General features: G+C 44.0%; 46 protein-coding genes (2 of these 46 cut by a window edge). 34 read left to right on the top strand and 12 right to left on the bottom strand.

All coding sequences use genetic code 11. The features are described from left to right. The 5 genes from IAQ59_RS04290 to IAQ59_RS04270 all read left to right on the top strand — a co-directional run. Positions 1–710, top strand: the 3' portion of a protein-coding gene (locus tag IAQ59_RS04290) for a hypothetical protein (RefSeq protein ID WP_209329560.1). It extends 547 nt beyond the left edge of the window; the window shows 710 of its 1,257 coding nt (coding positions 548–1,257); the start codon falls outside the window, past its left edge; the stop codon is at positions 708–710. A 110-nt stretch (positions 711–820) separates the two neighbouring features. Next, positions 821–2,065: a glycosyltransferase family protein gene (locus IAQ59_RS04285; protein ID WP_245189425.1), complete on the top strand. Its 1,245-nt coding sequence runs from the start codon at positions 821–823 to the stop codon at positions 2,063–2,065. A 101-nt stretch (positions 2,066–2,166) separates the two neighbouring features. Further along, positions 2,167–3,168 (top strand): glycosyltransferase family protein, encoded by a 1,002-nt coding sequence (locus tag IAQ59_RS04280; RefSeq protein WP_209329558.1) that lies wholly within the window; start codon positions 2,167–2,169, stop codon positions 3,166–3,168. A 521-nt stretch (positions 3,169–3,689) separates the two neighbouring features. Further along, positions 3,690–4,793 carry a glycosyltransferase family 4 protein gene (locus IAQ59_RS04275; RefSeq protein ID WP_209329557.1) on the top strand — a complete coding sequence of 368 codons (1,104 nt, stop codon included), beginning with the start codon at positions 3,690–3,692 and terminating at the stop codon, positions 4,791–4,793. A gap of 366 nt (positions 4,794–5,159) precedes the next feature. Further along, entirely contained in the window at positions 5,160–6,110 is a 951-nt protein-coding gene (locus tag IAQ59_RS04270; protein WP_209329556.1) for a glycosyltransferase family 47 protein, read from the top strand. Positions 6,111–6,403: 293 nt separating this feature from the next. On the opposite strand, the gene IAQ59_RS04265 is transcribed toward IAQ59_RS04270, so the two are convergent. Beyond that, positions 6,404–11,014 (bottom strand): malectin domain-containing carbohydrate-binding protein, encoded by a 4,611-nt coding sequence (locus IAQ59_RS04265; protein ID WP_209329555.1) that lies wholly within the window; start codon positions 11,012–11,014, stop codon positions 6,404–6,406. 400 nt (positions 11,015–11,414) lie between these two features. Next, on the bottom strand, positions 11,415–12,224 hold the full coding sequence (locus IAQ59_RS04260) for an MOSC domain-containing protein (protein ID WP_209329554.1): 810 nt from the start codon (positions 12,222–12,224) through the stop codon (positions 11,415–11,417). 248 nt (positions 12,225–12,472) lie between these two features. On the opposite strand from IAQ59_RS04260, the gene dnaK reads away from it, so the two are divergent. From dnaK to IAQ59_RS04245, 3 genes are all read left to right on the top strand, one after another. After that, positions 12,473–14,392, top strand: coding sequence for a molecular chaperone DnaK (gene dnaK / locus IAQ59_RS04255; protein ID WP_209329553.1), 1,920 nt, complete (start codon positions 12,473–12,475; stop codon positions 14,390–14,392). A 137-nt stretch (positions 14,393–14,529) separates the two neighbouring features. Beyond that, positions 14,530–14,904 carry a co-chaperone GroES gene (locus IAQ59_RS04250; protein WP_209329552.1) on the top strand — a complete coding sequence of 125 codons (375 nt, stop codon included), beginning with the start codon at positions 14,530–14,532 and terminating at the stop codon, positions 14,902–14,904. 417 nt (positions 14,905–15,321) lie between these two features. Further along, complete coding sequence (locus IAQ59_RS04245; RefSeq protein WP_209329551.1) at positions 15,322–16,059, top strand: DUF6733 family protein; 738 nt, start codon at positions 15,322–15,324, stop codon at positions 16,057–16,059. Between the two features lie 85 nt (positions 16,060–16,144). Here the strand turns inward: IAQ59_RS04245 and hemB are convergent, their stop codons facing one another. The 5 genes from hemB to rocD all read right to left on the bottom strand — a co-directional run bounded on the left by hemB (position 16,145) and on the right by rocD (position 21,973). Next, a complete protein-coding gene (gene hemB / locus IAQ59_RS04240) occupies positions 16,145–17,116 on the bottom strand; it encodes a porphobilinogen synthase (protein WP_209329550.1) in 972 nt (323 codons plus the stop codon). 239 nt (positions 17,117–17,355) lie between these two features. Next, positions 17,356–18,663, bottom strand: coding sequence for a UDP-glucose dehydrogenase family protein (locus IAQ59_RS04235; protein WP_209329549.1), 1,308 nt, complete (start codon positions 18,661–18,663; stop codon positions 17,356–17,358). Between the two features lie 74 nt (positions 18,664–18,737). Beyond that, on the bottom strand, positions 18,738–19,799 hold the full coding sequence (locus tag IAQ59_RS04230) for a glycosyltransferase (protein WP_209329548.1): 1,062 nt from the start codon (positions 19,797–19,799) through the stop codon (positions 18,738–18,740). A 196-nt stretch (positions 19,800–19,995) separates the two neighbouring features. Continuing rightward, a complete protein-coding gene (locus IAQ59_RS04225) occupies positions 19,996–20,679 on the bottom strand; it encodes an HAD family hydrolase (RefSeq protein ID WP_209329547.1) in 684 nt (227 codons plus the stop codon). Next, positions 20,669–21,973, bottom strand: coding sequence for an ornithine--oxo-acid transaminase (gene rocD / locus IAQ59_RS04220; protein WP_209329546.1), 1,305 nt, complete (start codon positions 21,971–21,973; stop codon positions 20,669–20,671). The genes IAQ59_RS04225 and rocD overlap by 11 nt, the downstream gene beginning before the upstream one ends. A 220-nt stretch (positions 21,974–22,193) precedes the next feature. On the opposite strand from rocD, the gene rpmB reads away from it, so the two are divergent. The 5 genes from rpmB (at position 22,194) to IAQ59_RS04195 (ending at position 29,512) form a co-directional block, all read left to right on the top strand. Further along, positions 22,194–22,436 carry a 50S ribosomal protein L28 gene (gene rpmB / locus IAQ59_RS04215; protein WP_209329545.1) on the top strand — a complete coding sequence of 81 codons (243 nt, stop codon included), beginning with the start codon at positions 22,194–22,196 and terminating at the stop codon, positions 22,434–22,436. 32 nt (positions 22,437–22,468) lie between these two features. Then, a complete protein-coding gene (rpmG, locus tag IAQ59_RS04210; RefSeq protein ID WP_209329544.1) occupies positions 22,469–22,651 on the top strand; it encodes a 50S ribosomal protein L33 in 183 nt (60 codons plus the stop codon). A 60-nt stretch (positions 22,652–22,711) separates the two neighbouring features. Then, positions 22,712–22,864: a DUF4295 domain-containing protein gene (locus IAQ59_RS04205; protein ID WP_209329543.1), complete on the top strand. Its 153-nt coding sequence runs from the start codon at positions 22,712–22,714 to the stop codon at positions 22,862–22,864. Between the two features lie 94 nt (positions 22,865–22,958). After that, positions 22,959–23,915, top strand: coding sequence for a signal recognition particle-docking protein FtsY (gene ftsY, locus IAQ59_RS04200; protein WP_209329542.1), 957 nt, complete (start codon positions 22,959–22,961; stop codon positions 23,913–23,915). Positions 23,916–24,622: 707 nt separating this feature from the next. Next, complete coding sequence (locus IAQ59_RS04195; protein ID WP_209329541.1) at positions 24,623–29,512, top strand: malectin domain-containing carbohydrate-binding protein; 4,890 nt, start codon at positions 24,623–24,625, stop codon at positions 29,510–29,512. Between the two features lie 622 nt (positions 29,513–30,134). On the opposite strand, the gene IAQ59_RS04190 is transcribed toward IAQ59_RS04195, so the two are convergent. Then, the gene (locus IAQ59_RS04190) at positions 30,135–32,294 is read right to left on the bottom strand and encodes a ligand-binding sensor domain-containing protein (protein ID WP_209329540.1); all 2,160 of its coding nucleotides are present in this window, start codon (positions 32,292–32,294) and stop codon (positions 30,135–30,137) included. A gap of 307 nt (positions 32,295–32,601) precedes the next feature. Here IAQ59_RS04190 and rimO point away from each other — a divergent pair, with 307 nt between their 5' ends. Then, positions 32,602–33,918 (top strand): 30S ribosomal protein S12 methylthiotransferase RimO, encoded by a 1,317-nt coding sequence (gene rimO / locus IAQ59_RS04185; RefSeq protein WP_209329539.1) that lies wholly within the window; start codon positions 32,602–32,604, stop codon positions 33,916–33,918. A gap of 99 nt (positions 33,919–34,017) precedes the next feature. Then, positions 34,018–35,181, top strand: coding sequence for a hypothetical protein (locus IAQ59_RS04180; protein WP_209329538.1), 1,164 nt, complete (start codon positions 34,018–34,020; stop codon positions 35,179–35,181). Here IAQ59_RS04180 and IAQ59_RS04175 read toward each other — a convergent pair whose 3' ends face one another. The 3 genes from IAQ59_RS04175 to galE are packed head-to-tail and all read right to left on the bottom strand — an operon-like array spanning position 35,182 to position 38,652. Further along, positions 35,182–37,470, bottom strand: coding sequence for a GH92 family glycosyl hydrolase (locus IAQ59_RS04175; RefSeq protein ID WP_209329537.1), 2,289 nt, complete (start codon positions 37,468–37,470; stop codon positions 35,182–35,184). Positions 37,471–37,494: 24 nt separating this feature from the next. After that, complete coding sequence (locus tag IAQ59_RS22515) at positions 37,495–37,623, bottom strand: hypothetical protein (protein WP_280866799.1); 129 nt, start codon at positions 37,621–37,623, stop codon at positions 37,495–37,497. A gap of 12 nt (positions 37,624–37,635) precedes the next feature. Further along, positions 37,636–38,652: a UDP-glucose 4-epimerase GalE gene (galE, locus tag IAQ59_RS04170; protein WP_209329536.1), complete on the bottom strand. Its 1,017-nt coding sequence runs from the start codon at positions 38,650–38,652 to the stop codon at positions 37,636–37,638. 127 nt (positions 38,653–38,779) lie between these two features. Between galE and rpsU the strand changes: the two genes are divergently transcribed. The 3 genes from rpsU to hpf are packed head-to-tail and all read left to right on the top strand — an operon-like array spanning position 38,780 to position 40,254. After that, positions 38,780–38,974 (top strand): 30S ribosomal protein S21, encoded by a 195-nt coding sequence (gene rpsU, locus IAQ59_RS04165; RefSeq protein WP_209329535.1) that lies wholly within the window; start codon positions 38,780–38,782, stop codon positions 38,972–38,974. A 58-nt stretch (positions 38,975–39,032) separates the two neighbouring features. Next, positions 39,033–39,917: a tyrosine-type recombinase/integrase gene (locus IAQ59_RS04160; protein ID WP_209329534.1), complete on the top strand. Its 885-nt coding sequence runs from the start codon at positions 39,033–39,035 to the stop codon at positions 39,915–39,917. A 31-nt stretch (positions 39,918–39,948) separates the two neighbouring features. Then, the gene (gene hpf / locus IAQ59_RS04155; RefSeq protein WP_209329533.1) at positions 39,949–40,254 is read left to right on the top strand and encodes a ribosome hibernation-promoting factor, HPF/YfiA family; all 306 of its coding nucleotides are present in this window, start codon (positions 39,949–39,951) and stop codon (positions 40,252–40,254) included. Between the two features lie 144 nt (positions 40,255–40,398). Here hpf and IAQ59_RS04150 read toward each other — a convergent pair whose 3' ends face one another. Beyond that, positions 40,399–42,093 (bottom strand): phospholipid carrier-dependent glycosyltransferase, encoded by a 1,695-nt coding sequence (locus IAQ59_RS04150; RefSeq protein ID WP_209329532.1) that lies wholly within the window; start codon positions 42,091–42,093, stop codon positions 40,399–40,401. A gap of 259 nt (positions 42,094–42,352) precedes the next feature. Here IAQ59_RS04150 and aroQ point away from each other — a divergent pair, with 259 nt between their 5' ends. The 16 genes from aroQ to mrdA all read left to right on the top strand — a co-directional run. Further along, positions 42,353–42,778, top strand: a complete 426-nt coding sequence (gene aroQ, locus IAQ59_RS04145) for a type II 3-dehydroquinate dehydratase (protein ID WP_209329531.1) — start codon at positions 42,353–42,355, stop codon at positions 42,776–42,778. Between the two features lie 9 nt (positions 42,779–42,787). Beyond that, entirely contained in the window at positions 42,788–43,852 is a 1,065-nt protein-coding gene (locus tag IAQ59_RS04140; RefSeq protein ID WP_209329530.1) for an aminotransferase class V-fold PLP-dependent enzyme, read from the top strand. A 66-nt stretch (positions 43,853–43,918) separates the two neighbouring features. Further along, complete coding sequence (locus IAQ59_RS04135; protein ID WP_209329529.1) at positions 43,919–44,494, top strand: MarC family protein; 576 nt, start codon at positions 43,919–43,921, stop codon at positions 44,492–44,494. A gap of 59 nt (positions 44,495–44,553) precedes the next feature. Continuing rightward, a complete protein-coding gene (rnhA, locus tag IAQ59_RS04130; protein WP_209329528.1) occupies positions 44,554–45,021 on the top strand; it encodes a ribonuclease HI in 468 nt (155 codons plus the stop codon). A gap of 2 nt (positions 45,022–45,023) precedes the next feature. Next, positions 45,024–45,743 (top strand): tRNA1(Val) (adenine(37)-N6)-methyltransferase, encoded by a 720-nt coding sequence (locus tag IAQ59_RS04125; protein ID WP_280866790.1) that lies wholly within the window; start codon positions 45,024–45,026, stop codon positions 45,741–45,743. A 384-nt stretch (positions 45,744–46,127) separates the two neighbouring features. Next, entirely contained in the window at positions 46,128–47,321 is a 1,194-nt protein-coding gene (locus IAQ59_RS04120) for a prenyltransferase/squalene oxidase repeat-containing protein (RefSeq protein WP_209329526.1), read from the top strand. Beyond that, positions 47,321–48,349, top strand: coding sequence for a DUF354 domain-containing protein (locus tag IAQ59_RS04115; protein WP_209329525.1), 1,029 nt, complete (start codon positions 47,321–47,323; stop codon positions 48,347–48,349). The genes IAQ59_RS04120 and IAQ59_RS04115 overlap by 1 nt, the downstream gene beginning before the upstream one ends. Then, a complete protein-coding gene (locus IAQ59_RS04110) occupies positions 48,346–49,359 on the top strand; it encodes a Gfo/Idh/MocA family protein (protein ID WP_209329524.1) in 1,014 nt (337 codons plus the stop codon). The genes IAQ59_RS04115 and IAQ59_RS04110 overlap by 4 nt, the downstream gene beginning before the upstream one ends. 4 nt (positions 49,360–49,363) lie before the next feature. Further along, a complete protein-coding gene (locus IAQ59_RS04105) occupies positions 49,364–50,227 on the top strand; it encodes a hypothetical protein (RefSeq protein WP_209329523.1) in 864 nt (287 codons plus the stop codon). A gap of 116 nt (positions 50,228–50,343) precedes the next feature. Beyond that, entirely contained in the window at positions 50,344–51,216 is an 873-nt protein-coding gene (locus tag IAQ59_RS04100) for a geranylgeranylglycerol-phosphate geranylgeranyltransferase (RefSeq protein ID WP_209329783.1), read from the top strand. 94 nt (positions 51,217–51,310) lie between these two features. Beyond that, positions 51,311–51,868, top strand: a complete 558-nt coding sequence (purN, locus tag IAQ59_RS04095) for a phosphoribosylglycinamide formyltransferase (protein ID WP_209329522.1) — start codon at positions 51,311–51,313, stop codon at positions 51,866–51,868. A gap of 71 nt (positions 51,869–51,939) precedes the next feature. Further along, positions 51,940–53,466: a bifunctional phosphoribosylaminoimidazolecarboxamide formyltransferase/IMP cyclohydrolase gene (purH, locus tag IAQ59_RS04090; protein ID WP_209329521.1), complete on the top strand. Its 1,527-nt coding sequence runs from the start codon at positions 51,940–51,942 to the stop codon at positions 53,464–53,466. A 199-nt stretch (positions 53,467–53,665) separates the two neighbouring features. Beyond that, positions 53,666–54,694: a rod shape-determining protein gene (locus IAQ59_RS04085; RefSeq protein WP_209329520.1), complete on the top strand. Its 1,029-nt coding sequence runs from the start codon at positions 53,666–53,668 to the stop codon at positions 54,692–54,694. A gap of 7 nt (positions 54,695–54,701) precedes the next feature. Continuing rightward, a complete protein-coding gene (gene mreC, locus IAQ59_RS04080) occupies positions 54,702–55,541 on the top strand; it encodes a rod shape-determining protein MreC (RefSeq protein WP_209329519.1) in 840 nt (279 codons plus the stop codon). Next, positions 55,531–56,052, top strand: a complete 522-nt coding sequence (locus tag IAQ59_RS04075) for a rod shape-determining protein MreD (RefSeq protein ID WP_209329518.1) — start codon at positions 55,531–55,533, stop codon at positions 56,050–56,052. The genes mreC and IAQ59_RS04075 overlap by 11 nt, the downstream gene beginning before the upstream one ends. Further along, positions 56,052–57,671, top strand: partial view of a penicillin-binding protein 2 gene (gene mrdA / locus IAQ59_RS04070; RefSeq protein ID WP_209329517.1) — the 5' portion only. 183 nt of this gene lie beyond the right edge of the window; 1,620 of the gene's 1,803 nt are visible here — the first part of the coding sequence; its start codon is at positions 56,052–56,054; its stop codon lies beyond the right edge, outside the window. The genes IAQ59_RS04075 and mrdA overlap by 1 nt, the downstream gene beginning before the upstream one ends.

Genomic DNA, 57,671 nt, shown 5'->3' with positions numbered 1-57,671 from the left:
TAATTACTTTTATCTACCATTCAAAAGTAAAGGTGGCGGTGTCCCTTGTGAGTCTATCTTGGATGTTAGGCATTGCGATTTTTCGAGCTAGACGAGCCATTATGGTCATTGCACTCTTGCATCTGCTGATTTTTCTGGCAGTTTATTACCTTTATGCCAATCGAAAATTTTTGATTGCCTTGTTTTTTGTGCTTTTTACGGTAGTGGTGATTAGTTATTCGGATGTGATTTATAGAAATAACAAGAATTTTTTCGCTACCCTAGAAGACCGAAATACGGAGGATACCCGTACAGGGGTAGAAGTCGCCTTCCGTAGAGACTTTGAAGCGATAGACTGGGCTTTTGGAAGGGGTATTGATGGGAAATATTGGTGTCCAAATATTGATATCAAAGATACTACTGGATATAGGACGATGATTGAAACCGATTACTTGAATATAATTCTAAAGGGAGGGATTCTTCACCTTGGGATGCTATTGCTATTTATGGTTCCAGCCATGATCAATAATTTATTTCGGTCCAATAATCTTTTATCGAAGGCTAGTGGTATTTGGATTTTTTTATGGATTCTAAGCCTCTATCCGATGAATGTTTTTAATTTTGATATTAACTATATGTTGGTATGGAGTTGTGTGTGTATAGGGTTTTCTCCAACGATAAGGAGACTATCCGATAGTAAGTTAAAGAAATTATTAACAGATCCTTTGTAGTTGAATTTGAAATGGATTTAGAGCAGTCACATCATTTTCCGAAAGTACTGATTTTGATTCAGCCATTTAATCGCAAAGCGGGTGGAGGGATCACGCTTACCAACTTATTTATGAATTGGCCTAAGGATCGCATCGCTGTCGCAGCGCTGGGTAATTTGGTAGATTCGACTACGTCATTTGAAGTGTGTGATAATTATTACGTCTTGGGGGCGGACGAGCTAAAGTGGGGTTTTCCTTTGAACTTGGTAAAGCGAAAAATTGTATCAGGCCCACTCCGTGTCCAACAAGCAACGGATTCAAATCGGTTGCCGAAGCGAAATAATTTCAGGGCAAAAATATCTTCGGAATGGGTAATGCCTCCCTTGTTGCGTTTAGGGGTTTATGAGTTGCTGCACGAGATTGAATTATCTCCAGCCTTATTGAATTGGATGCGTGAGTTTGATCCAGATGTGATTTATGCACAGGCTCATACCCGCCATAGGGCTATTTTTTGCACGAAAGTACAAAGGGGCTTAAAGAAACCCATGGCTTTTCATATGATGGATGATTGGTTGGAGATGGTAAAGCACGAGAGTGTTTTTGGCTCCTATTGGGAAAGGAGGTCTAATGAGGATTTTGTGGATATGCTCAAGCACACATCGCTCCATCTGAGCATAAGCGACGGCATGGCAAAGGAATATAAAAGAAGGTACGGATTTGATTTTCGAACCTTCCATAATCCGATTCAATTGGATTTCTGGAGAAAGGGTCAAAAGGCGAGTTATAATTTGGCAAGGGATCCGGAAATTTTGTACGCGGGTAGGATTGGGCTTGGGATCAATGAGTCCCTGGAGTTAATGGCAAATGTGATTGATCAATTGAATAGCGAAAGGGGATTGAGTATTCGTTTTGTATTACAAGTGCCAGAGCGTACGAATTGGATGGCGAATTACACGTGTATCACCTTTAGGGCTCCTGTACCCTATGAGGAACTTCCAGATAGGTTCGGGGCGGCGGATATTTTGTATTTACCCTACGATTTCTCCCCAAAGTCGCTTAGTTTTATTCGCTACTCGATGCCCACGAAGGCATCTGAATACATGATTTCCGGCACTCCTATTCTTATCCTGGCCCCTTTGGATACCGCTTTATCCGATTATGCAAGAGAGTTTAACTGGGCGCAGGTCGTAGGGGAGAATAACGAAAAGGCACTGAAGTCTGCACTGCTGGAGCTTTTGGAGGACGTTCAACTGCGGAAGACACTTGCGGCGAATGCGATAAGTGTTGCTGAGAAAAGGCACGACGCGGAAATAGTCAGAGAGGAGCTTAGAAATTTGCTAGAAAACCTCGCTTCTGTATCACCGCCGAAGGAATAACACGTTTACATAGCGTATTTTATGGGAGTAAAAATTCTAATCACTTATAAAAATCGAACCAAACAGCTTTCTCTAATTGTCCTAACTTAACTATCAACCAATTGAAACGATTTTTTATTTATCCATTAAACCAAGGGAAAAAGGGATCTCCTAATCCCTATGTAGATAAGTTGGCTTCCGGAATAGGTCAGCATGGGGCTGTTGTCAATCGGCATGCGAAGCATAGGGGGGTCTTGAGTCTTTTTATTTTTTTGTTCCGCTCAGATGTTTTCATTCTCAATTGGGTGGAATCGTTTCCCACCAGAAAATTTGGCGTATTGCAATCTCTTGCATTTATGTTATTTCTGAAAGTAGCAGGGATTCTTAAACGGCAAATAATCTGGGTGTTGCATAATAAGGGATCCCATCATGGTGGCAGTAAATATTGGGTAAATGCGCTATTTAATCGGCTAATGACAGATGCTGATCAAATCGTTACCCATTCTAATGAGGGAAGAGTTTTTGTGAAAACCCATTATCCAAAGGCATTAGGTAAGGTACAGGTTATTCCGCATCCGATAGAGCCTCCATTTGCTGTTCCGTCAAATGAGCCTGAAAAAAAACACGATATTCTAATATGGGGATCGCTGTTTCCATATAAAGGAGTAGATTTGTTTTTGGAATACCTGGATAACCATGGGGTTGATGACCTACAGGTGCTGGTAGTAGGAAAATGTCCGAATCCGGATTACAAGGCTCGACTAGTGGGGTTTATGAATTCGAAAAGACAGTATAGGGATGAGCTCTTGGGCTTAGAGGAATTGGCCAAGCTAGCGCAAGAATCCAAATATGTGTTATTTACCTACAAAGCCGAAACAATTCTTAGCTCGGGCGCATTGATGGATACATTGCGGATGAATTGTAGAATATTAGGACCCCGCTATGGAGCATTCAAGGACTTGTCCTGTTTGGACGTTTTGCAGGTATACGATGATTTTTCCGAGGTCGTTTTAGCGTGTAGGTCATTTAAGGTACCTACTAAAGTTGAATTGGATCAAGTAAGTAAGTTTTGTGAACAAAATAGCTGGGAGGGGTTTGCGAAAAAGCTAGTGGGGTTGGTTTGATTTCGTACCGATGAGAAGCAAGGGAGAATTGGTAATTCAAGAGTTGATTGAGTCGCACGTTGAGGTGTTAGGGACTTATTGTTCAGCGCAGGAATACAAAGCGAATACTCCTTTTGATGGAAATCCCCGCAGGATTTTGTAATCATCCGGTTGTTAGCTCTCCCATTTGATCCCTGAAGCACTTTGGAGGCAGGATAGGAAATGTTTATCGAACAACTTCCGAGGGATGGCTGAGGTAGATAAGGAGTACTGTATGAACCTTTCAAACGTATTTCTTTCCGTAAATAGCAAGTTTAATTAGATGGCCACTATCGATGAACAATGAATATAAATTTGCTGTAATCCTGCTTAGTCGCACATTTGGGAGCTTATCATAAGAAAGAATCGAGGGTTTGTGTAAATGTCTTAGCTTGATGAATTATGTTGTTGTAAATATGTTTGATATTTTATTACTTTATGATTTTTAAGGAGTAATTTTAGAGAGAATCATGATACGAGTGCTTTTAGCAAATAGCTATTCTATGGAATATACCTACGATCTCTGGAAAATGGGGAAAGGAGGTAGCCATCATGTATGGGGTAAGGTTGAGCTAGACCAAGGCAATGAAATAGCGATGTCTATACTTCCTCATCAAAAGTATAAGTTTTTGGATGTCATCGGGGATAAGTTCGGAATCAGGCACTTGGACCATCAGATTAGGATCTTCTTTTCAGGTAGTAAGTACGATATAATCTACGCACCTTATTCAACGGCCAACACCAAGTTTTTGCTATACTTAAAATGGTTAGGACTGTTTCGTAAGCCATTGGTGGTGGCGATACATCAGCCTTTTCTAGGGACAAATTCCACAAGTAAGCTGAGGCGCAGCTTGTCAAAATCGCTATTGACGGCGTATGATGGTGTGATTTTTTTAAGTGAAGCCCTTAAAGACCATACGCTAAGGCAGTTAGATTTGCCTAAGGAATTGGAGAACGCTACGATATTTACCGCTCAGTGGGGTCCGGAAAAGCAGTTTTATAAGCGGTTGCCTGAATTGGCAGAGGATGATGAAGAGCCGTATTTAATAAGTGCGGGGTTAACTTCTAGAGATTATACTACTTTGGTGGAGGCTTTTCGTAGTCTGCCGTATAAGTTGGTCATTTATGCGCCAGTTTCAGCAATTACTGATGTGGGTGATCTCCCTCCTAATGTGGTTCTACATTCCGGTTTTGTTCCGTACCATGAGCTGCTCTCCGTATATCAAAAGTCCAAGGCGGTGCTGATTCCCCTCAAGTATCCCCTGAAGAAGCAGGGATGTCAGGGCATGACAAGTCTGCAGGATGTGATCGCGCTGTCAAAGCCTGTCATTATTACGGAAACACCTACACTTAACTTGGATGTTGAAAAGGAGGGGATTGGGTTAACTGTACCTATGGGGGATGTAGAGGGTTGGGTTTCTGCAGTAAGGAAACTTATGGAAAACGAGCCTTTGAGGCAGGAAATGATTGAAAAGACAAAGGATATTTTTGAAAACCGTTTTAATATGGACGTTTATGCGGAAAGATTGACTAAAATTCTGTCCTTTGTGTATGCGAAGAAAAAGGGCAAGATTCGGAAAAAGGATCATTTAGATTTTAATAGGTAAAGGAGAATCATAGGATTTAATCGTTTAATTATCTAAGAATGATCAAATAGACCTTCGCTCTGGATTTGAGGACAGATAAGAGGCACTGAAGAATAGATGAGGGGAACTAAATATGTAATGCCTTATGGCCCTTCTTGATAGAGATGGAGAGAAACCTTAACGGACAAGAATTATGACAGAAAACCACCGTGTTGTGCGACTTACGATTCTTTGAGACTAAAGCTTAGATAGTATAGTTGGTCGTGGTAATACTCCGTTTGATTTGAGTGTTCCTGAATAGGATTGGGTCGTGTTTACCTGTCTTTTCCCGATTTTACCTCATACTTTATAGGTTAGGATTTGTCTAACAGCTTGTATACACAAAATATGGCTTTGAGAGATATATTTGAGATAGAAAATGTTTTTTTTGACCCGAATTCATCCTACGAGTTTGAGGAGTTAAATGAGTCGTTGTATATCCACAACCTGGTTTTGGAACTTGAGAAGGAAATGGGGCAACGTTTTGGAGATTTTGATTTCCATATCTTTTCCGAGCACAAGACCGGAAAACTCCCAGTAAGTAAAGATAATAAAAGTGGTAGGAAGAAGGTGCTGTTATACTTTTCGGATGAATCCGCGAAGGATGTGTCATCGTATGCAAGTAATTACTTTGCAATATTCAAATCGTACATTGGCGAAAAAAGGACAGCTGAGAATATTTTCCCATTGGGCATTGGCTACGTAAGGGATGTGCCTGTTTTCCCCATGAAGGAGGTAAAGCAGCGGGGATACGATGTTTTTTTTCAGGGTAATCTTAATAAGAACAGAATTGATTTTTACAGGTCTTTTTCACCTCATGGATCGCTGCTTCCGTCTCAGAGATTTCTCAAATCGGATTGGTATAGGAAGTTGCTTTTAAAATTGTCGGATAACTTTAATGGCTCGTTAGGTAATTCCATTTTGGCATTCAATAGCGGCTTTAAGTCGGGCTTAGATACAGCTGCTTATGGAAAGGTGCTCTCGGAGAGTAAGATTATTTTATGTCCCAGAGGCTTTACGCAAACCGAATGCTTCAGGCATTACGAGGGTATGCGGGCAGGTTGTGTGATTGTGTCGGAAAGGCTTCCCAATATACCGTTTTACCGAAATTCCCCAATTATTCAAGTGCGGGATTGGCGAAAGGGCATTGACATCGTTAAAAAATTACTGAAGGATCCAGAAGAGTTGCATGCCATTCAGCAAGCAACCATTCAATGGTGGAAGGAGGTTTGCTCTGAACAGGGAATGGCACATTATATTTACAACTGTTTGAAGGAAGTAGATTCCAAAAAGCAGTAATTCCTGAAAAGATACAAGATCCTTTAAGCAGGTTTCCATGGAAGGGCCACTGACAGTCTAGGCCAGCTTTTTGATATGGCCATGGTACTTTATTTTTCAACCTTTTCAGCCGAAACAATTGTTTTTTGTATTGGCCTGCAGTCACTGCATTTTTGTAGGGTTTTTCATATTAAAGGAACAGTTTTACCATCCTCTTTTTCTCCCTATTCTCATCATTTAGCAAAACTTGGGGTTAAAAAAAATAGGCTGTACCTAGTGAGGGTACAGCCTATACATTGCCACAACGACCTTGTTTAATGTTTTACGATCAATCGAAGCTTTTTACTTTGTTCGTTTGCAGTATGAATGTTTAGAATATACACACCGTCTTTTACGTCATCAAGAGGAAGCACAAATGTCTTTGCACTTTCAGATCCATTTGCTGGGTTAATGTACTTCACAAGTTGTCCATTGGTAGCGTAAACACCAATTCCTTTGATGCTGATGTTTTCAGATACTTGCAATACAGCACTATGGCTGGCAGGATTTGGATACAGCGTGAATGCAGCATCAAGAAGCTTCATGTTGCTCTCTAGTACGCCATCGAAGGAGAACTCATCTTCGCCATAGGTTCGAAGATTGTAAATACCACTTTGGTTTTTGGGTATTATGGCCAATCCGGATAGCGTGGCATTATTCTGAGAAGCGAGTAATGATAGGTTTAGAAATCCATCCTCTACCAGTATATCCGAAAATCGTAGGGTGGTTTCCCGGTTGCCATTCTCAATAAACAAGTCAAAATTTGACTTCACCAACCTGTTTTCCAAGTAAATATCAAATACTCTCCTTCCGGGCGCTGCTGTTGGACCTCTATGGCCAAACCAGAGTTCATTATGAAAGGTGAATACATCGTAGGACCCTGTGGGTACTGGGATCGTGTAGGTGAGATTACTTTGGAATCTTTCTGATCTGAATAATTCGATACCTGATGCATCGTTATTTAAGGTAGTTCTGGATCTTAGGTCAAAATATTCAAGATTGTCGTCTCCCTGGAAATCAATTCCTTGGTAAGCGGTACCAGAGAAACTACCGACATTAATGAAAATTGGGTTTACACTTATGGGCTGTATAGGTGTTATGTCCGTTGTAGCTCCCTCAGGTATTATTGCCAAACCAGAAATGGTAGCATTCTCTCTGACTCCCAATAGAGAAAGTGTGAGCACACCATCCTCAACTTGGATATTTTTAAATGTAAATGCTGTAGGGCGATTGGCGTTCTCAACAAACAAGTCAATATTTTCTTTTACAGATTGTCCCTCTAATGCAATATTGAAGATACGCCTTCCGGGAGCTGCAGATGGACCTGCCAAACCAAACCAAAGTTCATTGTGGTAGGTGACGACCGTGTACGCACCGTTAGGGACAGGTATGTCGTAGCTGAAGCTCCTTGAAAACCTTTCGGTTTTGAAAAGGTCGGGTACATTCGCATCTAAAACCTGACTGGTTCTGGATGGCGATGGAAAGGAACTGGACTCGTCGCCCCTGAACACGCTATTCAGGTATGTGACATCATCCAAGGATCCTGCATTTAGGTAGATGGGATTTATAGTGGGACGTGGCGATGGACCTACTGGTGAAGTGGTATTCAACGTCGGAGTCAGCGGACTGATATTGTTTCCTATATGGTCGATGGCAATTCCCGAAATGGTAGGGTTGTCCGATACGGCATTGAAAGACAGATCCAGTACGCCGTCTGTCACGTCGATGTTATTAAATGTAAGGACTATTGGATTGTTTCCATTTTCGAGGAATAGGTCGAAGTTTGATTTTACCGTTCTACCTTCCATCAAGATACTGTACACGCGTTGACCTTGACTGGCAGGAGGGCCGTTTTTCCCAAACCATAGTTCATTGTGTAATGTCCGTACCACGTAGGTTCCATTTGGCAATGGAATCGAAAACCGCATAGTGGTACCGAAGCGTTCGGAGGTAAAGAGTTGATCTATTTGGTTGTCTGTGATGGTAAATATCCTGGAGTTCTGGTGGTAGCTCTGCCCGGAGTTTTCTCCTGTAAACGGTACCCCGGAGATTGCCGTGCTCTGGGAAGAGCCAATATTTAGGTAAAGAGAGAAACCACTTGCTGATTCCGTAGCTTTTTGAAGCGCATTTATACGGATAGGATCCGAATCAGCGAATTGGCCGTTGACATCGGTTAATTTTGCGCTAAGGTTATGTGTGCCCGCAGGGATATTAGACCAATTGAAACCAAATGGCGCTGTTTCTGACATTCCGATTCGCGTTCCATTGTTAAAGTATTCAACCCTCGAAATATTCGTGTCACTAATATTTGAGCTTATCGAGAGTTGAATAGTATTCCCTTCTATCCAGGAAGAAGTATTTTGTGGTAGGTTGAGGGTAACGGTAGGTTTCTCTACCTTATCTATGGTGCCTGCGTCACTTTTGATTAACAAGACTGAGGAATAGGGTGCCAGTTGGACACTTCCGCTATATTGTGTGTTTCTAACGTCAACAAACTGCCCTACCAAGGGTATTCCGCTGGTCCCAGTAGTTTGATTGTATTCAAATAAAACGTAATCTGAGGGTTTTTTTTTATCTACGTCAACTTCGTGAACCTCGATGTTATCGATAAAGAAATGAAAATTGGAAGGATCTGGAGACGTCATCATCAACCTGGAATTTTCCACCGTTTCAATTGGTTGGATGAAAACCTCATAATCTCTCCTTTCGTTGACGATTTCTACACTTTGTGTCGCAGAAATGGGCTGCCAAGGGGAGCCGGAATGTCTGAAATAAAGGGATAAATGATGCGAGGTATTTCCTCTAGCGGTAAATTTGACCCGGTAGGTTTTACCAAGGGTTAATGGGCCGGAAATTGTAGAAAGCATGGTGTTTCGCCTAGTGTCTACCCTCATCGAGCCACCATTTAGTTGACCGGAGTTATCCCAACTTGCCGTACAATTACTACACAAGTACCCAGTAACATTGGAGTTAAAACTGCCGTTGGCAATCTTGTTTTGCCCGATTGTACTTTTGGTAGTAACAAGATCGATTTTCTTTGTGAGTAGGTAGGAATTTCGATCCTTGCCATAGGCATTTCTCCACGAATTAAGGTTGAATAATTGGTTTACTTCATTACTCGTACCAGCATTGTATTTCACCTGTATTCTATAGTCGTCATAAAAAGGCGACGCAAAGTAGTTGTTGTTGAAGTCCGCAAGCTGTGGTACATCGTTGTATATGCTGTATACGTGGATAAACTGTTGAAATGGACTATCTATGAGAAGCTTATTTCCTTCAAAGAGATTGTTGGTCAACGGGTTGCCCATGTTGTCGTTTCGCAGAAAAATCAAATAATTGCTGTTGTAAATGGTGTTGTTCCTTACCTGTATGTTTTCGGTATTGTGTAAGTAAATACCCTTGGATGTTATGTTTCCAATAGTATTTCCGGAAACTTCTACACCGTTTACATTATCGTCTAAGTAGATCCCTTCCGCTTGTGGTCTGCTTAGTGTGAATCCCCGGTCGGTTCCTTCTATCACGCCAACACCGTTTAAGATAATGTTGTTGATTACGCGCCTTCCAGAGTTTTTAGTGAATCTATTGCTGTATGCATAAATACCACCCCCATCATTTTTTGTCAAACAGAATTGATCGATGTAGTTTTCCTTCACAACGGTATTGTTTCCACCAAACCGAATTCCTATGTATCCTGAATTTAAAATGCGGTTATTTTCGACTAATACGTTATTTCCAACTGCGAATACTCCTAGCCCTCTGTTATCCCCACTAAGCCCCATACCTGGCATGAGGTAAATGTTTTCGATCGTATTGTTTCGCAGTGTAAAGTTTTGGGAAAAGCGTAGATTTACCCCAATGTCATTGACATTTGACACCCTTGAATTGAGCATTCTAGAATTACCCATTTCGTTTAATTCTAAACCACTCGCCCCTGCATACTCAAAAACACAATTTTGAATACTGAGATTATTACCCGCTGAAAAGGAAATCAAATCCTTATTGGCACCCCTAAAGTGGAGATTTTCAAAAACCACATCTCTAACAGAAGTCGAATTATTGACGAGGTAGTCGTGTGTGGCTACTTCTACTTTGGTATTATTGGGTTGGTTATTTCCCAAAAACAAATGCAATCGTCTGTTGGAAGGGTTGAAGTACCACTCACCAAATTTGTCCAAGGTTTGGGGGTGATTTTGAACAAAAAAACCATACCCTGCACGAGGGGAGTAGCTAGTTTCTGGATTATTGGCGAATGAAAGGCTGTTGCCATTATGGGAAGTGATCCGATGTCGGTCTGTTATCCAAAAAATCTTACGCATGACAACCTCACCTCCTGTCCAGTTAGGAGACGAGCTGAGGGACTGACTGACAATCGTGTTGCTACCAGAAACGGACTCGTAGGTAATATAACCTTTGTTGGTGGCATCGCTATTTGGGAATCTTCCCATCTCCTGAACTTGGTTGTTCACGAGTACAACACTGATGGCAGTTGATCTTAGATTTGGAATTGCCGCATCAAAAACACCATTTCCACGAGAGGACCAGTTGGACAAGGTGACAAAGGAGGTGATTATGGGTGAATCCCCGGATCCATATGCACCGAATCGAATAGGACTTCCGGGGCTTCCCGCACGCGAGATCGTGATGGTTCCATGAAAAGTGTCACCACGTCGAAAATAAACATTGTCGCCCGGTTGTAAATTTCGGATTACGGCATTTAACTTATCAATTGACTTCCATGGAGTGTTTGGGTTTTGTGCCTGTGCATCAGTCCTTGAGTCATCACCCACCGAAGAAGAAAAGTAGTAGTTGGCAGCTTCAACAGGCTGGGAGCTAAAACCGCTCCACAGTGCAATGATGGTTACCAAAAAGGCTAAACTTGCTTTCATTTAATGTTAAGTTTTAGATGGTTGGTTTTTCAATGGTAATTTTAAAACAAGGGTTTAACTTTGGGTCAGTTTTTTTCTATGCCGAATCAATAAGTTGAATCAGGATAGAGGTGGAAGGTAGAAAGTACAACTTATGGGTGATTAGCTATTCTTTCTTGTTATTATTTAAGTACGTAGTGGGTGGTAAACCAAAACATACTATGGGTATTTTGCCGGACGTGTCGTTTGAACCGAATTTTCCGCACGTAATATTAATAAAAAAGTATTTGATAAACCAATACTTAAAATATTAATATAAATGTTTGTGTGTCAAATCCTTGTAAACTCCTTTGAAGAGATGTTTTGATGGCCTATGCCAGCTATCAAATTCGGTTATTTTGTCTTTATCCGATGCGATAGATCAGGACACCCATTTCCTTTCGAGCAGTTCAACGGGCCCGCCGCATTCGATATGCCCTGCCTGCTCCACCATAAGGTTTTGTCCAAAAAAGGTATCGTTTCCTTTTCTGCGAAACTTGGCCAGCGTAGCTAAAGGCTCAGGGCTCTTTTTGCCGGTTTTTTGATCTATGGTAGTGACCACACACCTTGCACAAGGCTTGACTACTTTTAATATGGCGGTTCCGAGGCGTATTCGGTCCCAGCCATCTTCTTCAAAGGGTGATGCTCCTTCAATCACCAAGTTTGGTCGAAATCTGTCCATGGGTATCGGTTCATTTAACCGACGGTTTAATTCATCCAGGGAAGATTGACTCGTTAGTAAAATAGGCAAGCTATCCGCAAAGCTTACGAATGAAGGTTCTGGAATGCCAGATAGTTGACGGGACTGTTCCGATTCCATATAGACGAGTTCGCAGGGTGTATTGAGTCGGGAGGTAAACCAGCCATTGATGGAGTCATTAAAGGTCGTCGCGGGCAATTTATCACCCCATACAGTGACTTGCTTGGTCTTCCCGACATCTGTGGCCAACCGGATTTCAATTTCCTCGCCTTGGATACCTTTTTCTTTGACCAATAAATGTCCGGGTCCTTGGATCTGTACTTCCAGCATGCACATCTTTGGGATGGTTCGTTGGGTCAAAAAGTTTCCGGCTTTATCAACCAACATCCATCGTCTATCGTTTGCTAGCCCAATGGGCAAAACTTCAGATCTTGCATGTCGTATCCCACCCAGTGATTTTATAGGATAGGAGTAGATGTCTTTTAGTTTCATTTGTGAGTAGGGATCTAGTGGTATATGTGTTCATATCAGTAGTTTGGCTTTTGCCATGTGGTAGAATTTGGCAAAATTGGCTTATAGGGAAAATCATGCCAAAAAATTAATTTTTTCTGCCATTTCGTAATAAATACTGTCATTTGTACTGCCAATTTGGCGCGAAAGTCCAATGAGTGTCGCTTGGCACAAGGGTTGTTAGGATTGTGTTTGTAATTATTGAAAACATAAAATCTAACATATATATCATGGGAAAAATTATTGGTATTGATTTGGGTACGACCAATTCATGCGTTGCCGTAATGGAAGGGAGTGAACCCGTAGTAATTCAAAACAGCGAAGGAAGGAGAACCACGCCTTCGATAGTCGCTTTTTTGGACAATGGAAATGGGGAGCGAAAGGTAGGTGATCCGGCCAAGCGGCAGGCAATTACCAACCCGCAAAACACGGTTTCTTCTGTGAAGCGATTCATGGGTAAGAAATTTTCGGAAATAACGGAGGAAAAGAAGCATATTTCCTACGCAATAGACAAGGGTTCCAACGATACGGTTGTTGTAAAAATCGGTGACAGGAATTATACCCCTCAGGAGATTTCTGCGATGATTCTGCAAAAAATGAAGTCCACTGCAGAGGATTTTCTTGGTCAGGGAATTACGGAGGCTGTTATTACCGTGCCCGCGTATTTCAATGATGCAGAGCGACAAGCCACGAAAGAAGCAGGCCAAATAGCCGGCTTGGAAGTAAAGAGGATCATAAATGAGCCTACCGCCGCAGCTTTAGCCTACGGTCTTGATAAGAAAAATCAAGACATGAAGATTGCGGTGTACGACCTGGGCGGCGGTACCTTCGATATTTCTATTTTGGAGTTGGGGGATGGCGTCTTTGAAGTGAAGTCTACTAATGGGGACGTGCATCTTGGAGGAGATGATTTCGATCAGGTGATTATCAATTGGCTTGCGGAAGAGTTCAAAGCTGAAGAAGACATGGATCTGCGTAAAGACCCCATGGCGCTGCAGCGCTTGAAGGAAGCTGCAGAAAAAGCTAAAATTGAACTGTCCAGTTCATCCAGCACAGAAATTAACCTTCCTTATATTACCGCAACTCAGTCTGGTCCAAAGCACTTGGTAAGAAACCTTACCCGGTCTAAATTTGAACAGCTTTCAGAGAGTTTGATCAAAAGATCACTGGAACCGGTAAAAAAGGCAATGAGTGATGCCGGTCTTTCCCCATCAGACATCGACGAGGTCATATTGGTGGGAGGATCCACTCGGATTCCCAAAATTCAAGAAGAAGTAGAAAAATTCTTTGGCAAAAAACCTTCCAAAGGGGTAAATCCAGATGAAGTGGTGGCTATCGGCGCAGCCATCCAAGGAGGAGTGCTTACCGGCGAAGTAAAAGATGTGCTTTTGCTAGATGTGACGCCACTTTCCCTTGGAATAGAGACGATGGGAGGTGTCTCCACGAAGCTTATCGAAGCCAATACAACTATTCCAACGAAAAAGTCTGAAGTTTTCTCCACTGCGGCGGATAATCAGCCTGCGGTTGACATACATGTACTGCAGGGAGAACGGCCTTTGGCAAAGGACAATCGTAGCATTGGAAGGTTTCAGCTGGCGGATATTCCTCCCGCCCCCCGGGGAGTGCCGCAGATCGAAGTGACATTTGATATCGATGCGAACGGTATTTTAAGTGTTTCGGCAAAAGACAAAGGAACTGGCAAGGAGCAAAAAATCAAAATAGAGGCTTCTTCGGGGCTTTCTCAGGATGAGATAGAGCGTATGAAGAAGGAGGCGGAAGCCAACGCAGCATCTGACAAAGCTGAAAAGGAAAGAATAGATAAGGTGAATCAGGCAGATTCACAAATATTCCAAACCGAAAAGCAGTTGAAGGAGTACGGGGAAAAACTATCCGAGGGAAATAAGTCTTCCATAAATGCTGCTTTGGAGAAGCTGAAGGTTGCGCATCAATCGCAGGATTTGGCAGGTATAGATGCAGGAATTGAGGCGCTCAATGCGGCATGGGCGGCTGCTTCGCAGGAAATCTACAATGCTACGCAAGGTGGACCGGGTGCAAGTGCCGAAGGTGCGCAAGCGAATGCAGGTAGTTCTGCTGGAGATGGCGTGGCTGATGTAGACTACGAAGAGGTTAATGAAGAAGATAAAAAATAGGTTTTCCGGTGACGGTTATTAAATATAGCGGCGTTCCATTGATAGGAATGCCGCTATTTGTATAGTGACCCGTGGAAAATCGGGTATCCGTAATTAGTCATTCAAGCGAGACTGTATCAAAAAAAGAAATGTATACCATGGAGTTAACCTCAGACAACAAGTTGAAGAAGCTCATTATTGTGGGGGATAGGTTATTGATAAAGTTAAAGAAGTCAGACCAAAAGACCTCCAGTGGGCTTTATTTGCCGCCGGGGGTGCAGGAAAAGGAAAAGATTCAGCAAGGATATATTATCAAGGCAGGGCCGGGCTATCCGATTCCGCTCCCTGTGGAGGAAAACGAGCCCTGGAAGGATCAAGGAGAAGGAGTAAAATATATTCCACTTCAGGCGAAGGAAGGGGATTTGGCCGTTTTCTTACTTAATGGTGCCTACGAGGTGGTTTACGAAGGTGAAAAGTATTTTATCGTGCCGCAAAACGCCATTCTTATGCTTGAGCGAGAAGAGGACCTTTAGTCAATTGGAATTCACACCCACTAGTGGGGTAAAAACCACCCAAGAACGTCGTTACTTGGGTGGTTTTTTTGTTTTTGGCTATTTGAAGATACTAAATATGGCCTAAGTTTAAATGGTACTAAATTCGGATTTTAATACGTTATACAATATAAAATAATTAAGTATTGTCTATTTGTGTTTTATTAATTACGATTAATTAAGATTTAGTTGTTTTTTAATCAATCAATAATAAGACCAAAAAATTGTAAATCATTCATTGATGATAACTTTGTGGTAAAAAAAATAACCAAAAATAAAGAAAAATTTGCGTTAGTCGTAATTAACGGTTAATATTGGGTCTGTAAAGAATACCTAGTTGAATAAGAATTTTATTCTGTTTCGTTTCAATTTAAAAAACAACCTAAATCAATCAAAAAGATGAAAAAAATTGACATTCCAGCTTTCTCAAAGGTAGTAGTGGTCCTTACCTTGTTGTTGTCTTTGGCAGCATCTCCAGCATTCTCGCAGTCAGATGACAAGTTTAGTTTTGATGTAACGCTAAATTCGGATCAGTTCTTCGGATTCTATCCCTACTTCGCCGGGTCTTACGAAGTATCTGAATCTTCTGCGTTTACATTTTATGGTATATTATGGTCAGGAGGTACTGGCGGTGGCTGGGGCAACTGGACTGAGTTTGGCGTAGGTATGGACTTTACAGTAGCCGACGGTCTTAATGTGAACCCCTCCATTGGTATACTCAATGGTAGTTTGCTTTCTTCTACCGCTGCCGGACCTGCCGTGTTTGGTGAAGGTATTGTCCCCAACATCGTAGTGGGGTTGGACAAGCAATCGGTAGAAGGTGAGTTTTATTTGGGGTACTACGCTCCATTGAGGGATTTGGCACCTACTGGTGGATCTACCAGAGCCTATCTTCACTATTGGGCTAATTTCGGTGTAAAGGCCTCCAGTTTCTTCTCGCTGGGTGTTCATTATGAGCAATTGAATAACTCTGCTGGTTCTAACGTTCCGGAGTCTGTTACACTTTATCAGTGGCTCGGACCCTACATTCAATTCTCTGATCCTAGTGGAAGAGCATTTGCCCGATTTGCAGGTGGCGGAGATTTGGTAGAAGGAAATGATTCATTCTTTAAACTTAATACTGGATTTAGCTTCTAAGTGGTTTGTGAGATTGCCGATAAAAAAAAGCGCCAGACTTGAAATAGCCTGGCGCTTTTTTTTATTGTTAGACTTTAAACGAAATCTATTGCTTTTGCAGGATCGCAAATTCTTTCGCAAAGTAGCTTAAAATGATGTTTGCGCCCGCTCGCTTGATACTGAGTAGGCTCTCCAGCATAGCCCGCTCTCCATCTAGCCAACCATTTAATGCGGAGGCTTTGATCATGGCATATTCGCCACTGACATTGTATGCCGCTATTGGGATGTTAAAGTGATCTTTCAGTAACTTGATTATGTCCAAATAAGCCAGTGCTGGTTTTACCATTAAAAAATCTGCGCCTTCATTGAAATCAAGTTCTGCTTCTATCAAGGCCTCTATGGCGTTGGCTGGGTTCATTTGGTATGTTTTTTTGTCTCCTGATTTAGGAGCGGAGTCAAGTGCATCCCGAAATGGATTATAGAATGCGCTGGCGTACTTGGCTGTGTAAGCCATAATGGAAACGTCTTGGAAGCCGTTTTCATCCAGGAGTTGCCTAATATATCCAACTCGTCCGTCCATCATGTCCGATGGCCCTAAAATATCCGCGCCGGCTTCCGCCTGGGCCAAGGCCATTTTGCCGAGTATTTTTAGGGTTTCATCATTTACAATCTTTCCGTCAATAACCAACCCATCATGGCCATCAGAACTATAGGGATCCATCGCTACATCCGTCATGATGCAGGCCTCTGGAAAGTTTCTTTTGACCGAAGAAATGGCTTTTAAGTAGAAAGTATCCGGGTTATAGCTTTCAGTCGCAGTCTCGTCCTTTTTAGACTCTGGGTATGCTGGGAAAATATCAAAGGCCATTATTCCCAAATTCATACACGTGTCGATTTCTTTCAGCAGTAAGTCAGTGGAGTATCGATAGATTCCCGGCATGGAAGATACTTCCATTTTTTGGTTCTTCCCGTCCAACAAAAAGAGCGGCAAAATTAAGTCTTTTACCGATAAACGAGTCTCTTCGACCATGTTTCGGATAACTTCTGATTTACGGTTTCTACGAGGTCTTCTGAGCATGTTGATTCAGTTTTATCTGATTGTTTTTGATGTCCAAAGTTATCAATTTTCTATCGATAGCGGTGAAGGCTGAACTAATCAAATTGATTTGCATTTCACGGAAATGCTTTCTTAAGGGACATTGGTACTTGGGGGGAACTAGGAAAGGGTATTAGGGGGCTCGGCAATTGGGCGGAGCTCCAAAAAAAAATATCCCCAAAGTGAATTAAGGGGATATTTTTTTACCAGTTTTTTATTTCTTACCAACAAAGCCCGACGTAATTCGGAAGGTTCTCCAACGCTGGGATTCTAACCAAGTCTACAATAGCTGTTTTTTGAGTTAGAAGGTCTTTATATTTTCCACCATTGAAGTTTCTATGGTTGATCAAGACTACGTCAGCCTGGGAAACGGCCTGTTCAATTTCGCCTACTATTAATTCGGAAAGGTGGGGAAGGTGCTCATCAATAAAGGACTTGTTGGCACCTATCAATTTTGACAGATGAACATTTTCATCAAAAATTGAGATTTTATATCCTTTACCGATAAGTTTCTCGGCTAGGTCTACAGAGGGACTATATCTTAAATCGTCGGTTCCTTCCTTGAATGAAAGACCGATGAAACAGATGTTTCGTTTTCCGGTTCGCTCAATTAATTCGTAGGCAATTCTTTTTTGGTTTTCGTTTGACTCATGTACACCACTTAAGACAGGGGTAGAAACATATTGGTCGTGTCCGAGCGTTACCAAACCTTTCAGGTCTTTTGGCAAGCAAGAACCTCCATAAGCAAAGCCTGGCTTAAAATAGGCGGGGGATATGTTCAGGTGGGTGTCTTTGCAAAACAGTTCCATCACTTTATGAGAGTCAATGTTTAGTGCTTTCGAAATATTGCCAATTTCGTTTGCGAAGGAGATTTTCAACGCGTGAAACCCGTTGTTTACGTATTTGATTATTTCAGCTACTTCAATGTCCGTGATCTCAATGGGGGCATCCAGATGTCTGTATAATGAGGCCACACTTTCTAAAGCCTCAGCGTGGTCGCCACCCAGCACAGTCACTGAGGGATTGTTGTAATCCTTTACAGCAGTTCCTTCTCTGAGAAATTCAGGATTTGAAACGACGGTAAAGTGTTTTCCTCGTTCTTTTTTTGAAAACTGGGCGATTATCTCTCCAAATCGTTTGTTCGTTCCCGGCAAAACGGTGCTTCTAATGACAATCGTGTGAAAAGCGTCCTTGTCGCGGAGTGCTTCCCCGATCTGTTCAGCGGTTTTAAAAATGTAGGAAAGGTTTAAGTGGCCTTGTGGTGAGGACGGAGTGCCTACACAGACAATACTAACTTCCGAGTCAATTATTGCCTCCTTGGCATTTGTCGTAGCCGATATTCTTCCTTGTTCAAATTGCTCTTTGATTATTTTGTCAATATCCTTTTCAACTATCGTTGGCTGGCCTGAATTAATGAGGTCAACCTTAAAATCATTGATGTCTACTCCGATAACTCTGTGTCCGTTGTTTGCCAGACACCCCAGGCTTACACAGCCTACATACCCCAATCCAAAAATCGAAATGTTCATTTTTTGTAAATTTTTACGTTTGCGATAAATTTCAATAAGATGTTGACCTAAATCAAGGCTGGTGTTTAGCCGCCTTATTTTCTGTGTTTTATGGCAAAATTGATGGCATCAATAAAACCTTTGAACATATTTGAAATATCAGCCTTGCTATTAAAGGTTTCCTGACAGTTTTCAGTGAGTTTATGGTAGGCGTCTTGGTCGTTTTCCATAGAATCAATAAAAGCCCAGAAATCACTCATATCCTTGGCCAAGTACCCGTTATAGCCACTGTTAAGGTAGTAAACCTCCACTGAGTGGGGGCCATCCAACGCAACAACCGGTTTTGCCCAAAATAGTGCCTGATTAAGCGCCAACCCAAGGTCTCCAGGTGTTGTGAAATAGCTCGCTGATTTGAAAAGCGCATTCATTTCATAATCGTCATAAGGTACTTGGCCAATATAATAATAGTTATCGAGCGTGGCAATTTTATTTTTTTGCTCATCAGTTATACCTCTTCCCGCCACTACCACTGCAATGTTTTTGTTCATGGAGGGGAAATCCAAAAGCGCATCTAGGTTTTTATCAGGCTTTATGGTTGCTGCGAAAAGAACAATCGTGTTTTCTCGAATGCCATACTTCTTTTTGACGTAGTCAATCCCCGGGACTTTTTCTTTTTCAAAATCGTCAAAGGATAGCGTGTTATATCCAAAGAATACCTTATGGTGGTTTTTCTTTTTGACAAATTTAATTTCGTTGGGTGTGTAAAGGACCATGGCATCCGCAAGGTCGTGTAGTCTGTGATATAAAAAGTTTTTTAATTTATGGTTTGGGGTTTTGATGTCAATACTTTTAGTCCATGCTACGAGTGGAATATTTTTTGCTTTGCAATAAAGGGAAACTGGGAAATTCACCAGGTCTTTCAGTGTTAGAAAAGTTATGATTGCATCAGGCTTTTCGTTTTCTATGCACCTGATATATCTCATAATGCCTGGCTTTTCTACGATCGTCCGGAAATGCAGTTCACCATCTATGTTGTCTTTTCCCTCCGTCAACAGCACGAATTCGTACCCTAACTCTCGAAATCTTTTAGAAAAGTAATTATAAACCTTTAATCTGTAATGAAAAGTATAGCTCGAAACTAAAACGATCTTCTTCATTTTGATGTAATTTTATGATAAAGAATAATACAAAATTGCTGAGGTTATACTAGGAAGATGTATAAAATGCTCCACTTTTTTATGAATCGGACTTTTGTCACAACGCAGGCGTAAAAGGTAAGATTTTGTTCACAAACTTAATAAACTTTAAAGAAAATTTTGCTAGAAACCTAATCTAGTTAAGTAAAAGGCGTTATCAATTTCGAAAATTAGAAAGGTGTTTTTTTTCAATTACGGAGGCTATGAAAGCCGTATTGATTTCCATGTAATCATTTATGTAATGATTGCACGGAGGAAGTTCTTCTTTTGTGTGCGAGGATAGTACACCCACTACGGTCATTCCAGCGTTTATGGCCGCCGTAATTCCGGAAAATGAATCCTCAAACACCACACATTGCAAGGGGTCGACTTGTAGATTTGCGGCAGACTTGAGATAGACTTCGGGGTCGGGCTTATGTTTGGACACATGCTCGCTGGCCAGTATCGATTCCATTTTCGGAGCTATGTCAAGTTTTGACATGATGAGAGCCAAGTTCGCATAAGGCGCTGATGTAGCCACTCCGGTTCGGAATCCTGTTTTCTTTAAATCTTCAAAAAATGCAGTAAATCCGGCGATCGGAGCTACTTTGTCTGCGTAAATCTCTCGGAATAAACCTTCTTTTTCTTCTTCCAATGCGGCAAATTCCTCTCCTGTCACTTCTCTGCCCAAGAAATGCCTGAATATATAGCTATTGCTTTTGCCGTACATATGTTGGGAAAATTCCGCTTCTGTAGGGTATAGACCGCGCTTTGCGAAAAATACCCGAAAGGCTTGGGAATGATACGGATTGGTGTGGCAAATGACTCCATCCATGTCAAAAATTACCGCTTTATTGCCCATCAATTTCATTTTTTTGTTGCACTTGAAAGTTTAAAATGGTCGATTCTATAATGTCACAGCACTCCAGGAGCTGTTCTTCGGTCATGACCAATGGCGGTGCAAACCGGATAATATTGCCGTGGGTAGGCTTTGCCAAAAGTCCGTTGTCCCGCAGTGCCAGACAAATATTCCAAGCGACGGAGCTCGATGAAGGTGAATGGATCACAATCGCATTCAAAAGGCCTTTTCCGCGCACTTCCTGTACCAAAGGTGACTTCTCTACGATGCGCTGCATCCGAGTTCTGAAAATGTGTCCCAACAAACGGGCATTCTGAGCAAGGCGCTCATCCTTGATTACTTCCAAGGCAGCCATCGCGACTTTTGCTCCCAATGGGTTTCCTCCAAATGTAGATCCGTGCTGACCTGGCTGGATCACGCTCATAATCGGGTCGTCTGCCAGAACGGCGGAAACCGGAAGGAAGCCACCGGATAAAGCTTTACCCAAGATTAATATGTCTGGTCTTATGTACGTAGATTGTCGCTCGCAGTGACCTTCGCAGGTGCAGTTTCCACATACTGCGAGCAGGGAGCCTGTACGGGCGATGCCTGTCTGTATCTCATCCGCTATCAGCAGTACTTGGTGCTTTTTGCATAATGACGCTACTTTGGAAAGGTAATCTTCCGCAGGAGTGAATACCCCCGCCTCTCCTTGAATAGGTTCCACTAGGAAGGCAGCGGTTTCTGGATTGTTTGTAAGTGCTGTTTCGAGTGCATCGATGTCATTGTATGGGACACGGATGAAGCCCGGAGTATACGGGCCAAAGTTTCTTCTGGCATTTTCATCATTAGAGAAGGAGACTACCGTGGTAGTCCGCCCGTGAAAATTATTTTCGGCTACTATGATTTTGGCCTGGTTTTCTGGTATACCTTTTCGTTCATATCCCCATTTTCTGGAAATTTTCAGCGCAGTCTCTACCGCTTCTACCCCTGTATTCATGGGAAGCACCTTGTCAAAGGCAAAATACTCCGTAAGGTATTTCTCATAGAGTCCTAATACATTATTATAGAAAGCCCGAGAGGTAAGCGTGAGGGTTTCAGCCTGTTCTTGAAGTGCTTTTACTATGCGTGGATGGCAGTGTCCTTGGTTTACAGCCGAGTAGGCAGATAGGAAATCATAGTACCTTTTTCCTTCGACATCCCAAAGAAATACCCCTTCTCCTTTGGCGAGTACCACGGGTAGCGGTTGATAATTATGGGCTCCGTGGTCGTTTTCTAGGGAAATGGCTTGCTCGCTGGCTGTGATTACATCAGACATAGTCGGTTTTATTTCTAATTTTAGGCTTAATAATAAGCCTCTCAATGGAGAGAGGCAAATATAAGAAATGACCTTGGGAATAAAGAACGGATACCAAAAAGATGAATCACAAGTGTTTATCAAATAAAAATAAAGGTCTGCTTTTGGAATTCCGTGAAAACTTCCGATATTTGCAAACTCAAAAGTTAAAAGGCTAAAAATTAGACACTTCATATAGATCATGGCAAAAGTTTGTGACATCACCGGAAAGAGGCCTCGGGTAGGTAACAACGTATCCCACGCAAATAACAAGACGAAGCGGATGTTTTACCCAAACCTGCATAAAAAGAGTTTTTACATCCCTGAGGAGGATGCTTGGATTACTTTGAAGGTGTGTTCCAAGGCGCTCAGGACAATTAATAAAAAGGGTATCACCGCAGTATTGAAGGATGCGCAGAAAGACGGATCCATTATTATAAAGTAAGAATTACCTCCATATTAAATACATACGAAACGATGGCTAAGAAAGGTAACCGAGTTCAGGTAATTTTGGAATGTACAGAGCACAAGGCCAGTGGGATGGCAGGTACTTCCAGGTACATTACTACCAAAAACAGGAAGAATACCACGGAGCGGTTGGAGTTGAAGAAATTCAATCCGATCCTCAAAAAGATGACCGTGCACAAAGAAATTAAGTAACCTCCGGTTGGATTCGCCTTCTTACAGCTTGGTGAATTTATACTGTAAACGAACAAGATCATGGCAAAGAAAGTAGTTGCAACATTGAAAAAAGAAGGTGGTATCACCTATTCTAAAGTGATCAGAGCTGTGAAGTCTGAAAAGACCGGTTCATATACCTTTAAAGAGGAAATGGTTCCGTCCACCCTCGTTCAGGAAACCCTGAAAAAATAGCGTCCAATTGTAAAAGTGGCAGCATCAGAGAATCCCTTTCGGTTGTTATCGAAAGGGATTTTTGCCTATATTCGGAACTGATAAAAAATAGTCTATGGGAGTCTTCGGTTTTTTTTCCAAAGAGAAAAAGGAAAGTTTGGATAAAGGACTGGAAAAGTCCAGTCAAAATCTGTTTTCAAAGCTGGGAAAGGCCATCGTTGGTAAGTCCAGGGTGGATGAGGAAATACTCGACGAACTGGAAGAGATTCTTATCACTTCGGATGTGGGAATAGATACTACCCTAAAAGTGATACGCCGGATTGAGGAACGGGTAGCACGGGATAAATATGTAAATACGGCGGAGTTGGATGCGATCCTTCGGCAGGAGGTTGCGGCACTTCTTGAGGAAAACAGCTCCGCTGATCTGTATGATTTTGATCTTCCGGGTTCTGTCAAGCCTTATGTGATCATGGTGGTAGGTGTAAACGGTGTAGGAAAAACAACGACGATAGGGAAATTGGCCCACCAATTTAAGCAATCAGGTAAGTCTGTTGTCCTTGGGGCGGCCGACACGTTTAGGGCGGCCGCTGTTGATCAATTGATACTTTGGGGAGATCGGGTAGATGTTCCGGTCATTTCCCATGGGATGAATACTGACCCTGCTTCCGTTGCGTACGATGCCGTCAAAAAGGCGGTGGATATGAATGCCGATGTCGTAATCGTAGATACTGCAGGAAGATTACATACGAAGGTGAATCTGATGAACGAGCTCACCAAAATCAAGCGAGTCATGCAGAAATTCATCCCGGAGGCACCACATGAGATTTTGTTGGTGTTGGATGGTTCTACCGGTCAAAATGCGTTTATTCAGGCAAAGGAATTTACCAAAGCTACCGAAGTCACCGCGTTGGCCATTACCAAATTGGATGGTACCGCAAAAGGAGGGGTTGTAATTGGTATTTCAGATCAGTTTAAAATACCGGTTAAGTACATAGGGGTCGGTGAAAAGATGACCGACTTGCAGGTGTTTAACCGGAAGGAATTTGTGGACTCGCTTTTTCGAAAAAAGTAACTGCTTTCGCATGGGTCTTTGGATGGGGTGTGAATGGAAGACGTTTTCTTTACATCAATCCGCTGGAGGATTGGGTCGTTTTTTTCTTTCCGTGAAGTACTCCTGCCTTAAATGATATAGTACCACGTTTTCGGTTGCCGAAAAAAGGGGATGCCAGCTTAATGGCATCCCCTTTTTTTGTACCCTTTTTGTTGGTAGGCTCTTGCTTTCCACTTACCGGGAGGCCTGCGTTTCGCGGTGGATTTGTATTGGGTTTCCGATACCATACCGCATTTTGTATGGTCGCTGTTTGGCTTCAGACCCGTCCAAATTTGGGGCTCACTTTCGGCATTTTCAGATTTTTTATGAAGGCAAAATCAAAGTAAAAAATTCTTAAAATTTTTTTTGAGGCCTTTTTACGGACTTTCTGCAATATAATTACTTTGAAATACATATTATAATATACCACACTTTAATATGAATATATCGGCTTGACTTGACGGTCTATATTTTTCCGTAAATGTTTGCAAAAACAAATTTAATTTTATTTCTTATATATATAGAGCAAATAAATAGAATATCATTTTGCTTTATGTGAAAAACAAAATATTTAATTCCAATATTCAAATCACGCTTTTTAGAATACATAGTTCGAAAAATGTAGGATAAAATGAATATCGGATCACGGATAAGGAATAAAGATAAATAACAACATAACGGTTACTGTCATGAAAACCTTGGTTCAAAAAATTCTCGCAACGGCTCTAGTGTTCCTCTCACTCCTAGAGGTACAGGGGGTTACCTATTACTTTTCCGCTACCAGCGGAAGTGATACCCGTACTGCCGCTCAAGCCACCAATCCAAGTACTCCTTGGAGGTCGATTGAGAAATTGAATAGCATCATGAACACACTGACTCCTGGAGATTCGGTATTGTTCAAAAGGGGCGAAACTTTCTATGGTACAATCCTTATTACAGTTTCGGGAACTACAAGCAACAAAATCTATTTTGGCGCTTTTGGTACAGGTGCAGCGCCTATCCTATCAGGTGCCACAAAGATTACCACCTGGAAAAGTATCGGAAATGGTGTTTATGAAGCCAGCCATGCCAATTTCACCTCTGAGGCAGTGAATGTGCTTGTCATGAATGGCGTAAATCAAGAAATGGGTAGGTATCCAAACAGTAATGGCGATAATAAAGGCTACCTGAATTTTGAAGACTTTGTCGGAAACAATGTCCTTATTGACAACGATTGGAAAGGAGGAACAAATTGGGTGGGTGCCGAAGTGGTAGTTCGGAAGAATCCATGGATTATTGATCGGATGAAGGTAACTTCGGTTAGTGGAACCAGAATTACCTTTGATGCGGCTACAGGTTCTACTTATGGGCTGCGTAAAGATTGGGGCTACTTTTTACAGAATCATAGAGGTACCTTGGATCAACTGGGTGAGTGGTTTTATGATGTAAATACCAAGAAACTGTACGTTTTCTTTGGCAGTCAATCGCCGACAAACTTTGACGTTCAGGTCGGAACACGAAACTCCATCATTACAAACAGTGGACGTGTCAGTGATATCGTTTTCGAGTCACTGGAACTGTTTGCTGCTAATAAAGATGCGATATCACTTGCTTCGGCAAATAACTTCAAGTTCTCCAATCTGAACATTACCTTTGCGGGTGTTACCGGTATTGACATGCTTAGCTGTAGCCGACCCATTATCGAGGGGGTGACTGTATTAAATGCAAATAACAATGGAATTCGCCTAAGGGCTGCTGATGATGCAGAAATCAGGGGTAACAAGGTTATTGGTACCTACCTGTTTCCCGGCATGGGGCTGAATGGTGACAACAACGGAAACGCAATTTTCTCTCCAAACTCAAATAACATCATTGAATACAACGAGGTGCTGAATTCCGGTTACATAGGAATACGATTTGGAGGAAATAATTCAATTGTCAGATATAACATCGTGGATACTTATGGGCTGGTGAAAAATGATGGTGGAGGTATCTACACCTATACCGGGAAAAGCAATGCGGAGTTTTATAACCGTAAGGTCGTTAACAACATTGTTGTAAACGGTATCGGGGTTCGAGAGGGAACCAATATCCAATCACCTTTATTCCGCCCTCAAGTGGAAGGTGTCTACTTCGATGACAATGCATCTGGTGTGGAATTGGCTCATAACATCATTTACAACATTGCCAGCAAGGGTATTTTCCTTCACAATGCCAGAAGAATTCATGTGCATAGCAACTTGGTCTATAACACCGGAGTCCACCTGTTTTTTGGAAACGACAACTTGGGTGCTTCCATCGTGGATAACGTAATAGAAAACAACGTGTTTGTAGGTAAGGACAAAGAGGAGTTAAACATGAACTTCAACAGTATCGCAAATGATATCAAGGCGATGGGTAATTTTTCAAACAATATTTATGCAAACCCATTTTCAGATAACTTCCGAATCAGTACCCGAGTCAATATGGGCGGTAGTGGTGACCTTAGTACACTATATGACTTGGATTCCTGGAAAAAGGCCTACAGTACAGATTATGGTTCTACAAATCATCCTTTTGAAATTGAGCAATGGACCATTACCAAGCTGATCGGTGCGAACAGATTTGCAAACGAACGGTTTGACAGCAACGTACTTCATGTGACCACCAATGGATGTACCTCCGCTTGGGAATCTAACTCTAAACTGGATGGAGGTGCCCTCCGCATTAATGGCTCAGGAAGTTTTGCAGGGGTATTTGGAGTCGGTTCGGTGTCTAAAGATAAATCCTATGTATTGTCTTTTAGTGGGATGGCCAATGCGAGTGTGCCTGCAAAGGTGTTTCTTCGACATGGGGGTTCTCCCTGGAGTGAAATATCTGCTGCTTCTACCGTCAAGTTTGACCTTACCAGAAATGAATATAAAGTGAAGCTTTCTCCCGTATTGGATGTAGCGAGTGCCGTAGTTTTAATCCGATTCGAAGGCGTTCCTGCCATGAATGCTTGGATAGACAACATCGTCTTCACCGAGGCTGAGTTGGATATTGCCAGACCTGAAGATTATATCTTCTTTGAATATAATGCCAGCACTAGCCCAAAAACCTACCCACTTGTTGGTACTTACTACGATATGGCGAAAAAGCCTTTTAGCAAACAGGTGACAGTTGCTCCTTTCTCCGGGGTTCTCTTGATGAAATCATCGAAGGAAATGGCATTACCTGAAATCAAACTTTCCGTACCTTCAGAGGACGGGGTAGTAAATGGATCCAGTCTAAACTTGGGAGTTGCGGTAAGTGGCGATCAAAGTTGGGTACAGAAAGTCAATTATTTCAATGCGGATACGTTGGTGGGAACTTCCGAAACGGCTCCTTATGGATTTGAGTGGGAAAGATTGAGAACTGGTTCCTACACCGTACATGCAGAGGCATTGAACGAATCCGGCGAAAAAATCACTTCACCCGCGATGGCAATACAATTTACCAGGCCCGAAATATTCCCACTGGTAGATATCGAACTGGTGTCCGGGCCGGAGGAGTTGATGCTAGGAGATGCCGTCCAATTGAAAACCGTTGCTTTTGCACCTGACGGAACGATCGAGAAAGTAGATATTTTCAAAAATGGATCCCTATTTACCACGCTGACCAACGAACCCTATGAAGTCAATTGGGTAAGTGATCTCTCCGGTGATTTTGAGGTATGTGCGGTTGCGTATAACTGCTTCGGATTATCCGCTGTATCAGATACGTTGAACATCACTGTAAAGAAACTGGCAACGGGTATAGATGTGGAAGCACTGAACGCAGCCAATAACATGTACACCTTGTTTTTGAATACAGGAAGTGCTCAGCATGCGTCCATTGATGCGATTGGATTTGTAGGTGAAAGCTCCGAAAACAGCTATTTCTCCTCTTCTAGAACCAATAGTAACGCAAACGCTTCGGATATGGTGCTGTTCCAATCTGAAAGACATGCCACCACCTTGTCCTACCAGGTGCCAGTCCCTAACGGAGAATACCGAGTGGTTACTTTTCACAACGAACTCTGGTTTGGCAAGTCAGGTCCTGCACAAAGGGCCGGACAACGAGTATTTGATATCTTTATTCAGAATGAGCTTAGAGCAGCCAAATTTGACCTGTTCCAATATAGCCGAAACCAACCCGCCATGCAGGTCTTCGATAAGGTCAGCGTTACCGACGAAAGGTTGAATATATCCCTGCAAGCACATGCTAACCAAGCATCCATTAGCGGAATCGCAATTATTCAGCTTTCAAAGCCAACTCCAGATTTTGTGATTCCAGTTGGCAAACCTATCGATGTAGAGCCGTTTTTCGAACTGCACTTGAATGCAGGAGACTCGAGAATGGTGGACATTGATGCAGTTAGTTTTATCCCTGACCAATCAATGGGAGGCATATTTACCTCTTCCAGTACTTTTAGAAATGCAGATGCCAGCGCAATAAACGTGCTCCAGTCCGAAAGAAACGGTACTAGATTTAGCTATCACATTCCAGTCGATAACGGTACCTACACTGTTGTGACCTATCACAATGAACTTTGGTTTGGTAAGAATGGACCTGCGGCAGCAGCCGGAAGACGTGTATTCGACATTGCTGTCGAAGGAGAACTTAAAATGAAAGATTTCGATATTTTCCAAGTAAGCAACAACGAGCCTACCAGCCTCGTGTTCGAACAAATTGAAGTCACTGACGGTATGCTTAGTCTGGATCTCGCCTCAACAAAAGACCGTGCTTCTATCAGCGGGTTGAGTATCTACGGAGTGAGAAAGCCAGAGCCTATTAGATTGCTTGTGAATGTCGGTTCAACTTCGAGTGCTGACTTTAGAGGATTTGAGTTCGTTTCTGAAAACAGTGTGGCTGACGTACTAAACTACACACAGTCCTCTACATTCAGTAATCCAAATGCGTGCTACGAACCAATGTTCACGACCGAACGCCATGCTCCTGTATTTGAATATGCCATCCCCGTGCCCAATGGATCTTATACCATAAACACTTTCCATAACGAGCTTTGGTTTGGAAAAGGAGGCCCCGCTGCAGGACCCGGCAAACGAATATATAACATCAGCATAGAGGGAAAAGTCCTCCGAACCGGCTTTGACCTATTTACCATAGGTAATAACAGATCCTATATCTTGGCCTTTAGAAATGTGGTAGTTACCGATGGTGTCCTGAATATTCGATTGGAAGCCACTGCCAACAACGCCTCCCTGAGTGGATTGGCAGTGATGACAGAGGTGAAAAGACCCACCACTCAAACAGCCAACAGTTTCATCAGAGGCTATAGAGAAATGGGATTTGAACTTGGAAGTTTAGAGGAAGTTGTTGAAGAGGGAACTCAACCCGTCGCTTCAGCCTCCAAAATCTACCCCAACCCAGCCAGAGATTACGTGAATATCTCTTTGGGAGAATACGAAGTGACACCGGATTACTTTTATATCCACGACGTCAGCGGTAAGTTGGTGAGCGGTGTGCAGCCCAGCGAAGTGAGAAATCAGAACGGATACCAATTGGCAGTAAACCAACTTCCAGAAGGTATCTACATGGTCAGTGTAATGGCCCAGAATACCGTTTCTGAAAGATTTAAATTAATGGTAACCAAGTAATCCATTTTTGATCTATCCGTTCATAGCAAGGGGGCTGCCGATGGCAGCCCCCTTGCTATGAACGGACGACACAGTCTTCGTTCCCTAATGCGCATCGTTTTTATTTTAACTTTTTTTAATAGCCAGAGGGCCCGGATGTAGTAACTTCTGCACATGGTTTTCGTTTAGCGCTCATTGAGGGGGAAGTCGTTGCTATGGACCATCAAAGGGGGATTCTGTTTTTCAACCAGCATGGAGCGATTCAAGAACGGATTGCGTTGCCAGGGGAGCATTTTTTTTCTGGCCGGGACGAGTTTACCCTTTCTTCCATTAGGTACCAAACTGGCTTATTCCCGCCCGGAACGTGGTGAAATCGATTGGGAAAATCCAGCCAATATTTTTTTTGGGAATTTATTCAAGTCCATTGATGGAAGTGTTGGATAGGCTGTCCGGCACTGTTCAGCGTACCATGGCATTTCCTCCCAATACCGTTTACGAAGATGGGAACCATTATCATCTGAGATTTCCGATAATCGTGAAAAATGAAAATGAATCCTGTCCTTAATGGCTGAAAGAAGGCACCATGACTATCTCGAAAATGGCAACGAACTGGGTGTAAATCCGCCACTTCAACTTTACTTCATCACTCCCAATATCCGAAATACCTACCCATCCAGTAGGCTACCAGAAAATACGTGCCGCTGTCTTCGGTCAGCCCACCGTCTCCGCTATCCATTAGTTTGGGGTTGGTATTCCACCTGGAGATATTTCCTTCCTGGCTAGGAATGGCACGGTCTGCCTGGTCCCGCAGTGTTCGGTGCGCCAGATAGTCCTTTCGCAGGTCCCAACGGTGGCTGTTCTCCATGCGCCAGCTGATTAGGTCGATCGGAAATGATTGGATTTCCTCCAGGGCAGGTTGTATATCCGCATCCATCTTTAGTAATGCACTCGCAAACACATTCCATACCGGCATCCGGTCAGAACGAACGGCTTGCCAAGTCCTTACCAAACTGGCCTTGTAAACCGGGTAGTCGAGATGGTCTTCCGGTAGGTACCGCAGCAGGTTGTAATAAGGAAAGAAGTTGAGGATATCGTCCGAATGACTGATGTCAAAGGGGGCCGTAACCTTTGCAAATCGCGCATTTTCCAGGTAGCCATGGGAGTCCACCAACGTTTGGTAGACTTGTTCATACCGGGGGGTTTGGGTAAGCCGATGAGCTGTTTTTAAGAAGGAAAGGATTTGCAGGGAGTTCAGTCCCCGCTCAAACATCCAGTTGGGCGAATGGTTTAGCGAATCAGGATGCCAAATGCCCCAACGGGTGGGCAGGCCATCAAAGTCAATGAGGTGGTAATCATTATCCAAAATATGCGTGACGATGCGATCTATCAGGTTGGCTGCACGATTTTTTCCGAGGTCATCTGCTACCAGATCATGGTATAAGGACACTGAATAGACATGTCCTGTAATTTCATCACTGCTGGTGTCGTCCAGCCACTGCCATTTTCCGTCCGGTGAGGGGTGCCAGATTTTTTGATGAGGCGATCGAGAGGGGGTGACGGTATCTTCCGCACGGGCGTAGGATCTGGCGGGATATCCGGAAATACCGCTCACCGTTTCCAGCCTTTCCAATACCTCGAAGGTGCGGGTTGCTTTTTCCTTGGCTTCTGGGCTTTTGGTCACAGCATACCGATAGCATTGCGCTATCAGGTAGCAGGCGGTCCAAAGCCCGTCGTTGTCCTCGTTGTCCATGTAACTGGTGGAGAGGTCTCCAGGCGTTCGTAGCTTTGACCGGTTGACCAGCCCCAGTCGGTTGTGCCGGGCTTCGATTACCCTTTCGATGGAGTCAGCTTTGCGCTCCAATGTCATCGGCAAGTTACTGATTTCGGATAGGCCATCTGAAGTACCAATCCACGTTTTGCCATTTTCCAAAGAAAGTATGGCAGTCACCTGGTCCGTGGGCAACCATCGTTTTCCTGCATAGTAGCGCCATGTTTCCCCTTTTTGAACGGCCCCTCGCAGCGTGCCCAGCCACAAGCCATCTCCTCCTTGGTGGATGACCGTAGCTGGGCCAAAGGGAAGCCCATCGTTACCCCTGGCCACCCAGTGGTTGCCGTCGTCGGAGATTCTGCCCACGGCCCATTCCGAGCTAAAATACATGTCAGTTCCGTCTTGATCAGATAAAAGTGCATAGTACCTACGCTCGTGCCCTACCGCCATCATGTGGGTGTCCAAGTCTATCCACTTTTTTCGGTCTTGCAACCAGAGGCCATCCATCGTGGCGACCCACAATCTGTCCTTGTTGTCTACCGCGATCGCGTTGACTTGAAGTGTTCTGGGAAACGTTTCTTGCCGCCAACCTCCATCCCAGGAATATATGCCTAAGTTGGTACCAAGATGTAGTTGGTTTTCAGCGCCTGCTGCGAGGCAGCGAATTTCTTCGCCCTCTCTGCGTTTAGGTAGGGCAATCTTTTTACCCGTACCGGAGGTTAACTCGGTTTCAGTGGCAATCCAGATTTCTCCCTTCCTGTCAACCGTGCCAGTAAGAACCTTGCTGGTAACGACCAACGTGTGCCAATGGCCTCCGACTAACTGAAAGATACCCTGAGACGTGACCACTATAGGAAGTCCATGGAGATTGAATAGCCCGATGATTTCTTTGCCGGCCTCAGCAGGCAGAGGAATATCGCGTTTGATTTCCTGTAGAAAATAAGTGGAGGAGGGCTGTTGGGCGATTGCCGAGGCAATGATCAGCCAATGGGCCCATAAACCGAGTGCAGGGAGGGTACGTAGAAGGGGCGACATGGATTGGAAGTTGTTTTGGATAGTACGGGGAAGCCTTGGCTAAGGACTATTCCTGAAAAAAATAAGCGCCGATTCCCATCGGCGCGTATTGAAAAGTAGTTGCAAGGAATAAAAAAATCTTAGCTGTATTACTGCTTCAAAATTAGTGCTTCTAGGGGCTTTGTCCGACTTTTCAGGGTTAAGGTTCCTTTATGAAACGCGTGTTTTTCCGGGTGCTACTTTAATATTAGAGTAACATAGGGCTAACAGTGGGGGAATCACCGCACTTCGTTTTATTTTTTGTAACTTTGCAGCAAATTAAAAGCCATTGAAAGCGAGAACCTTAAAAAAAGATAAAGTCAATATCATCACCATGGGCTGCTCCAAAAACCTGGTGGACTCCGAAGTCTTACTGAGCCAGCTCCGAGGTAACGGTATTGATGCCCGTCACGAGTCTGCGGATCGGGATAACAATATTGTGATTATCAATACATGTGGGTTTATAGATAACGCCAAGCAGGAATCCATCAATACCATTCTGGAGTATGCCGCTGCGAAAGAAAAAGGTTTGGTAGATAAGGTGTATGTTACCGGGTGTCTTTCTCAGCGTTATAAAGACGATCTGGAAGCAGAGATTCCACAGGTAGATGCTTTTTTTGGAACCAGAGATCTTCCTGCGATATTAAAGCGTTTCAAGGCTGATTATAAACATGAGTTGGTCGGTGAACGATTATTGAGCCATGCTTCTCATTATGCCTATATGAAAATTTCCGAGGGGTGCGACCGTCCATGTTCTTTTTGCGCTATCCCGTTGATGCGAGGTGGCCATGTCAGCAGGCCTATAGAGGAACTCGTGAAGGAGGCGAAGCACAAGGCCGCCCAGGGTACCCGGGAATTGTTGTTAATTGCACAAGACTCGACCTATTATGGGCTGGATCTGTACAAGAAGCGTCAGTTGCCGGACTTATTGCGGGCGCTGTCAGATGTGGATGGGATTGATTGGATACGCCTCCATTATGCGTACCCTACGGGTTTTCCCATGGAAGTGATTGATGTTATGGCAGAACGTAGCAATATTTGCAAGTATTTGGATATTCCATTGCAGCATGGATCCACGGAGGTGTTGAAGGTGATGCGGCGGGGTACCACCAGGGAGAAGCAAGAGGCTTTGATTGGAGAAATCCGTGCAAAAATTCCAGAGATTGCCATCCGTACGACCTTGATTACGGGACATCCGGGAGAGCAGGAAAAGGAATTTTCGGAGATGATGGATTTTGTCGAAAGGATGCGCTTTGAACGCATGGGAGTCTTTACCTATTCCCACGAAGAGGACACCTACGCATTTGGAATGGAGGACCATGTGCCTCAGGAGGTGAAGCAGGAGCGCGCAAACCGTCTGATGGAGATGCAGGAGCAAATATCCTTTGAGTTGAATCAGCAAAAAATAGGAAAGACCTTTAAGGTTTTAATAGATAAAAAAGAAGGGGGCCACTTCGTGGGACGCACCGAGTTTGATTCCGTGGATGTGGATAATGAAGTGCTTATTGATGCAGAAAAGCATTATTGCAGGGTAGGGGACTTTGTTTCTGTGACGATTACCGACGCCACCGAGTTCGATTTATACGGAGATGTACTGAGTCAATAGCAGCGATAGGTGCAGAGGGGTCTGGTAAAGTTTTTATCCAGGCTTTTCGTTTTTATCCGTTCCACTTATAATTTTAGGCTTCCTAAACCCGCTTTGCCGATGAAGTTAATTGAAGTGACCACTGCCGCCCACCGCAGGGAATTTTTGCAAATGGCTGTTCGCCTATACCAAAATGAGCCGAATTGGATCCGACCCTTGGATAAGGATATTGACGGGATCTTTGATCCAGCCGTCAATAAGTTGTTTAAATCTGGAGGCAAGGCCGTTCGTTGGTTATTGGTTGATGATTCCGGGAAAACGATCGGCAGAAACGCGGCTTTTGTCAACCCCAAATGGAAAGAGAAGCAACCTACCGGGGGTATGGGTTTTTTTGAGTGTATCGAAGATCGGTCAGCCGCTTTTATGCTATTTGATGCGGCTCGAGAATGGCTACTGGCACAAGGAATGGAGGCTATGGATGGCCCGGTAAATTTTGGTGAGAGGGACAAATGGTGGGGATTGCTGGTGGAAGGATTCAGTCCGCCAAACTACAATATGCCATGGAATTTCGCCTATTATCAGGGTTTTTTTGAAGCATATGGGTTTCAGCTGTATTTCAAGCAATTTACCTACATGCGTTCTGTGAGGGGGGTGGGATTTGATCCAAAGATGGTAGAGCGGGCTAAGGTAATTATGGCCGATTCCGATTTTGAATTCAGGTACCTAAAAGGTCAGGAGCTTTGGGATAAATTTCCGGAGTATTTTATGACTGTTTATAACAAAGCCTGGGCGAGGCACATGGGGAAGACCGTAACCGAACGGGAAGCCAAACTGATGCTAAGCAAAATGAAGCCAGTCATTGATCCTTATTTGATTTATTTTGGCTTTTATAAGGGAGAACCCATTTCCTTTTTTATCAATATCCCCGAGATCAACCAGCTTTTTAAGCATGTCGACGGCAAGCTGAATTTATTGGGCAAGCTGAAATTTTTATGGAATAAAACCTTCAACCCACCGGACAAGATGCTTGGGTTGGTTTTTGGTGTAGTACCCGAATTTCAGGGTAAAGGGGTGGAGAGCGCCATGATCCTTTCCTACAGGGAGTTTCTCGACATCAAAAAGCTGAAATACCACACCATTGAAATGAACTGGATAGGTGACTTCAACCCTAAAATGATGCGGGTATGTGAGCAGTTATTGGCGGAAATCTATAAAACCCACCATACCTATAGGTACCTGTTTGATCGGCAGAAGCCTTTTGAGCGCCATCCCATCTTTGGTTGATCAAGGGTTTGGCCCCATTTTAAGGGTTAGGATGCCTCCTTGAACAAGGTCGTCATGGGGTATGCCAAGACCTTCTAGGGGAAGTCCATTAACGTGCTTTTTCTGGATAAAATACTGATTCGGGCCGTTGTTTTGGGTTTCAATGGTGAAGGTTTTTCCCGGATAGTAGTCCGGATGTAGGTGAATGACAGTTTTGTCAAAAAGCGGGCTTCCTAGTTCATAGAGTGGGTTTTTTTCGGTTCCACCGTTCATTTGAAAGAGCCCCATTTTCATCAGTACTGCCAATGATCCCATGAGGCCTTGGTCCTCGTCGCCATTGTATCCCAAATCCGTGCTAACTGCGCTGAATGCCCGATTTACTACTTTCCGCGACCAACTTTGGGTTAAATCTGGCCTACCGAGGTGGTTAAAGATAAAGGCCGTCTGCATGGATGGCTGATTGCCGTAGTTGATAGGTATTCTTCGGTATTCAGGGTGCGTTTCCACCGCGTGTGAAGTGCCAGAGGTAAATCCCAGTGCCTCTGCAGCCTCAAACTGTGCATTCAATTTCTCAACAGCCTTTTCATTGCCTCCCATCAGTGATGCCAAACCCGGAAGGTCATGGGGGACAAACCAGGTGAATTGGGCACCGTTTGCCTCTACATAACCCCTGCCGTAATCGTATGGGTCAAATGGCGTAAGCCAGTTTCCATTTATATCTTTTGGGCGAATCCAGGAAGACTCCGGATCGTATAAGTTCCGGTAGTTTTTGGAGCGCTGTTCAAAATATATGGCATCTTCCGTTTTACCCAGAGCCTTAGCCAGTTGGGCCAATGTCCAATCTTGGTAGCTGTATTCCAGCGTTTGCCCAGCACCTTGTTCGTGAAACCCAAATCTCCCTTTGGGGTTGGGATAGGGAACGTATCCCAACTTCATGTAATCTTCCACATTGCCGCCCATTGCTGTGTGGTGCTCATATCCAGCTTTGCCCATCATGCCGCCGGGGAGGTGGTTTTTCTTAAGTCCTTCATAGGCCAATTCCCAATCAATCGAGCGAATACCTTTTTGGTAAGCAGCAGCGAAAAAGGGTGTAGAGGAGGCGCCGGTCATTACATGGGTATAATTTCCGCCGGAAGGACCTCGGGGAATCAGGCCCCCATCTTTGTAATATTGCAGGAGGCTGTTGGTGAATTCATCCATAATATCGGGATACACCAAGCTCCATAAAACACCGATCGTCCATTGTGCGCCCCAAAAGGAGTCTGAATTAAAATGACGGAACTTAGGTTTGCCGGCGTTATCCAGTGGGATTTGCCCTACGCGGAAAGTTTCGCCCGTATTGTCCGGGTAGGCTCCGTTTACATCAGATAGGGTTCTTCGGCCTTGCAATGCCTTCCAAAGGTCGGTGTAAAACCGGCGTCGTTGCGTTTCGTTGCCTCCGCTTATTTCGATCCTGCCCAACAGGTCATTCCATCTAGACTGCGTTTCGTCTACCACGCGTTCGAATTCCCAATGGGGTAGCTCTGATGTCAAATTCAATGCAGCATTTTCAGCGCTGGTATAAGATATGGCAACTTTCATATGCAACGTCCCCTCGCCAGAAGGTTCCACTTCAACGATCCGATGAGCGACGTCTTCTTGGACGATTACCGACCGGATATCGCGGTCTAGCTCAACTTGGAAATAAACCGTAATGGGTTTTGGACGCCGGGTGGTGGGCAGGTTGGTCACACTGCCCGTCAATTGCCTAGGGCCGGACTGCACCAAGGTGCCCTCTGCGATCTCACTGGGACCCAACATTCCGCCAAGGTGAAATAGGATGCCTGCTCTGCTTTGCATTGGAAAGCTATACCGGTGAAATCCAACCCGGTGGGTAGCACCAAGCTCGACTTGGATACCATATCGTTCCAAAAATACCGAATGGTACCCCGGCTCCACCACCTCCCGGTCATGACTAAAGGCGGAGTAGTAGTTCGTAAAAAGGGCTGATGCATCGTCTCCTAGCGTCACCGGCATTACCGAAACACCGGACATTTGCCAAGCATGAATATGGCTGAATCCCTTGATCGTATCGGTATTGTATCGGTACCCTGCACCCCATGCGCCATCTAGTTGGGTGTCCGGACTGAGATTTACCATTCCGAAGGGCCTCGTGGCCGAACTGAAGTAAAACCACCTGGAGTTGGCTGCGTCTAGCAGTGGGTAGACCATTTCAATAGGTCGGACGGCGGCTGTTTCTTCTTTAGGTTTTTCTAGGCAAGACCAAGCCAGTGTGTATACAAGGAGGGCAATGGCCAAGGTTTGTTTCATCTGTTTATAATTGTTTTTCAACGGTCACAACTTGTCCCGGTTTATAGGGATGGAATCCCTGCCTGCGGCAGGCAGGTCGCATGGCTTATAGCCATCCCAGTGCGTGTCGCTTGCGTCGTGCTCGATTTCATCGTGTACCAGTAAAGTAGACAAGGTTTTTTAGGATTATTTTTTCGCGAGGGAAAGTTGCCAGTTCCAGCTGTCCCTCAGTGCATCTTCCAGTGTATATTGCGGTTTCCAGTTAAGTTTCTCTCCGATCTTGGTTGTGTCGGCCCATACCTTTACCACATCACCGGGCCGTCTGGGACCGATTCGGTAGTTCAAGGGTTTTCCGCTTACCTTTTCAAACGCTTGAATGACCTCCAAGACCGTATTTCCGTTGCCTGTGCCCACATTAAATAGGTCGTAAAAGCTGCCCGCTTTGTCATTAAGGTATTCCAATGCTTTTAGATGCGCATCTGCCAGATCTAGTACATGGATGTAATCTCTCACGCAGGTTCCGTCGGGTGTATCATAGTCATTTCCGAAAACAGTTAAACTTTCCCGTATTCCAGCACCTGTTTGGGTAACGAAAGGTATGAGGTTTGCCGGTACGCCAAGTGGAAGTTCGCCGATTAAGGAGGAAGGGTGGGCTCCAATAGGATTGAAATAACGCAACGAGATGATCCGCATTCCTGCGCCACTTTTTGTCACATCCACTAAGATATCTTCGCAGATTTTCTTGGTGTTTCCGTAGGGGCTTTCCGCCTCCTTTCTTGGGGTAGTTTCCTTCACAGGGAGCTCATCGGGCTGACCGTACACCGTGCAGGAGGAAGAAAAAACAAGATCACGTACTCCATATTCCGCCATTGTTTCAAGCAAGACGACGAGAGAACCTACGTTGTTTCGGTAGTACTTGAGCGGTACTGCTGTACTTTCACCCACAGCTTTGTTGGCGGCAAAGTGGATAACCCCTTTGAGTTGGTGTTCGGAAAAAATCCGCTTCATTAGGTCCCGGTCATTACAATCACCCTCGTAACAGGGTACATCTTGCTTTAAAATGGTTTTTAACCCTAGCAGAACCGACTTGTCAGAATTTGAAAAATCATCTATGATGATAGGCAGGTACCCTGCTTCTACCAGGGTTACCGCAGTGTGTGAACCTATATAGCCCGCACCACCGGTTATTAAAATTTTTTCCATTTCCAAATATAATCCATTCAAAGATGCGGTGAAAATTCCGGTGCGAGAAATGTAAAAACCATCAAAGCTTAAGTTTTTGTTTTTCAAAAGAATGCTTAACTTTGCCCCTCGAAAGGGGGTGTACCATATGATAGTTGTAAACGTAAAAGAAAACGAGTCCATTGAAAAAGCGCTAAAGCGCTTCAAAAAGAAGTTTGACAAAACCGGCGTAATTCGGGAGTTGAGAGGCAGACAGCATTTTGAAAAGCCTTCAGTGACTCGGAGAAACGAAGTAATAAAGGCTTCTTACATTCAGCGATTGAGGGACGAGGAAGGGAAATAGTCGCTTTTCTTCGATTTCATAAAAACTTTTAGCATATTGGTGTTACAAATACACCGATATGCTATTTTCTTTTTTAAATCATTTGGAATTCGAAAAGCGGTACAGCGAACATACCCTGTCTGCTTACCGGCGCGATCTTACGCAATTTGAAGATTTTTTAAAAGGGGCCTTTGGGCTCGAAGATCCGTCCGAAGCGGGGCATTCAGAAATAAGGGCGTGGATGGTAGATCTTATCGAGCAGGGGTTGGCAGCGACCACGGTAAACCGAAAGATGGCCACGTTGAAGTCTTTTTATAAGTTTCTGCACCGATCCGGGGAGATCCAACAGAATCCCACCTATAAAGTAAGGTCTCTTAAGAAACCAAGGCGCTTGCCGGCATTTATCCAAGAAACAGCCATCGACAAAGTGTTGGATGAGTGGGTCTATTCAGAAGATTTTGAAGGACAGCGAGACCGAATGGTCATCGAGTTTCTATACTTGACCGGTGTCCGCCTTTCCGAATTGATCGGACTTCGCTGGATGGATTTGGATTTGCAAAAGGGAGAGGTGAAAGTAATGGGGAAGGGGAGAAAGTACCGGATTATACCGTTGTCAAAATCGATATTGGAAAATATAATTCGGTATCAAAAACTATTTAAGGAAACATTTTCAAATGTAGAAGAAAGTGACTACTTTATCGTTAGAAACACGAGGGAACCTGCCTATCCTATGTTGATATACCGAATCGTACGGAACCAGTTGGATCTTTTTGTACAAACTTCCAAAAGAAGTCCACACGTATTGCGTCACACTTTTGCCACTCATTTACTAAATAAAGGGGCTGACCTCAATGCGGTTAAAGACCTTTTAGGGCATGCCAGTTTAGCGGCTACCCAAGTCTATACCCACAATTCCATTGAAAAACTGAAGGCTGTGTTCGAACAGGCACATCCTAAAGCTTAAATAAAAGTTCAACTTTTAACCGATTAACATTATGAAATTACAAATGCATTCCATTCATTTCGACGCAGATCAGAAGCTGATCAATTTTATCCAGAAGAAGGCGGATAAATTGGATACGTATTATGATCAGATTATAGACGGGGAAGTGTTTTTACGGTTGGACAAAAACGACCGAAGCGAAAACAAAATCGTTGAGATAAAATTGAATGTGCCCGGAAAGCAACTTTTTGCCAAAAATCAAAATGATTCGTTTGAGGCGGCTGCTGACGAAGCGATTGAAGGCCTCAGGCGACAAATAAAGAAACACAAGGAGAAGTTAATCCTCGCCAAACAATAAATAAGGTACATTCTAAGGAAAATAGTTTGAGCATACCGACCGAAAGGGCGGTATGCTTTTTTTATAGTCACGCTACATTCAGTCGGTAAAGCCGCGTTGAATAAGGTGGAGTTCAGACCGGGATTAGTGGGCAACGGGTAGTTTTTACGGCTTATGAAGGGTTACGAGGTAGTATTTTTTGGTGAGTTCCTGCCTTTTTTCGATAAGGTTACCCTGCCAAATTCCCTCCCAAATAGCCAAAAGAAATTTAGGGTTCCAGTTACGTGCGGCGACTTCCGTCATTACGTCCTTTAATGGGAGCATGGCCATCCCTGTTTCGTCGCAAATCAAATAATCGTAATGCTGCCAATCAGGATTTTCCCGGTCCAAGTTGATAAGATGATGGTTCAGACCTAAGCCGATGCGGATTTTACTACCATGATGGGGGTTTCCAATAAATCCGATTTGGCTATTGGGCGGGAGGCCTTTTTCGTTAACCAAATTTTTTACCTGGGCTCCCTGATCGGGGATCGAAAGCGGATAGGAAATAAGGCTTCCGTTAAAAAATACCAGCATAATGGCAATGCTAATATGGGAAACAGCTATGCGATCCCGCGCAAGGGCGGCAAGCACCGCCATAGTCAGCATCATTCCTGCCGCCCAGTGGATGATTAGGTAGGGAGGACTTTGCATTCCCGTGGTCATAAAGAGCCCAACGGAAAGGGCCAAGAAGTTGAGCACGATGAAAAAGACAAGGGTGTACCGCATAGTTTTCCCCGATCGGCACTGGTGTGTAAATACCAGCCAAGTAAATGCGGCGACAGCCAAGGGATATACAGGTAGTAGGTAGCGTTCATAAAAGGTAGACACCACGCCCGTCATAAGCAAAATGGCCACGACCCAACTGGCGGCAAATCCAAAAAAGGAAGGATTTTTAGAAAGGGTTTTGCTCATCGAAGCCTGGTGTTTCCTAGGGAAAAAAAACAGCCATGGAACAAACAACGCGATCATGATTCCGACACCAAAAAGTAGGTGCCGGCTGATTTGCCCAATTCTGCTTCCAACACGTATGCCTACCTGATCATCGAAAAAAGCATCTAGGTATACGGGACCAAATTGGAAAAACATGATCACAAACCAGAATAACCCTATGGCTATGGATACAGTCAGTGCGGGAAAATATAGGAGCCGCTTGATCGGGACTTTGGACCATGGGTTTGCAGCTAGGTAACTAAGCGCTACTGCTCCCAGTGCGACAGCAGGCAGGCCCTTTACGGCAAAACCCAAACCCAAACCGAGGTAGAGAAGCCAAAGCTCAGATTTGGACGTACCGAGTGGTTTTTTTAGCAAGCCAACGATACCGACTGCACTCAACGTAAGAAAGCATACCAACAGGATATCCGGAATGGCTCTTGAGCTACTGAAAATCACAAGCGGTTGGGAAGCTGTGATCCAAGCGGCTATAGCGGCGATTTTTTTATCATCGCTGGCATTTCTCGCAATTAGAAACGTCAGCCCCACCAGGCATGTCCCGGCCAAAAGGAAAAAGATCCGAGAGGAAAATGGGGAAATGCCAAAAATACCAAATCCGGCTAAAACAGACCAGTATGTCAAGATCGGCTTTTTAAAGCGCAATTCGCCATTACCCAAGTAAGTTGTGAAATAGTCTCCGTTTTTTAGCATTTGGATGCTGGCGTCGGTATAATACATCTCGTCGGGGTAGTGGAAGTGATAATTCAACGAGAATGGAGCGATCAGCACGAAAAATGTGGTCATGATGAACCAAGGAGATTCCAGCCAGCTTGTGAAATTGATTTGGGTAGGTTTCAATAGGGACAATCGATTTTTTTTATGCTTCAAAGCTACGCAATTGCGTTGTAATTTGAGCCAACTGAACCAACGAAACACCGCAAGCCAAGCATTACAGGGCGATGAACTATCAGAAATGGTTATTCTAACCTGGAGACTTATACGATTAACGCATAGCATCAATGAGCGCGAGCGCTTGGCGCCATGCGCAATCTCCGGGTTACTGCAAAAAAGAATTTCAATCCTCCTTGCGTTCTGCTTCTTATGCGTAACTTTGTCGCCTGAAATGGACTACCAAAATCCAAGCAATTTGAAACTGATCATCATCAACGGACCAAACCTAAACCTCTTGGGCAAGCGGGAGCCGGAAATTTACGGAAGCCGCACCTTTGAGGAGTTTTTTGCCACGCTGGTTCAAAAATATCCGCAGGTATCATTGGCCTATTTTCAACATAACGTTGAAGGCGAAATCGTCACCAAAATCCACGAAGTGGGTTTTTCATACGATGGGATTCTATTGAATGCCGGGGCCTATACCCATACCTCTGTGGCTATTTCCGATGCGATAGCAGGCGTCACCACTCCAGTAGTGGAAGTACATATTTCCAACATCTACAAGAGAGAGGAGTTTAGGCACAAGAGCATTATCTCCAAAGAATGCGTAGGTATGATCGCAGGCTTAGGGCTGGATGGATACGACCTGGGCATTCAATATTTTCTTTCAAAAAACAAGTAAGCAAGACGCATGGCCAATCTTACATTTGCACCCGGTCCATCCAAGGTATATGATAAGCTTAACAGCTATTTTCAGGATGCATTCCAGCAGGGGATTTTAAGTGCGAATCACCGCAGTGCGGTGTTCATGGACTTATACAGGGAAACGGAACGTCTTTTCAGGGAAAAATTGGATGTTCCCTCAGATTATCGGCTTTTGTTTACATCCAGTGCTACGGAAAACTGGGAAATCATCACGCAATCCATTGTACAGAACCATTCGTTTCATATTTATTCCGGATCTTTTGGTAAAAAGTGGTTTGGATTTGCCCAGCACATCATTCCAGCTACCCAAGCATTTGTCCTGGATAAAGACCGAGAGATTCAGGTCGATGAGCTAACTATTCACGAATCTGCTGACTTGATTGCGATCACTCAAAATGAAACCTCAAATGCCACCCAAGTCCGGAATGAGACGATTGCAGCCTTAGGTGCCCGTTTTCCGGACAAGATGATTGCCGTAGACACCACCTCTTCGATGGCGGGAATTTACTTGGATTTCCGTGCGGCTGACATATGGTACTCTTCGGTACAGAAGTGCTTTGGGATGCCCGCAGGGCTGGGCCTTTTGGTAGTATCTCCGCGTGCAGTGGAGAAAGTGGAGGCAAAAGGGGAGCGCGGACGATACAATAGCTTGAGCTTTATGCTGGAAAATGCGGATAGATACCAGACCCACTATACCCCAAACGTGCTGGCGATTTACCTATTGAACAGGGTGCTTGCAGATAGTCCGCTCATTGCGCAAATCCAGGAAAAGACAGAAGCCCGCATGCAAAAGTTAGAAGCCGTGGTACAAGCCTCTCAATCGCTGGATTTTGTCGTTTCCAACCCAGCGACAAGGAGTAGGACGGTACTGGGGGTTTCCGGCGCGGAATCTTTTATCAAGGAAATTAAGCAAGCGGCAGAAGCTAACGGCATGACCTTAGGAGGTGGATATGGCCCCCTGAAGCCTACCAGTTTTCGAATTGCGAACTTTCCGGCTATTACCGATGAGGAATTCGAAAAGATCGTAAATTTTCTCACGACCTATCCCTAAAGAATCGGAGGGGGAGTGGCCACTTGGCGTGCTTTGGAGGGAATTCATGGATCGTTCTTTTGACCTATGTTTGATTTCAAGGAAATAATATCTGTAACGTTGATTCTTTTTTCGGTGATCGATATTTTGGGTTCTATCCCGATCATCATCAACCTGCGAAAAAAGGTCGGACATATACAGTCGGAAAAAGCTACCATCACCGCGGGGGTGCTTATGGTGTTATTTTTGGTGCTGGGCAAGTCCATTCTGAACCTTTTTGGAATAAGCGTAGAGGATTTTGCCATTGCAGGTGCCCTGATCATCTTTGCCCTAGGGGCAGAGATGATCCTCGGAATCGAAATTTTTAAACCAGATCCCTCGGCTAGTGCTACCAGTACCTCCATCGTTCCCATTGCCTTTCCGTTGATCGCGGGGGCGGGAACCTTGACTACCATTCTGACGCTTAAATCGGAATACACGCAGGCAAATATTGCAATTGGTATCGTTTTAAATTTGGTGATTGTGTATGCTGTATTAAAAAGTACCAATTGGTTAGAGCGTAAGCTTGGGCAGACCGGATTGGATGTGCTTCGTAGGATTTTTGGCATTATCCTATTATCTATTGCGATTAAAATATTCAAATCCAACGTATTTGCCGGATAGCAGGTGCAGGGTTTCTGGTCCGGCTACGGTATCCGTTGTTTTTTCCCTATTTTTGACGAATGATTGTCATATACACGGACGGAGCAGCAAAGGGTAATCCTGGAAACGGGGGCTACGGCGTTGTCCTTCTTTACAAAAATCACCGAAAGGAACTTTCCGAGGGTTTTCGCCTAACCACCAACAACCGCATGGAACTTTTAGCGGTAATCAAGGGGTTAGAGGAACTGAAGGTGACAGGGCTTCCTGTCACCATATTTTCAGATAGCAAATATGTGGTAGATGCCGTGGAGAAAGGCTGGCTTTGGAACTGGCAAAAGAAGGGTTTCAAGGGCAAGAAAAATGTGGATCTTTGGAAGCGTTACATTCCCCTTCACCTGAAATACAAGCCATCCTACCGCTGGGTGAAAGGGCATGCAGGCAATCGAGAAAATGAACGCTGCGATCAGCTGGCGGTAGCCGCTGCCGAAGGACTATCTCTTCAAGTCGACCATGGCTACGAAGCACTGACCTCTGGGGGGATTTTTTAAGTATGGGCGGTTCCGTATTTCAATTTAAACAGTTTACCTTGCACCAGGATCGCTGTGCGATGAAGTTCAGCACAGATACGGCCTTGCTTGGGGCATTGGCAAAGGCTACTGCCCCCCTCCGGATCTTGGATGTGGGTACAGGTACCGGGGCGTTGGCCATTATGCTGGCGCAGCGCTACAAGGAGGCTCAGATAAGCGCCGTAGAGATCGATTCCCATGCCTCGGAGCAAGCCCGATCGAATGCTTTGATGAGCCCTTGGGCTAATCGGATTGAGGTCTTGAATCAGCCTTTCCAGAAGTTTTGTGAAGCAGGTCATGGTTTTTTTGACTTGATCGTAAGTAATCCACCGTATTATGCCTCCCATTTGACTTCTGCGGATAGCAGGAGAAACACGGCCTTGCACCAGCATTCCCTTTCTTTTTTTGAATTGGCGAAAGGAGTCCAGGCCCTGCTTACGGAAAAGGGTTTGTTTTGGATCATCCTTCCTCCTAGGCAAATGGCGGATTTTGAGTTAGTCGCTTCAGGTTTTGGGTTATGGGGGGTAGCTAAGATTCAGGTATACGATCGCGATGGGAAACCGATATTGCGAGAAGTACAAGCTTTTAGTCGCCGACTTAGTGAGGGGAACACGCCACCAGGGACGCTGCTGATCAGGGACAGCGAGGGTCAGTACTCTTTCGCCTACAAGGAACTTCTGCGGCCTTATCTCTTGCATTTTTAGCGGGAAAGGAGATGACCTGGTATCAATGTGTTTTCACTTTACGAAGGTCTATTTCTGTTTTTTCGGTGAAAACAAGCTAACTAGATAAGTGAAATTGAAGATTCTAAAACGGGGAGATAAAAGTACCGGTGGGTTGGTAAAGTATAGCTAGTTGTTTTCTGATTCAGACAGGTTTTTTTGATGGTTTTAGCCAATGAGAATTCCAGCCCAACCATCAAGACGGTAGTGGATCGCAACAAGAAATTGGCTCACCCTATCTGATTAATCCGGCGATGTGTCTTAGGAGAATCCGAATCGGCAATAAAGTTGTATTATCGGTAAATTTTTTGAGGGAATTTCAAAACTTTTTTGTAACTATGCCCATTATCTAATCTTGGAATTTTGATGGCGACTGGTTTTGAAGAAAAGAAGATAAAAGACGCATTCTTGAAGCTTTTTGAATATTGTGAAAGGGAGGATTATAAGGGGTATGATCCTTATGACAGCTTAAATAGTCGATTTTTCAATAAGATTCCAGTTTTGTCAAAGAGTGCTTTGGTTAAACTCGCTTGGACACAGTTTTTTAAGCGATCACCAATCAATCTACGGAAATATGTAGGAATAGACAAAGAATACAACCCTAAAGCCGTTGGGTTGTTCCTTCAGGCTTTTTGCCTGCTTTACAGAATGAACCCCAAACAAGAATATCGCGATAAAATTGTATTTTTTTCTGATTTGTTGCTCGATCTACAGACTCCGGGGTGGTCGGGAAGTTGTTGGGGCTATAATTTTGATTGGCAATCGAGGGCCTTTTTTCAGCCTAAATTTACACCCACTGTCGTAGCTACTACGTTTATTGGGTCGTCGATTTTAGATGCCTATGAGGTTACGCAGGATAAAAAGTACTTAGATGCGATAAGAAGTTCTTGTGATTTTATATTGAATGATCTTAATAGGACATATGATGAAAGTGGAGATTCTTTTTCATTTTCATATTCACCTTTGGATAAAAGTGTAGTTTACAACGCTTCCTTATTAGGTTCAAGACTACTGTCTCGTGTCTATAGTTTTACCAAAGAGAAGGAATTAATCGTGGAAGCCAGAAAGTCGGTTGTGTTTGCATGTAAAAATCAACAGGAAAACGGCGCTTGGTCTTATGGCAGGTATGATTTCCATCAGTGGATTGATAACTTTCACACGGGATATAATCTGGAGTGTATTTCTGATTACTCAAGGTTCACTGGGTCTGATGAGTTTTTGGGGAATCTATCAAAGGGATTTGACTATTACTTGAATACGTTTTTTACCGAGGCAGGAGTACCCAAATACTACAATAATAGTGTCTATCCTATTGATATACATGCACCTACTCAGTTGATCATAACGTTGCACAAGCTTGGTAAATTTCAGGAACACAGGAAATTGGCTGAAAAGGTATTAGGGTGGACGATCGACCACATGCAGTCTCCTGAGGGTTATTTTTATTATCAGATCAATAGGTTTTTTACCTCGAAGATTTCCTATATGAGATGGTCTCAGGCATGGATGTTTTTGGCCTTAATTATTTATGAGTTTGAAAATTTAAAATCAAAAGGCTGATGAAGATCTGGATAGACTTTATTAATACCCCTCAGGTTAGTTTTTTTGAGCCACTCATCGAAGAATTAACTGAAGATGGTCATGAATTCGTTCTGACCTGCAGGGATTCTGCCAATACCGTGCAGCTAGTCAAGCAGAAAGGATGGGCACATCAGATTATTGGAGATCGGGTCGAAAAGTCCCTTTCTAAAAAACTGTTGGCATTTCCTTCCAGAATTGTCAATTTATATTCTTATCTCAAGCGTAAATCTATAGATGCGGCGATTTGTCAAAGCAGTTTTTATCTTCCACTTACTGCAAAGCTACTTGGGATACCTTCCATTTATACCAACGATAACGAGCATGCCGCCGGTAACATTCCCAGCTTTCTTTTTGCAAATAAGATTTTTATTCCGGAAAACTTATCTATTGAGAAAATTAGACGGCAGGGGGCGAGTATGAAACGGACTGTTCAATACCCTGGAATCAAGGAAGGGGTTTATCTTTGGGTAAAGGGTTCAAGAATAATTGCAGAAAGGGTGCAGAGAGCTGGAAATCAAAAGGTAATCTACGTGAGGCCAGAACCGCAGACTGCGCAGTACTATTCTGGAAAGTTAAACTTCATGGATGATTTTTTAATTGATCTAAGCAAAGAATTTAAGGTGACGATTTTGGCTAGGGATCGCGCTCAGATTGAACACTATTCACAGTCGAAATTTAGAGAAATTGATGTTCCACTAAACCCTGTGCCATTTGACGAGGTTGCGGTAAACTGTCTGCTATTTATTGGGGCAGGTGGGTCGATGACCCGGGAAATGAGCATGATAGGAATTCCAACCATTTCGGTTTATCAGGGAGATCTGTTGGATGTAGACAATTTTCTGATAGAAAACGGTTATATGGTTCATCAGCCTTCCATTGACCTAGTTTTTGTGAAAAAAATGCTTGATCGTCTGAGCGAGTCAGGAGGTAATAGTGCGATCCTGATAGAAAAAGGTAAAGCTGCTTACAATTTATTTAAAACTGAATTATTAAATCTTAAGAAATGATAAGAGCTGGAATTGTTGGTTTAGGTAAGATGGGAATCTCCCATTGTGCTATTTTAGGAGCACACCCCCAAGTTGATCTCGTAGCGGTTTGCGACACATCGTCACTGGTTATTGATGGTTTCACCAAGCATAGTACAGTAGCCTGTTTCACAGACTATAAGAAGATGATCGATAATTCAAATCTTCAGTGCATTGTAATAGCGTCACCGACTAAGTACCATTCCGAAATGGTAAACTACGCTTTGGATCATAATCTACACGTTTTTTGTGAGAAGCCTTTTGCGTTGAAGGTAGAGGAAGGTGTTAAACTTTCAGAGAAGGCGGAGTCACTGGGACTTGTGAATCAGGTTGGTTACCATAATCGGTTCTTGGGCACCTTTCAAGAAGTTAAAAGGTTGCTTGGTCAAGATGTACTAGGTGACTTGTATCATTTTTTAGGTGAATCTTACGGGCCGGTTGTCCTTCGGGAAAAAGGAAGTACTTGGAGATCTGAGAAAGGACAAGGAGGTGGGTGTCTATATGATTATGCGTCGCATACGATTGATTTGATTCATTTTTTATGTGGAAGGGGCGTAAAGGTAGGCGGCACCATGTTAAAGAGCATTTTTTCAAAGCAAGTAGAGGACGCTGTGTATAGTACCCTCCTGCTCGAGGGTGGTTTATCAGGTCAGTTATCAGTCAATTGGAGCGACGAGACTCATCGTAAAATGAATACTCAAGTGACTTTACTTGGCAAAAAAGGTAAAATTATCGCCGACGCAACGGAGGTAAAAATTTACCTTAAGGAAGCAAACGAAAAACTAAACCTCCCCAAGGGCTGGACCGTCAAGTACCTTACAGATTTGACTTCTCCGGTAGATTTCTATTTAAGGGGTGAGGAATACAGTTCTCAGATCGATCACTTCATCGAATGTATTCAGGACCGATCCATTAAGAATAAAAGCCCATTTAGAACAGCCTCTTACACAGACGAGGTGATTAACTTATTGATTTCAGATTCAACGATATAATATTATGGATAGAGTATTATTTGGCGATAACCAGTTTTTTGGTGTTAATCATGCTTCTGATGAGAAGTCTCGTGCACAGACGATTCGTTTTCAGGATAACAAGGCGATAATGGATGTTTTAGATATCGCCATAGATGAAGGAATCAATACCTTTATGTGTACCACTCACGATAGGATCGAGTACATATGTGATATTGTGAGGGGCAACCCCAAATATCAGGATTTTAAAATCTATCCCTGTATGCCCTATGCCCACAAGTATGCTAATGCTGTGACCGAACTTGGGATTTTGGGCACGGTCAAGCATTTTGTGCCTGGAAACGTATTTAGTACCTTTGCCAAAGGTGGTTTTGCTTTCGTAAAGAAGGACTTCGCCAGTCTCGTAAAGCTGATGATCGACGCAGAACTGAAGATGTTCAGAGGGATCAATACACCTGTTATATGGATGCAAAATGTAATCACTGATCTGCTGCTGGGTCTTGGGATGGTGGATTTTCTTAAGGTTTTTTATGATCATATAAAAGAAAAACACGAGGCTGAACCTGGATTTATAACCATGAATCTCCCTCTTTTACTTGATACGCTGGAAAAGGCAGGTATAAAGAATCCTACGATTTGTGCCTCTATCAATAGCATAGGCTTTAGAATGTCCGGCGGAAAGGAGCGTTACGAGGAGGTGATAGCGCAAAAAAGGTGTAACTTAGTTGCCATGCAGGTTCTGGCAGCAGGGGCTATTCCACCAAAGGAGGCATTTCAATATGTATGCGGATTATCTGGGGTTGATTCGATTTTGTTTGGGGCATCTTCACGGGGTAATATCAGACAGTCAAAGCAGTTAATAGATTCTTTCAGCGGGACACCCGTTTGAAAGCGTTAGCAGCTCACGGAAGAGTTTAACCAATTTCCTGCCAAGTGTAAAAACGTTACCAGGTGATCGGTAAAAGATTGAGTCTGATATCCACGCTTTTATTTTACATTTGCGAAATGAATCAGGCGCAAGCTTCTCCTATATTCACATTTGGCGGGTTTTTCAAAATCATTCGGCCCAATAACTTGCTCATGGTTGCCTTTGTGCAGCTCATGACGGCCTATTTTTTAGTAGGGGAGACACCCGATGGACTTCCGGTTTTGCAGGATTTCAAGCTCTATCTCCTGGTGGTTTCCACGGTGATCCTCACTGCCTCTGGGTATATGATAAATGACTACTACGACGTTAAAATCGACTACGTGAACCGACCGCATGAAGTCGTCGTAGGTAGGGGGATGAAACGCCGTATGGTGATGACCTTGCATACGGTCATGAATTTCGTGGGGATTTCCTTGGGAGCCCTGGTTGCTCCCAGAGTGGGATTGGTGACATTTGTAGCGGCATTTATGCTTTGGCTATACAGCAATTCCCTCAAGCGGCTGCCGTTTGTAGGCAATTTAACGGTTGCCGGATTGACCGCCTTGTCTGTCTGGATTATTGGATTCTATTATCAACGATCCGAGATGATTATTTTTGCCTATGCTATTTTTGCCTTCTTCATCAATCTTATTCGTGAAATCATAAAAGACATCGAAGACCGACAGGGAGACCGAAAGCATGGATGTAAGACGCTTCCCATCGTTATTGGGTTTCGTGGTACCAAGCGGGTGATCTTTGGCATTGCCTTAATTTTTGTCATGGCGATTTTGGCGGTAACTTTCCGGATTGGTGATCCAGCACTCCTTTTGTACTTCGGTGTGTTGGGCGTGTTCTTCGTTTTTTTCTTAAGCCGCATCTATCAGGCAGACCGAAAGATACACTTCACACAACTGAGCCGATTTGCCAAATACCTGATGTTGATCGGTGCGATCAGTATGGTATTTGTGTGATACATCGTTTGTTAAATTCGAAAAAGACGCTTTTTAAAATTGATTTTTTAACATTTTCCGTACTTTTACTTCCCAACCTTAATTTCCTCACAAATTGAAGAAAATCGCCATATTAGCATCGGGAAATGGCACCAACGCCGAAGCCATCATTACCCATTTTGAATCTGTGCCCCACGCAAAGGTGGTTTTGATTGGATCAAATAAAGAAACCGCCTACGTCTTGCAAAGGGCAAAAAATCACCAAATTCAATCCTTTACTTTTTCAAAAAAGGAGCTGGAGAACGGGTCTGTGAAAGCACTATTACTGGTAAAAAACATTGATCTGCTGGTGTTGGCGGGATTTATGATGAAGGTGCCTGAGGATATGATTCAGGCTTTTCCAAAAAGCATTGTGAATATACATCCGGCGTTGCTTCCCAAATTCGGAGGCAAGGGCATGTATGGCATGCGTGTGCATGAGGCGGTAAAGGCTGCCGGAGAAAAAGAAACAGGCATAACCATTCACTGGGTGAACGAGCACTACGATGAAGGGGAGATCATTCTACAGGAAAAAGTAGCCCTATCGGAAACCGATACCGCTGAGCAAATTGCAGAAAAGGTGCATCAATTGGAATATAAATACTATCCGAAAGTGATAGAAAGCCTGATTTAATCAACTGATTTCCGTACCTTTGCGCCCTTAATGCAATTCATCAGCAAAAATTAATCCATAAATACAGCGTCATGGCCGTCAAGAAAATCAAATCAGCATTAATTTCGGTATTTTATAAAGATAATCTTGAACCCATCATTTCCTTATTGAAGAAATATGGAGTCAAAATATATTCCACAGGCGGTACTCAAAAGTTTATTGAAGAGCAGGGTGCGTCAGTGGTGCCCGTGGAGGAACTCACCGGGTATCCGTCTATTTTTGGAGGCCGGGTTAAGACCCTCCATCCAAAGGTATTTGGAGGGATTTTACATCGCCGTGACGCCTCGGGAGATGTTTCCCAGGCAGCTGAATTTGGCATACCAGAGATTGATTTGGTGATCGTAGACCTGTATCCGTTTGAAGAGACCGTGGCTTCGGGAGCGGATGAAGCTGACGTGATCGAGAAGATTGACATTGGAGGCATTTCGCTGATTAGAGCTGCCGCTAAAAACTTCAAGGATGTGGTAATAGTCGCTTCCAAGAATCAATATGGCGAGTTGCAGAAGGTATTAGAGGAACATGATGGGGGCACTACGTTGGAGAATAGAAGGCGTTTTGCCGCACAGGCCTTCAACGTGTCTTCCCATTACGATACCCATATTTTCCATTACTTTAACAAAGCGGAGGAGATTCCAGCGCTTAAAATCAGTGAGGGACACGCTACTCCGCTGAGATATGGCGAAAATCCCCATCAAAAGGCAGCGTTCTACGGAAAATTGACAGATCTATTTGACCAGCTTAATGGAAAGGAATTGTCATTCAATAACTTGGTGGATGTGGACGCTGCGGTATCTTTGATAGAAGAGTTTGAAGGAGAAACCGCATTTGCCATTCTAAAGCATACCAATGCTTGTGGCGTAGCCGTGGCGCCTACGGTGGCAGCGGCTTATGAGATGGCTTTTGCAGCGGATACAATTTCCGCATTTGGCGGGGTGCTAGTGACTAATCAGCCGGTGGATCTTGCGGCGGCTGAGGCCATGAAAGGCTTGTTCTTTGAGGTGTTGATTGCCCCTGAATTTGAAGATGAAGCCCTGGAGTTGCTGAAAGCGAAAAAGAACCGGATTTTGTTAAAGCAGAAGATCCGACTCTCAGGAACAGATCAGGTGAAGACGCTATTGAACGGCTTTGTTGTACAGGATAGGGATTTGCGTACGGAAGGAAAGCAAGACTTCAGAGTGGTCACGAAGGTGGCACCTTCCGAGGCGGAGATGGATGCCCTAGCGTTTGCATTGAAGGTGTGTAAACACACCAAATCGAACACCATTGTGCTGAGCAATCACAACCAGCTTTTTGCCAGCGGAGTGGGACAAACATCCCGAGTAGATGCGTTGCGGCAGGCTATAGAGAAAGCCAGCTCGTTTGGGTTTGACCTAAAGGGTGCCGTGATGGCTTCAGATGCCTTTTTCCCTTTTCCAGATTGCGTGGAAATCGCCGATCAGGCTGGCATTACAGCCGTGGTGCAGCCGGGTGGATCCATTAAGGACCAAGACAGCATTGATTACTGTGACGCACACGGAATGAGCATGGTGATGACCGGTGTGCGGCATTTCAAACACTAAATACCCCAATTCCTATTGGGGTGAAAGTACCGGGGTTGCAGAAATCAGCCTGTAGTGAATTCTGCAACCCTACAACCGGTGCGCGTTTCCAATGTAGCCAATAAGTAAGGACATAATTTTGTCCTTTTTTGCGTTATAAAGAAACGAATAGTACTAACTTTATCGCATTAAACGAACCGATTACTAAGAGACTGACAACATGGGATTATTTGACTTTTTCTCCAGCGACATAGCCATAGATTTAGGGACTGCCAATACACTGATCATACATAAAGAAAAAATCGTGGTAGACGAGCCTTCTATCATTGCCATAGACAAAACCAACAACCGGGTACTTGCTGTGGGCACAGAGGCTATGAATATGCACGAAAAGACTCACGAGAACATCAAGACGATCCGCCCCTTAAAAGATGGGGTGATCGCAGATTTCTACGCAGCCGAACAGATGATCCGAGGGATGATCAAAATGATTCCCGGGCACAAGAAAGGGCTTTTCCCACAGTCGCATCGAATGGTGATCTGTATCCCGTCCGGCATTACGGAGGTAGAAAAGAGAGCCGTTAGAGACTCTGCAGAACATGCGGGGGCCAAAGAGGTTTATATGATCTTTGAACCCATAGCCGCGGCCATAGGGATAGACATTGATATTGAAAAGCCAGTTGGTTCCATGATTGTAGATATCGGTGGAGGAACCACAGAGATTGCCTTGATAGCGCTCTCAGGCATTGTAGCTGACCAATCAATACGTGTGGCAGGTGACACCTTTACAAAAGACATTCTGGATTACATGAGGCGACAGCACAACCTATTGATTGGTGAGCGATCCGCAGAAAAGGTTAAAATTGCCATTGGGTCGGCTTTGACTGAACTGGAGGATGCGCCGGATGATTACGAAATCAGGGGGCGTGATCTCATGACCGGCATACCCAAGGTCATTAAGGTGTCTTATTCGGAGATTGCATTTGCCTTGGACAAATCTGTTTCCAAAATCGAAGAAGCGGTGCTAAAGGCATTGGAAATTGCACCTCCGGAATTATCTGCCGATATTTATGATAACGGAATTCACCTAACCGGAGGCGGTGCCTTGCTAAAGGGTCTTGACAGGCGCCTCCACCAAAAAACCAAGCTTCCTATCCACATTGCCGAGGACCCTCTTAGGGCGGTAGTAAGAGGTACAGGGAAAGCATTGAAAAACCTGAACGCATACCGAACCGTGCTGATGTCTTGATGAATGCATGCGACGAATTTTACTATTCCTATATAGCCTCCGGGCATTTCTTCTGTTTGTTTTTCTCGAATTTGTCGCTATTTGGCTGATAGTAAGTAACCATTCTAGGCAAGGTGCGGTTTTCTTAGCTAGTTCGGGTCAGGTGACAGGCACCCTGCTGCGTACGAAAAGTAATTTTTTGGAGTATTTCTACTTGGGCTCTATTAATGAGGCACTCTCGGAGAAAAATGCCCGATTGCTGAAGAAATTGGAATATACGATGCCGCTTCAAGACACCGTATTCTTCGACCTGGATTCGTCTTTTGCGCATAGCTTTGATTTTTGGTCTGCTAAGGTGATCAATAATTCATTGCACTTGAACCAAAATTACATTACACTTAACAAAGGACGCAATCAGGGTCTCCGGGTTGGTATGGGGGTTTTTAACGAACAAGGGGTTATTGGCCGGGTAAACGGGATTTCGGGCAATTTTTCGACGGTGATATCCTTGCTGCATACGGATTTACTGATATCTTCCAAGATCAAGCGGACGGATGTATTTGGTAGTACCAACTGGGACGGGATCAATCCACAGCGGGCGAAGCTGCTTTATGTACCCAGGCACGTCGAGGTGGAGGTAGGGGACACGGTGGTCACGTCCGGTTTCAATGCGACCTTTCCGGAAGGCATCCCAATTGGAGTTATCACACAGGTAGCCTCCGGCTCAGAGACGAACTACCTGGATATATTTCTGGCATTCACAACGGATTTTTCAAGGATTTCCTATGTGTATTTGGTGGAAAATACCATGAGGGAAGAGCTGGATTCTTTGCAACGTCAACAAAACATTCAAACGGATGACAGGTAGCCATATTCTCAGATCGGTTTTTGGCTTGTTGCTGTATTTTTTAGTGCAAGTCTTTGTGCTGAAGGACATCGTGTTGTTTGGCGAAGCCTTCTGTTTTTTGTATGTATTTGCACTTTTGCTACTCCCATTGGAAGTCAAGACCATTCCGCTGATGTTATTGGGTTTTTTGTTTGGATTGGGGGTAGATACCTTTTACAACAGCACGGGGATGCATGCGGCTAGTTCCGTTTTGGTTGCATTTTTACGGAGTACCTGGGTGAAAGCAAACACTCCCAGGGGCGGATACGAAGAAAACGTGCCGCCAACTTTGTTGAATATGGGCCTTGTATGGTTTACCGCTTTTTCACTTCCGTTATTGCTGCTTCACCATTTGATGTTTTTTTATACCGATATGGCTGGAACGGAAACCCTAAGGCCACTTGTTACAAAAGTAGTGAGCAGCACGGTTTTTACCTTTTTATTTGGCCTGACCGTTCAATTGTTGTTTTACCAGAGGAAGAAGGGAATTTAATGAGAAATCAAAGACCTATTGTCATCGGCGTTGTGATCGTGCTGGTAGGACTGGTATTGCTCACAAAACTGTTTCTGATTCAAGTAACAGACGATTCGTACATCCGAAAGGCAGAACGAAATGCCATTCAGCGGATCGTGGATCACCCCTACCGCGGGTTGATCTACGACAGGAACAACCAGCTGTTGGTGTTCAACAATCCGATTTTTGACCTCATGGTGATTCCGAAGGAATTTTCCGTAAAGGATACCCTTGAATTTTGTACGTTTTTTAACATCCGCAAAGAGGTATTGATCGAAAATCTGAATGCCGCCAAAGCGTATTCCTGGGTAAAACCATCCCCCCTTATCCGGCAGATTTCCATCGAAGATTTTGCGCGGATTCAAGATTACCTAATCGATTACAGCGGCGTGTTTGTGATGAGCCGTGCGGTGAGATCTTACCCCCAACCCAGTGCCTCCAATGCCTTGGGGTATATCGGAGAGATAAGCGCTTCGCAGCTGGAGCGGGAAGTATCCACCTATTACCGACAGGGTGATTACGTGGGCTTAAGTGGGCTGGAGGCCTACTATGAACCCGAACTTCGGGGAAGAAAAGGGGTCAAATACCGCATGGTAAACGTGCGGGGTGTAGACAAAGGCCCTTTCAAAGATGGAGAGTTGGATACGCTGTCTGTTGCTGGCAAAAACCTCCAAAGTACCATTGATCTGGACCTTCAGCTATATGGTGAGATGCTGATGGCCGGAAAGCGCGGATCGGTGGTGGCCATTGAGCCAAAGACAGGGGAGATTCTATCGATCATCTCTGCTCCTTCCTATGATCCCAATATGTTGACCGGTTCCAAATTTGGCGAAAATTACCTGATGCTGAATCAGGACGAAAATAAGCCTCTGTTTAATCGACCCATCATGGCCATGTATCCTCCAGGGTCAATTTTCAAAATTGTCCAGTCGCTTGTGGGCCTGCAGGAAGGCATCTTGTCACCAAACACTACCTTTTCCTGCAACCGTTCCCTCGTCGCTTGTCACAACCACCCTACACCAGTGAACCTTTTCGGCGCTATTCGAAATTCCTGCAACCCTTACTATCACCAAGCCTTCCGGATGATGATCAACAGGGAAGTGTCCTCGAACACGTTTAGGGATACACAGATCGGCTTGGATAAGTGGCGCGAATCGGTCATGAAATTCGGTCTCGGAGCCCAATTGGGGGTGGATATCAACGGCGAAAAAGGAGGCTCTATTCCCTCCAGTCAGTTGTATGATCGCGTTTACGGTGACGGAAGATGGAAATACTCCACCATTTACTCGCTGTCTATCGGGCAAGGCGAGATGTTGGTCACTCCCTTGCAGATGGCTAATCTAGCAGCTATCTTCGCAAATAAAGGCTATTATTATATACCGCATCTCATCAAGGCGATCGATGGAGATAGTACGCAGGTACCTGAAAAATTCCGCGTGCGGAAGTACACGGGAGTTGATGAGCAACATTTTGACCTAATCCAAGACGCCATGCAGGAAGCACTATCCGGCACCGCTGCCCGGGCGATCGTTAGCGATATCGCCATCGCCGGCAAAACCGGAACCGCCCAAAACCCCAGTGGGGAAGATCATTCCGTG

This window comes from Lunatimonas salinarum (assembly GCF_017811155.1).
Taxonomy (GTDB): domain Bacteria; phylum Bacteroidota; class Bacteroidia; order Cytophagales; family Cyclobacteriaceae; genus Lunatimonas; species Lunatimonas salinarum.
Note: the sequence above shows the minus strand (reverse complement) of the source record. Positions and strands in the feature narration are given on the sequence as shown.

Excerpts from the sequence above, each read along its gene's own strand:
- IAQ59_RS04285 (WP_245189425.1), top strand. The coding sequence starts at position 821 with ATGAATTGGCCTAAGGATCGCATCGCTGTCGCAGCGCTGGGTAATTTG.
- IAQ59_RS04275 (WP_209329557.1), top strand. The coding sequence starts at position 3,690 with ATGGAATATACCTACGATCTCTGGAAAATGGGGAAAGGAGGTAGCCAT.
- IAQ59_RS04270 (WP_209329556.1), top strand. The coding sequence starts at position 5,160 with ATGGCTTTGAGAGATATATTTGAGATAGAAAATGTTTTTTTTGACCCG.
- IAQ59_RS04265 (WP_209329555.1), bottom strand. The coding sequence starts at position 11,014 with ATGAAAGCAAGTTTAGCCTTTTTGGTAACCATCATTGCACTGTGGAGC.
- IAQ59_RS04260 (WP_209329554.1), bottom strand. The coding sequence starts at position 12,224 with ATGAAACTAAAAGACATCTACTCCTATCCTATAAAATCACTGGGTGGG.
- dnaK (WP_209329553.1), top strand. The coding sequence starts at position 12,473 with ATGGGAAAAATTATTGGTATTGATTTGGGTACGACCAATTCATGCGTT.
- IAQ59_RS04250 (WP_209329552.1), top strand. The coding sequence starts at position 14,530 with ATGGAGTTAACCTCAGACAACAAGTTGAAGAAGCTCATTATTGTGGGG.
- IAQ59_RS04245 (WP_209329551.1), top strand. The coding sequence starts at position 15,322 with ATGAAAAAAATTGACATTCCAGCTTTCTCAAAGGTAGTAGTGGTCCTT.
- hemB (WP_209329550.1), bottom strand. The coding sequence starts at position 17,116 with ATGCTCAGAAGACCTCGTAGAAACCGTAAATCAGAAGTTATCCGAAAC.
- IAQ59_RS04235 (WP_209329549.1), bottom strand. The coding sequence starts at position 18,663 with ATGAACATTTCGATTTTTGGATTGGGGTATGTAGGCTGTGTAAGCCTG.
- IAQ59_RS04230 (WP_209329548.1), bottom strand. The coding sequence starts at position 19,799 with ATGAAGAAGATCGTTTTAGTTTCGAGCTATACTTTTCATTACAGATTA.
- IAQ59_RS04225 (WP_209329547.1), bottom strand. The coding sequence starts at position 20,679 with ATGGGCAATAAAGCGGTAATTTTTGACATGGATGGAGTCATTTGCCAC.
- rocD (WP_209329546.1), bottom strand. The coding sequence starts at position 21,973 with ATGTCTGATGTAATCACAGCCAGCGAGCAAGCCATTTCCCTAGAAAAC.
- rpmB (WP_209329545.1), top strand. The coding sequence starts at position 22,194 with ATGGCAAAAGTTTGTGACATCACCGGAAAGAGGCCTCGGGTAGGTAAC.
- rpmG (WP_209329544.1), top strand. The coding sequence starts at position 22,469 with ATGGCTAAGAAAGGTAACCGAGTTCAGGTAATTTTGGAATGTACAGAG.
- IAQ59_RS04205 (WP_209329543.1), top strand. The coding sequence starts at position 22,712 with ATGGCAAAGAAAGTAGTTGCAACATTGAAAAAAGAAGGTGGTATCACC.
- ftsY (WP_209329542.1), top strand. The coding sequence starts at position 22,959 with ATGGGAGTCTTCGGTTTTTTTTCCAAAGAGAAAAAGGAAAGTTTGGAT.
- IAQ59_RS04195 (WP_209329541.1), top strand. The coding sequence starts at position 24,623 with ATGAAAACCTTGGTTCAAAAAATTCTCGCAACGGCTCTAGTGTTCCTC.
- IAQ59_RS04190 (WP_209329540.1), bottom strand. The coding sequence starts at position 32,294 with ATGTCGCCCCTTCTACGTACCCTCCCTGCACTCGGTTTATGGGCCCAT.
- IAQ59_RS04180 (WP_209329538.1), top strand. The coding sequence starts at position 34,018 with ATGAAGTTAATTGAAGTGACCACTGCCGCCCACCGCAGGGAATTTTTG.
- IAQ59_RS04175 (WP_209329537.1), bottom strand. The coding sequence starts at position 37,470 with ATGAAACAAACCTTGGCCATTGCCCTCCTTGTATACACACTGGCTTGG.
- galE (WP_209329536.1), bottom strand. The coding sequence starts at position 38,652 with ATGGAAAAAATTTTAATAACCGGTGGTGCGGGCTATATAGGTTCACAC.
- rpsU (WP_209329535.1), top strand. The coding sequence starts at position 38,780 with ATGATAGTTGTAAACGTAAAAGAAAACGAGTCCATTGAAAAAGCGCTA.
- IAQ59_RS04160 (WP_209329534.1), top strand. The coding sequence starts at position 39,033 with ATGCTATTTTCTTTTTTAAATCATTTGGAATTCGAAAAGCGGTACAGC.
- hpf (WP_209329533.1), top strand. The coding sequence starts at position 39,949 with ATGAAATTACAAATGCATTCCATTCATTTCGACGCAGATCAGAAGCTG.
- IAQ59_RS04140 (WP_209329530.1), top strand. The coding sequence starts at position 42,788 with ATGGCCAATCTTACATTTGCACCCGGTCCATCCAAGGTATATGATAAG.
- IAQ59_RS04135 (WP_209329529.1), top strand. The coding sequence starts at position 43,919 with ATGTTTGATTTCAAGGAAATAATATCTGTAACGTTGATTCTTTTTTCG.
- rnhA (WP_209329528.1), top strand. The coding sequence starts at position 44,554 with ATGATTGTCATATACACGGACGGAGCAGCAAAGGGTAATCCTGGAAAC.
- IAQ59_RS04125 (WP_280866790.1), top strand. The coding sequence starts at position 45,024 with ATGGGCGGTTCCGTATTTCAATTTAAACAGTTTACCTTGCACCAGGAT.
- IAQ59_RS04120 (WP_209329526.1), top strand. The coding sequence starts at position 46,128 with ATGGCGACTGGTTTTGAAGAAAAGAAGATAAAAGACGCATTCTTGAAG.
- IAQ59_RS04115 (WP_209329525.1), top strand. The coding sequence starts at position 47,321 with ATGAAGATCTGGATAGACTTTATTAATACCCCTCAGGTTAGTTTTTTT.
- IAQ59_RS04110 (WP_209329524.1), top strand. The coding sequence starts at position 48,346 with ATGATAAGAGCTGGAATTGTTGGTTTAGGTAAGATGGGAATCTCCCAT.
- IAQ59_RS04105 (WP_209329523.1), top strand. The coding sequence starts at position 49,364 with ATGGATAGAGTATTATTTGGCGATAACCAGTTTTTTGGTGTTAATCAT.
- IAQ59_RS04100 (WP_209329783.1), top strand. The coding sequence starts at position 50,344 with ATGAATCAGGCGCAAGCTTCTCCTATATTCACATTTGGCGGGTTTTTC.
- purH (WP_209329521.1), top strand. The coding sequence starts at position 51,940 with ATGGCCGTCAAGAAAATCAAATCAGCATTAATTTCGGTATTTTATAAA.
- IAQ59_RS04085 (WP_209329520.1), top strand. The coding sequence starts at position 53,666 with ATGGGATTATTTGACTTTTTCTCCAGCGACATAGCCATAGATTTAGGG.
- mreC (WP_209329519.1), top strand. The coding sequence starts at position 54,702 with ATGCGACGAATTTTACTATTCCTATATAGCCTCCGGGCATTTCTTCTG.
- IAQ59_RS04075 (WP_209329518.1), top strand. The coding sequence starts at position 55,531 with ATGACAGGTAGCCATATTCTCAGATCGGTTTTTGGCTTGTTGCTGTAT.